Below are 57671 nucleotides of genomic sequence, written 5' to 3' on the forward strand. Positions count from 1 at the left end.
GCGAAGCCGTGACGGAGGGGGAGGACACGGAACAGACGTGTCGCTTACCTCCCCCTCCGTCATGCCTGCGGCATGCCACCTCCCCCTGGCGGGGGAGGATTTACGCTGCGACGATGAATGTCGATCCCGCCTAAGCCTGTGAATACGGGGGCGTCGGCGATTGCCGCTTGACGCCCCCGCCCCCGCGGCCTAGAGGCGCTCCCTCACCGCATACGGCCCCTTCGTCTAGCGGTTAGGACGTCGCCCTCTCACGGCGAAAGCACGAGTTCGATTCTCGTAGGGGTCACCAGCGGCAGCACCCGACATCGATAATTACGCTACCGGCGAATGTCGTTCGCCGAACTCCGACGCGCATGCCGGGGTGCGCGACAGTCATGCCGCGCATCCCGTCCGTTGGTCAGAGGCCCGTCGCGTACAGCGCGTGGTGCGTCAGGATGAACAGCGTCTTCCGGTCGGCGCCGCCGATCACCAGTTGCAACGGGCGTTCGGGCACGTCGATCCGGCGCTGCAGCGCGCCGTCCGCGCCGTAGACGAACACCTGCCCGTTCGCGACATAGAGGTTGCCGGCGGCATCCTGCGCGACGCTTTCGCCGCCGCGGTCGGCGACGACCTTGAGGTCGGTGACCTGCCCGCCCTCGCCGACGAGGCCGCTGTACGTCCGGTTCTTCGAAGCGTTGGTCAGCGTCACGCGGCTGCCCGGTGCCGCCGCGACGAAGCCGTAGGAATCGAGCGTGTCGGACCAGCGCCAGCCCTGGTGATCGTCCGGCCCCTGGTTCCAGACGCGGAACGCGGGCAGCGCGAGCGAGCCGTCGGGCGAGACATATTCCTGCGCCTTGGCCTCGCCCATCTTGCCGGTGAAGAAGTCGGCGATCGTCGGATAGCTATAGGTCTTGGGATCGATGCGATCGGCGAATTCGCCGTTCGCCCAGACGTTGACCGGCAGCAGCGTCGCCGCCTTGCGACCGGCGCGCACCGGCGTCGGCGCGATGACGCGGACGTCGGCGGGCCTGGCGGGATCGATGCTATAGACGCTGCCGTCGCGCCCTGCCGAGGACTGGATCAGCAGCGACCCTGATTTATCGACCGCGAGGTTGACCGCGTCGAGCGGCGCGTCGGCGACGGTGGACAGACCCTCCGCCTGCGACCAGCCGTGGATACGCTGGAAGAAACGGTCGATGAAATAGAGCTTGCCGGCCTTGTCGGTCGCCGCGCCGGCGATCGAATAGAAGCCGTCGGCCAGCTTGCGCACCCCGGCCGAGACCGGCACCGCTGAGGCGGTCGCCGCGGTGGCGGGCGCGGCGGGAACATCGAGCTTCGCGAATTCGCGCTCGCGGACCTCCTGCTGGCGGGTCATGTCCTTGATCGCATTCTCGAACGGATATTTGCTGGCACGCAAATAGGTGCCGCAGCCCTTGGCGTCGCAGCTCGCGAAGCCGCTTTCGGCGTTCACATGGACGTTGCGGAAGCGGATGTCGCCCGAATCGTACAGCCGCACCGCGGTGTCCATCGGCTTGATCGAGCGGGTGACGCGATAGGCATGGTAATTGGCGAACAGGATGTTGCGCGAATTGCGGAATTCGGTCGAGATCGCGTTGACGCCGTCGCGCACCTCCTGCTCGGTCTGCGGCGCGAGGAACTCCCAATTCTCGACGTGGTCGAGGACGATCTCGTGGCGGTAATGATGCTCCGCCGACAGCTGGTAGACATGACCCGGCGTCTTGGTGTCGGAGACGTAGAAGCCCGCCGATGCCAGCGTGTTGGGCGACCAGAGCGCGGAGAAGGTGCCGCCGCCGCCGTCGGTCACCCAGATGCTGGGATATTGGCCGTCGAAGCGCGCGCGCGGATCGCCGAAGCCGATCGGACTGCCTTTGGTCAGCAGCGTGCCGCCGCCGCCCTGGATCTTGACGTCGTTGACCATCGACGCCTCGCCCGCCTTCCACAGCAAGGCGGTCGCGCGCGGATTGACCCCGCCGGTCCACAGGCCGAGGCCGTGGACGATGGCGTTGCCGCCCTTCGCGCTTTCGATCAGCGCCTTGGCGCCGCCGACGCCCATATAGGCGGGGGTCTCGTCGGGCAGATAGACGTGGGTGAGGCTGGGGTGCAGCGCGATCAGCACGCTGTCGGGGCGCAGCTTGAGCGTATCGGTGACGCGATAGCGGCCCATCGGCAGATAGAGCACGCGATGCGTGTCGATCGCGCGTTGCAGCGCGGCGGTGTCGTCGGTGGTGTCGTCGCCCTTGACGCCGAGGTCGTGGACATTCGCCCACGCCTTGACCGGCGGCAGCGCGCCGATCGCCGGCCGCGGTCGCGCCGGTACGCGGGCGAGCGGCGCCATCGTCACGTCGGTGGCATAATCGCCGATCGTCCCCAGCCCCGCCAGCTTGAGGCCGTAGGAGAAGTCGCTGACGCGGTAGCGCGCGCTCTTGCCCGCTACGGTCGTCTCGCTCTCACGAAAGCGCGCGAAGGTCGGCGTGTTGATGCCGATCGCATTGTCGAAGCCGATTTGGGTGAAGACGCTCTTCTCCTCGGAGATCAGCACCGCCGATTGCGACACGTTCTCGAAGCGGACGTCCTTGCCCCACAGCGAATCGGAATAGCCGCGGTCGATCTCGATGCCGACCGGCGTGTCGCGGATCGCGACGTTGACCAAGGTGAGGTCGACCTCATGCTCGCGGATCGCCGCGTCGCGCTGGCCCTGGAAGTCGGAATCGATAAGCGTGAACTGCCATGCCGGCGACGTCTTCTCGGACATGATGCCGTAGCGGCCGCCGAAGAAGCGCAGATCCTCGAACTCGTTGCCCGCCTGATAGACGCCGGCGAGGCCCGAGCCGATGTGGAAGTCGGCATGGCGGATATAGCCGTGCTGCGCGACGCGGAAGCGCACCGCGACCGCACCCGCATTGCCCGCCCCGATGCGGAAATCGACGTTGGCGAGCGCGGAATAGAAGGTGCTCGACGTGGCGTCGAAGATGGCCGGATCGAACGGCACGCTGGTCCGCGGCGGCACCGGCGCCTTGCCGACGCGATATTGATCCTCGCCGGTGAAAGCGAGCATCGCCGCGACGCCGGAGCCGAAGCCCTCGCTATTGTCGCCGAGCACGATCTCCGGCCGGGTCGCGCCGACGCCGAAGATGCGCACCGCGGAACGCACGAAGATCGTGCGGCTGATCCGGTAGCGGCCCGAGGGCAGGAACACGATCCCGCCCTTCCCGCCCTGCGCCGCGGCGTCGATCGCCTGCTGGATCGCGACGCTGTCGTCGGCGCGGCCGTCGCCGACGCCGCGGACGGTGATCGCCCGCGCGTCCTTGGGTGCGGTGAGGTAGACGGAGGTCGTCGCCGCCAGAGCGGGCGCAGGCGCGAGCAGCGCCGCGGAGGCGAGCAGCCAGATATGCTTCAAGACAGGTCTCCCGGGGATCGGTCGTGCCGCAGGCCCACCGGACCGGCGGGGAAAGGCTCAGGAGGCGCGCCGGCCCAGCGTCTGCGCGGCGAGCGCGACCTGCGTGCGGTTGCGCACGTTGAGCTTGCGCATCAGCGCGGTCATATGCGCCTTCACCGTCGCCTCGGCGATGCCGAGGTCGTAGGCGATCTGCTTGTTGAGCAAGCCGGAGTGGACACCGCGCAGCACCTTCATCTGCGTCGGCGTCAATTGGTCGAGCGCACAGGCCGCGACCGGCGCCGCAGCGGCGTTGATCGCGGGCTGGCGGGCGATCTGGGAAGTCCCTTCCATCGTCATCCTCCTCTGGTGGCCATAAGCCGGCGGTCGCCCGTGTCGGGCGCTCCATCTTGGTCGACCGATCCAGCGAAAAGGCGGATTCGGTTAGACAGGTTTCTTGTATGATCCGTACAACCTGTGGGGATCAAGCCTTTTTTCTTGGCGACAGGCAAAAACCTGTCCTACAGATACCGCAAGGAACGGCAGACGAAGGCGTCGCCGAAGCGGAGGGAGGGTGTCGATGCGGCACAGACAGGCGGGCGCCGCGGCGCGTATGTCGCCGAAGCAGGTTGGTGGTACGCAGACGCGCTCCCCGCGCGGGTCGTCACGTCGGGCGTGTTGGAGACCGCTGCGAAAGTCCACCCGGCCACTGCTGCTGTGCAGTGTTCCTGCGAACGCAGGAACCCAGGGCCAAGCAGAACAACGCCTTGCGGTGTCCGGGACCCTTGGGCTCCTGCTTTCGCAGGAGCACTGGAGATTGGCGGAGGTCTCCAACCGGTCCGCGGTGACGGGGTGGCTGGGGACATGCCTTGAGCCGAACCTCCCCCCTGCCCCGGCGGTGTCGCGATGACCGGCGCGGACATCCGCCTCGTCGTCGCGGCGCTGGCCGGCATCCTGCTCGCGGTGCTGATGATCGTGCGCGGCCGGCTGCATCCCTTCATCGGGCTGCTGTGCGGCGCGTTCGCGGTCGGGCTGTTCGCCGGCCTGCCGCTGCCCGATATCGCCAAAGCGGTGCAGAAGGGCGTCGGCGACATCATCGGCGGCACCGGACTGGTGGTCGCGCTCGGCCTGTCGCTCGGCGCGATGCTGCATCTGTCGGGCGCCGCCGCGGCGCTGGCGCAGAGCGCGTTGCGGCTGACCGGCGCGCGCGCCGCACCCTGGGCGACCTTGGGCATCGCGATCGTCATCGGCCTGCCGCTGTTCTTCGAAACCGGGCTCGTCCTGCTGCTGCCGATCGTCGTCGCCGCCGCCGAGGCGATGGCCGGCCCGGACGACGCGGATCGCGACGCTGCCAAGCTGCGGCTGATCATGCCCGCGCTCGCCGGGCTCGGCGTGGTCCACGCGCTGGTGCCGCCGCATCCCGGCCCGCTGCTCGCGGTCGAGGCGCTCGGCGCCAATCTCGGCAAGACGATGCTGTACGGCATCGTGATCGCGATCCCGACCGCGATTCTCGCCGGGCCGGTGCTCGCCCGCTTCGTCACCCCCGGCATCCGCCTCGCGCCGCCGCTGCTGCACGACCACCGGCTCGATCTCGCCACGCCGGGGCGGCTCGCGTCGCTGGCGATCGTGCTGCTGCCGGTGCTGCTGATCGCCACCGGCGAGCTCGGTCAGATGGCGCCGGGGCTGAAGGGCACCGGCTGGCTCGTCGCGGCGAGCAACCCGGTGATCGCGCTGCTCGTCACCAACCTGCTCGCTCTGCCGCTGCTGTTCGGCCGCCGGCTGCGCGAAGCGAAGATCCAGGACGCGGTGTGGCACGAGACGATGGCCGCCGCCGGCGCGATCCTGCTCGCGATCGGCGCCGGCGGTGCGTTGAAACAGGTGCTGGTCAGCGCCGGCCTCTCCGATCTGCTCGCGCGGCTGGTGCTGATGTATGCGGTGTCGCCGTTGCTGCTCGGCTGGCTGGTCGCGGTCGGCATCCGCCTCGCCGCGGGGTCGGCGACGGTGGCGACGATCACCGCGGTCGGCATCATGCCCGGCGTCGTCGCCGGCTCCGGCGTGTCGCCCGAACTGGTGGTGCTGGCGATCGGCGCGGGCTCGGTGTTCTTCAGCCACGTCAACGATCCCGGCTTCTGGCTGGTGAAAAGCTATGTCGGCACCAGCACCGCGGACACGTTCAAGACCTGGTCGCTGCTCGAGACGACGATTTCGGTGGTCGGGCTCGCGCTGGTGGTCGCGCTCAGTTATGTCGTCTGACACACGCGGGGGAGGCAGCCATGAGTGAAGTCCGGCTGGTCGATCGCGCGTACACCGCGATCGTCGCCATCATCAACGACGAAGGGCTCGCGATCGGCGATCGTTTGCCCTCCGAATCGCGGCTCGCCGCCTCGTTCGGCGTGTCGCGGACGATCGTTCGCGAGGCGCTGGCGCGGCTCGCCTCGGACGGGATCACCGCGGCGCGGCGCGGCGCCGGCTCCTACGTGCAGCGGCGGCCGTCCGAACGGCTCAGCACGCACATGCCGATGGATGCGCTCGCCAAGACGCTCGGCACCTACGAGGTGCGGTTCGTGCTCGAATCGGAGGCGGCGCGGCTGGCGGCGCAGCGCCGCTCGCCGCAGCAGCTCGACGAGATCGAACATACGCTCGCGGCGTTGCGCAGCGCCTTGCTGTCGAACGCGCCGGCGCATGACGAGGACTGGCTGCTCCACCGCGCGATCGTCGAGGCGACGGGCAATTCCGCCTTCGTGCCGGTATTCGACCATCTGCAGGACGAGGTGATGCGCATCCTGCGTGCCGGCGTCGACATCTCGCGCTCCCGCCCGCCCGAGGTGATCGGCGCGATGATGGCGGAGCATGACGCGATCGTCGATGCGATCCGCACCCGCGATGCCGACGGCGCGGCGCTGGCAATGCGCTGGCATCTGTCGCAGGGGCGCAAGCGGCTGATGCCGTGAGTCGGGCCGGGCTCCCCCGATCGCCGAGCGTTTCCCGATCCGCGCCGTTCGCCCTCAGCCCGTCGATGGGCCCGAGCCTCACCGCCCTGCGACAGGCTCAGGGCGAAGGGTGGGCTATCCGGTGGTCCGAACCCGCGACCGCGCCTTGCCGCGCGTCGATCCACGCCAGCGCCTCGGCGATCAACACCTCCACCGGCCGCGCGGCGTCGAGCGTCACCGCGGGTTCGTCGGGCGCGGGCCGCTCGAGGGTGGCGAGCTGGCTGCCGAGCAGGCTGGGCGGCATGTAATGGCCCGAGCGCGTCTCCATCCGCCGCGCGATCTCGGCCGCGCCGGTGTCGAGCAGCACGAACAGCAGCGGCACCGCCGAGGCGGCGGACAGCCGCTCGCGATAGCTGCGCTTGAGCGCCGAACAGGCGGCGACCGCGACATGGCCGGGCGCCGCCAGCGCCGCCTCGCCGAGCGCCGCACCGAGCCGGTCGAGCCACGGCCAGCGATCCTCGTCGGTGAGCGGATGGCCCGCCTGCATCTTGGCGACATTGGCGCGGGAATGGAACGCGTCGCCTTCCAGCACCGGGCAGTCGAGCGCCGCGCCGAGCCGCGTCGACAGCGTCGACTTGCCGCTGCCGCTCACGCCCATGACGACGACGGCATAAGCGCGATCGGTCCCTGCTTGTCCCTGCACGCGCTACCCTTGCGTTCGAGGCCGGCCGAGCTGCCGGCATGACGATATTCTTGCTATCCCGCGTCCGTGCCCGGCTGACCATTACGACCTTTGTCGCAATCGTCGCCCCGCGCGCGCGATCCTACTCCGAAGCGATCACGGGACGCTCCCACGCCCACTGCAAGGAAAACGCCGAGATGATAGCCACGTTCCGGGCGGCGCACCGCCTGCCCCCCCTTGCCGCGCTGCTGCTCGCCGGCACCGCCACGCCGCTGCTCGCGGCGACGCCTTCGGTCTCCACCTTCGCGACCGCGCCGGCCGATCCGCGCGCGGTCACCGTCGCGGGCAAGGGCGACGGCGCGGCCGACGACAGCGCCGCGATCCAGCGCGCGATCGATTCGGTCGCGGCGCAGGGCGGCGGCGGGCTCGTCTTCCTGCCGACCGGCCGCTACCGCATCACCCGCACGCTGTTCATGCGGCCCGGCGTGCGCCTGTTCGGTGTCGGCAAGCGCCGCCCCGTCATCCTGCTCGCCCCGCAGACGCCCGGCTTCCAGCGCGGCGTCGGCAGCATGGTATTCTTCACCGGCACCTTGCCCGTCCGCCCCGGCGAGCCGCCGCGCCCGCCGGTGCCGGTGCCGCCGCCGACCAGCGTCCCGTTCGATCCCGGCATCGCCGACGCCAATTCGGGCACCTTCTATTCGGCGATGGCCAATGTCGATTTCGAAATCGGCGACGGCAATCCGGCGGCGACCGCGGTACGCTTCCACGCCGCGCAGCACGCCTATCTCAGCCATATCGACTTTCATCTCGGCTCGGGCCTCGCCGGTATCTATCAGGTCGGCAATATCGGGCAGGACCTGCGCTTCTTCGGCGGCCGCTATGGCATCCTGACCGAAAAGCCCTCGCCCGCGTGGCAATATACGTTGCTCGATGCGACCTTCGAAGGGCAGCGCGACGCCGCGATCCGCGAGCATGAGGCGGGGCTGACCCTGGTCAACACGGTGTTCCGCAACGTGCCGGTCGGGATCGAGATCGATCGCGGCTACGGCGACTGGCTGTGGGGCAAGCAGGTGCGGTTCGAGAATGTCTCGAAGGCCGGCGTCATCATCAGCAACGAAGGCAATGCCTATACGCAGATCGGCTTCGAGGATGCGACCGCGGTCGGCACGCCGGTGTTCGCGCACTTCCGCGACAGCGGCGAGACCGTCGCCGGGTCGGGCGCACGCTATCGCGTCCGCGCCTTCACCTACGGCCTCACGGTGCCCGCGCTCGGCGCGATGGGCAGCTACGCCACCCGGATGGATGCGGTGACGCTCTCCGGCACGCCCAAGCGCCGCGACCCGGCGATCCGCCTGCTGCCGCCGGTCGCCGCCTGGACCAACGTCCGCGACCTCGGCGTCACCGGCGACGGCACCACCGACGATACCGCGGCGCTGCAACGCGCGATCGCCAGCCGGCGCGTGCTGTATTTCCCCGCCGGCTTCTACCGGGTCAGCGACACGCTGACATTGCGCCCCGACAGCGTGCTGATCGGCCTCCACCCCAGCCTGACCCAGATCGTCCTCGCCGACGACAGTCCCGCCTTCCGCGGCGTCGGCGGCCCACGCGCGCTGCTCGCCAGCGCCAGGGGCGGCGACGCGATCGTCTCCGGCCTCGGCCTCGCCACCGGCGGCCGCAACCCGCGCGCGACCGCCTTGCTGTGGCGCGCCGGCGAGCGCTCGCTGGTCGACGACGTCAAGTTCCAGGGCGGCCACGGCACCTTCCGCGCCGACGGCAGCCGCTTCGATCCCTACAACGCCGACCACAGCGGCGATGCCGATCCCAAGCAGCGCTGGGACGGCCAAAATGCCAGCCTGTGGGTGACCGACGGCGGCGGCGGCACGTTCAACGGCCTGTGGACGCCGAGCACCTATGCCGCGGCCGGGCTGCTCGTCTCCGACACCGACACGCCGGGGCACGTCTATCAAATGTCCGCGGAGCATCACCGCCGCGCCGAGATCGTGCTCGACCGCGTGCGCAACTGGGAATTCCTCGCGCCGCAGACTGAGGAAGAGGCCGGCGAGAGCCGCGACACGGTGGCGTTCGAGATCCGCAACTCGCGCGACATCCTGTTCGCCAACCTCCACGCCTATCGCGTCACCCGCTCGCTGCAGGGCGCCCCGGCGGCGATCACGCTGACCGGCTCGACCGGCATCCGTTTCCGCAACGTGCATGTGAATGCCGAGAGCGGCTTCTCGACCTGCGACGCTGCCGGCTGCGGCACCTATCTGCGCGCGAGCAAATATCCGTACGAGAACGCGATCCGCGACATCACCCGCGGCGCCGAGGTGCGCGAGCGCGAGTTCGCGGTACTCGACGTCACCGACGCGCCGGTCGCGCCATCCACCGCGATCCCGGTGACGCGCGTCGCCGGCGGCTTCCACGCGCTCGGCGGCGGCGCGGTCGACCGTGCCGGCAAGCTCTATTTCGTCGACCGCCCGATGCAGCGCATCCACGGCTGGAGCGCCGGCGAGGGCCTGTCGGTGGTGTCCGACGCGCCGCTCGACGCGGTCAATCTCGCGGTCGATGCGTCGGACCGGCTGATGGTGCTGTCGTCCGCCGGCGCCGCGGCGACCGTCTACAGCCTCGATCCCAAGCGTCCCGCCGCCGTCGACGTGCTGGCGGCCAGGCCGGCCGCCGCGCATCCGCGCATCGTTCTGCCCGGCAGTCTGTGGAACAACGGCGAATTCCGCGACCAATATGATCCGGCAACCGACCGCTTCACCACATTGGCCGAGATGTTCGCGCGCGACATGGCGATCGCCAAGCCCCGCGAATACGTCTCGCCCGACGGCAGCCTCGCCTTGCCCGCCTTCCGCGTCTGGCAGCAGGGGCCGGAGGATCACCGCGGCTGGCGCTTCTCGGATACGCTCGACACGTATGGCCTGGTCACCGCCAAACCGGGCGCGCGCGTCTATCTCGCCAACGGCTCGGAGAACCTCACCTATAGCGGTCTGGTCGGCGCCGGCGGCGCGGTGACCGATCTCAAGCCGTTCGCACCACGCGGCGGCGAGAGCGTCGTCGCCGGCCCCGACGGGCGCGTCTACGTCGCCAACGGGCAGGTGTTCGTCTACGCCGCCGACGGCCGCGAACAGGGCCGGATCGACGTGCCCGACCGGCCGCTGCAACTGCTGTTCGGCGGTGCAGACGGTGGTACGCTGTTCATCCTGACCCACCACGCGCTGTACACCGCGCGCCCCTGAACTCCTGCCGCTGCGGCACGAATCGACTTTGGTCGTAGATGCCGCGGCGACCGTCTTTGCGTAGACTGGCCGCAGGATCAGGGATCAGACCGGCGAGCCCGGCGCGGACCCTGCGGACAAGGGGATGGATGATGAAGATGGTCTCGCGCGATCGGCGACGCCTTGCGGGTATTTCGGGTAGCGCTACCAGCGTGATGGCGCTTGCGGCGATGCTGGTGTCGGTGCCGGCCTTCGCGCGGCCGCTGCAGCAGCAGGATCAGTCGGCGGTGCCCGATTCGACCCGCTCGGCAGACCCCGCCGCGCCCGACCAGCTCGTCAAACCGACCACCACCACCGACGGCACCGCCGATGCGCCGCAGGCGGAGGCCCCGGCGAGCGACATCGTCGTCACCGGCACCCGCATCACCGCCAACGGCTTCAACGCGCCGACCCCGACGACGGTGATCGGCGAACAGCAGATCCAGCAGAATGCCCAGGCGAACATCTTCAACACCGTCGTGCAATTGCCCTCGCTGCAAGGATCGACCGGTGCGACGACGGGCACGTTCAGCACGTCGAGCGGCCAGCAGGGGCTGAGCTCGCTGTCGCTGCGCGGTCTGGGGACGATCCGCACCCTGACCTTGCTCGACGGACAGCGCGTGATCGGCGCCAACGTCACCGGCGTGACCGACATCAGCCAGTTCCCGCAATTGCTCATCAAGCGCGTCGACATCGTCACCGGCGGCGCCTCCGCCTCCTACGGCTCGGATGCGGTCGGCGGCGTCGTCAACTTCATCACCGATACCCGCTTCACCGGCGTCAAGGGCAACCTTCAAACCGGCATCACCACTTACGGCGACGACGGTCAGGTGCTGGCGCAGCTCGCGGTCGGCAAGGCGTTCGCGGGCGACAAGCTGCACGTCATCCTCAGCGGCGAATATGCGAAGGATCAGGGCGTCGGCCCCGGCAACTATGGTGAGGACCTCGCCGGCAGCCGCGACTGGTATCGCGCCTCGACGCTGGTCGACACCGGCAACCGCGCCGGCGGCACGCCGCAATTCCTCTACCGTGACCATGCGCAAGCCTATCAATATACGAAGTACGGCCTGATCAGCAGCGGCCCGCTGCAGGGCACGGCATTCGACGTCAACGGCAACCCCTTCCCGTTCCAGTACGGATCGAACGGCGTGCCGTCGAAGACCGCGGGCGGCAACGTCATCGGCTGCTACGTCGGCTTCTGCGTCGGCGGCGATCAGTCGGGCCATGTCGGTTCGGGCACGTCGCTGCAATCGGCGCTGGAGCGGATCAACGGCTACACCCGCGTCGGCTACGACATCGCGCCGGATACCGAGCTGTACGTCACCGCCAATATCGCGCAGGTCAAGACCAACAACCAGCCCAATCCCGGTGCCTCGAAGACCGGCCTGACCATCCAGTGTTCGAACCCCTATCTGCCCGCGTCGGTCAGCGCCGCCTGCGCCGCCAACGGCGTCACCACCTTCGGCTATGGCCTCAGCAACGCCATCCTGCCGAACATCAAGGTCAATACCGATCGCCGCCAGTATCGCTTCGTCGGCGGCCTGAAGGGCAAGGCCGATGTGCTCGGGTCCAACTGGACCTATGACATCTATTACGAGCACGGCATCAACATCACCGACATCAATGTCGACAACATCAGCCTGAACGGCCGGTACAATCAGGCGATCAACGCGACGACGCTCAACGGCCAGATCGTCTGCGCCAATGCGACCGCGCGGGCCAACGGCTGCCAGCCGATCAACATCTTCGGAGGCGCGGCACCCTCCGCCGCGGCGCTCGCCTATATCGTGCCCGAGAACGGCCCGTTCCAGCATACCCGCCAGACGCAGGATGCCGCCGCCGCCAGCATCTCGGGCACGCCGATCGACCTGTGGGCGGGTCCGCTCGCGGTCGCGATGGGCGTCGAATACCGGCGCGAGGCGTATCGCGTGAACGCCGATCCCTATGGCGCGGGCGTGTCGGCGATCAGCCCCAATTCGGCCGACTATCCGGCCGATCCGATCCTCAATTCGACGTTGGGCAGCAACTGGTACGCCGGCAATTACAAGAACGGTTCGGGCAAATATCACGTCTACGAAAGCTTCCTCGAACTTAACCTGCCGATCCTCGACTCGGCGGCTTTGGGCAAGGCCAGCATCAACGCCGCGGGCCGCGCGACCAAATATTCGACCTCGGGCGTCATCTACGCCTGGAAGGTCGGCGGCACCTGGGAAACGCCGCTCGACGGTTTGCGCCTGCGTGCGGTGACGTCGCGCGACGTGCGTGCGCCGAACCTTTCCGAACTGTTCGCCGCGCCGACGACGACGACCGTCCCCAACTTCACCGACCCGCGCACGACGGCGGCCAACCCCACCGGGCGACAGCTGCTCATCATCCAGAACACGATCGGCAATCCCAATCTGCGCCCCGAAACCGCGCGCAGCACCGAAGCCGGCATCGTCTATGCGCGCCCGTCCTGGCTGCCGGGGCTCAGCCTGTCGTTCGACTATTACAAGATCAAGGTCAGCGACGTCGTCTCCAGCCTGTCGGCGCAGCAGATCGTCAATCTGTGCTACATCTCGAACCTGCCCGACACCTGCGGCGCCTTCAATCTCGACATCGCCGCCGGCAGCAACCAGACCGCGTTCGTCAACGTCCAGTCGTTCAACCTCGCCTCGATCAAGACCGAGGGCTTCGACATCGAGGCGAGCTACCAGTGGCGCAATCCGCTGGGCCTCGGCGGCAACTTTACGCTGCGCGGCCTGGGCACACACGTCATCAACTTCATCACCGATCCCGGCCTGCCCGGCACCATCCCGGTCGACAGCGCCGGCGCCAATTCGGGCGCGACGCCGAGCTGGAAGTGGCTGGCGATCCAGAGCTACGACAACGACCAGTTCAGCCTGCTGCTGCAGGAGCGCTGGTTCAGCGACGGCGTGTTCGGCAACCAATATGTCGTCTGCTCGACGAGCTGCCCGGTCTCGACCGCCAACAATCCGACGATCGACTATAACAAGATGAAGGGTGCCTTCTACTTCGACATCGGCGGGTCGCTCAACGTCACCAAGCAGGTCAGCATGTTCTTCAAGGTCGACAATCTGTTCGACCACGATCCGGAGGCATCGCCGCAGACCAACACCGGCCTCGACGTCAATCCGGCGCTGTATGACACGCTGGGCCGCTTCTACCGTCTGGGCGTCCGCGCGCGGTTCTGATCCGATAGTCCTCCGCTCCAACCAGGTCCCCCGCCTCCCCCGCCATGCCGGACGCGATCCGGCATGGCGGGGGATTTTTTGATGCGATCGTTCCGGGCCGGATCGACGATCGGGGTGTCGCGACGGCAATTGAGTCCGCCGTCATGCCCGACTTGATCCGGCATCCCGCTTCTTTGCGTCGTCCGAAGAAGCGGGCCCCCGGCGCAAGGCCGGGGTGACGGGCGGGGCGGTCGCGGGGTTGCGGTGCCGATGAATGTGGCGCCGGAGGAACGCCCGCCCGCGCCAGCCATTGATCTGGGATGGCATCCCCCACCCCCGCCGCCGCCACTGGCGTCACCGTCTGGCATGACGGCAATTGCCCGTTATGCCGGCGCGAGATCGCGGTGATGCGCCGGCTCGACCGGCGCGGCGCGATCACCTTCATCGATGCGACCGATAGCGACAGCGTCTGTCCGACTGATCGCGCCGCACTGCTCGACCGGTTCCACGCGAGCGAGAACGGTCGATTGCTCTCCGGCGCCGCCGCCTTCGCGGCGATGTGGCGCGCGATCCCGCTGCTCCGCCCGCTCGGCCTGCTCGCCCGCCAGCCGCTCGCGTTGCGCATCATGGAGCGCGCCTATCGTCGGTTCCTGCGCGTTCGCCCCCGCCTCCAGCGCCTGCTGCGGTGAACCGAAGGGCGCGGTCAGCCGCCCATCGCATATTGCCGGCAATGATTGAGATAGCCCGCCTCGTGCAGCCCGGCGAGCGCGACGACGCTCTCCCATAGCCAGCCCGGTGCGTCGATCGCCCCGCGTCGGTCGGCATCGAGCACCTGCGTCCACTCCGCACGCTCGTCGCGGCTGAGCTGCCGTGCATGCGCCTTGCCGACGACGAAAGCGAGGTAGCGGGCCGCCTTCACCGCCTGCCCGGCGCTGAACTGCTCCACCTCCAGCTTGAGATCCTGCGGCGAGAGTTCGCGCACGAACAGCGACCTGTCGAGCATCCGCGCCGCGACCATGCGGCTGCCGAGATGCGGCGACAGCGCGCGCGCCGCGGTCACCACCCGCACCGCCTGATCCGCCGGCATCGTCGCGCTGCGCGCGGCCGGTGCGATCGGCGCGGTCGCTTCCTTGATGTCGATCAGCGCATAGTCCGACCGGCCCTTGGCGTTCTTCAACCCGGCCAGCGCCGCGAAGCGCAACAGGCCGAGCGAACTGCACCCCTTCATCCAATAAGCGGCATCGACCAGCCGCACCGCCCGGTCGCGGTCCTTGTCGTCGAGCGCCAGCACCAATGCGGTGACGTCGGGTTCGGCGAGCACCGCGGCGAGGGCATCGCGTTCCCTGCCGTCGAGCGGCCAGAATTTGTCGCCGAGCGGGATCGTCGGCTCTTCGGTGCGCAGCCGTTCCTTGGCGAGGTGCCGCCAGCGCCGGCCGAGCGCACGCCGCTTGACGCTGCGCACCACCTCGGGTTCGGGGCCGCTGTCGTCGCCGCCGGGATCGCGCATCGCGCGCGCATAACCGGTCACCATCTCCTCGATCATATGCGCGGTGGTGACGCCGGGCAGGTCGGAGCCGCGCGCCGCGGTCGCCAGCGACAGGCCGAGGCGGATGAGGTCGTGCGCGGGATTGCCGATCACCGCCTGGTCGAGGTCGCGGATCTGGATCGCGATGCGTCCGTCACCGTCGTTGATCGGCCCGAGATTGCCGAGGTGGCAATCGCCGCAGATCCAGATCGCCGGTCCTTCGGGAACGTGACGCGACGCCCGCGATTCCGCCAGCCATTCGTAGAATTTGACCGTGTTACCCCGGACATAGGCATGGGTCGAACGCGCCATCTTCAACTTGCGCTTGGCTTCGAGGATGGCGCCGCGTTCGGCGGGACGGGGTGTCGGCATCGATGTCCTTCGGATCAGCAATATAACGTAACGCACGCTGACCCACATGGGTTACATCCGGCCGGCAAATTTCAGGCGGCCTTGCCTTCCGCACCGAGCGGCGACCCCGCATAATCGGCGAGCAACGCGGCGGCATCGTCGTAGATCGCGACCGCGCCGGCGCGTTCCAGCACCGCATCGGGGAAGCCGCCGGAGCGGACCGCGATAGCCGCCATGCCGCATTTCGCCGCCGCTTCGATGTCATAGGGCGTATCGCCGACGACGATCACCTCGGCGGGGTCGAGCCCGTCGAGCTTGGCGAGCGCGGTGGCGAAGATGTCGGGCGCCGGCTTGGTCTGCTCGACGTCGTCGCCGCTGGTCGCCTCGCCGACCAGATCGCGGGCATCGAGCAGGCCGAGATAATGGTCGAGCTCCTCACCCGACGCGGACGAGGCGAGGACGACCTGCTGGCCGTTGCCATGGGCGTGCGCAAGCAGGGCGCGGGCATCGGCGAAGGGTTTGGCCTGATCGAGATATTTGGTCTTGAACGCCTTGCCGTGGGCGTCGCCGAGCTGCTCGACCGCGTCGTCGTCCAGTTCGGGGAGCAGCGTCGGCACCAGTTTGTCGGTGCCCTTGCCGATCTGGTAGTGGATCGTCTGGCGGTCGAAGCGCGCGCCGATCCCGGCAAAGGCTTCTTCCCAGGCGAGGACGTGGAGATCGTTGCTGTCGACCAGCGTCCCGTCGATGTCGAAAAGGATGGCCTTGATCTTGTTGGGCATGGTGCCTCCGGTGATTGGGGGAGCGGCGGCGCCACCGGCCACCTCGTCCCATCGCCAACCAGCGATCGAACGCGAACGTTCCTTTTCAGCGACTTGTCCCCTTTTCCCGATGCCGCGCGTTGGCCGGCATCTGAAGAGGAGACGTTCGATGTTTCGCTATGTGATCGCGGCAACCGCCATGACCCTGTTCGCCGGTGGTGCCGTCGCGCAGACCGCCCAGACCGGCTCGCACAACCCCGCCGTCAAGAACGGCGCACCGCACACCATCGCCGCCCCGGCGAAGGGCGCGAACTCCTTCACCGAGGATCAGGCGCGCGGTCGTCTCGCCAAGGCGGGCTATACCGGCATCACCAAGCTGACCAAGCGCGACGGCCTGTGGCAGGGCACCGCGATGAAGGCCGGCAAGCGCGCGACCGTTATGCTCGACTACAAGGGCAACGTCACCAGCCGCTGATCGAAAACGACGTTTTCAGGAGAGATTTCATGACCCAGACCATCACGCGCCTGTTCGACGACTATGCCGATGCGACCACCGCGATCCGCGAGCTCGAAGCGATCGGCGTCCCCCACGATCATCTCAGCATCGTCGCCAGCAATGCCGACAAGAGCCACGGCGACCATGTCGATCAGGACGACGACAGCATCAACGACCATGGCGACGTCAGCCGCGGCGTATCGACCGGCGCCGTGCTCGGCGGTGCGGGCGGCCTGCTCGCCGGCCTCGGCCTGCTCGCCATTCCCGGCCTCGGCCCGATCGTCGCCGCCGGCTGGCTCGCGGCGACCGCAGCGGGCGCCGGCATCGGCGCGGCCGGCGGCGCGGCGACGGGCAGCATCGTCGGCGCGCTCAAGAACGCAGGGCATGACGAGAATGACGCGCACGTCTATGCCGAAGGCGTCCGCCGCGGCGGTTCGCTGGTCAGCGCCAAGGTGCCCGACGATCTGGTGAGCGAGGCCGAAGCCGTGCTCGAGCGCAACCGCTCGGTCGACGCGCAGAGCCGCGGCGCGAGCTATCGCGAAACCGGCTGGACCAGCTTCGACGATACCGCCCCGGCCTATACCGCCGAGCAGGTCCATGAGGAGCGCGCGCGCTACACCACCGGTTCTCGCCTCTGACGACCCCGCCGCTTCCGCCGATCATCGGCGGGAGCGGCACTTTTTGCACGGATCGTCGCCCGCGCCACCGCTTCTTGGTGGCTTGTTAAGCCCGGCTGTGGTTGATCGTCCTCGTCCGCCTACAATTGTCGAAAGCGGCTGATGGGGTGGTATGCTGAGCCTAGTGTTGTGGACGACGGTATCGGCGCTTGCTTCCGCACCGGTGATCCAAGAGTCGCAATTACCCGCCGATCCCGTCACGACGCCGTTGATCGCGCCGCTGCCCGCCGAACCCATCATGCCGGTGGTGCCGCCCGAACCGGGACAGGACACCCGCCGCGTCGAACCGACGATTACCGACTCCGCCGACATCGTCGTCACCGCACGCGAGAATTCCGCCAAGATCGATCCGCTGCGTGCGCTCAACGAACGCTCGTTCGAGGCGACGGAGGCGGTCGACAAGGCGCTCGTCGCACCGATCGCGCGCGCCTATAAGAAGACCGCGCCCAAGCCGTTCCGCGACGGCGTCCACAACGTGCTCTACAATCTGCGCGAGCCGGTGGTGTTCGTCAATTTCCTGCTCCAGCACAAGATCGGCAAGGCGGTCGAGACGGTGGGCCGCTTCGGGATCAACACCACGATCGGGCTCCTCGGCGCCTTCGACATCGCCAAACGCAAGCCCTTCAAACTCCCCCGCCGCGGCAATGGCTTCGCCGATACGCTCGGCTTCTACGGCGTGCCGCCCGGCCCGTTCATGTTCCTGCCGCTGGTCGGCCCGACGACGGTGCGCGACCTGATCGGCGGCGGTGTCGACCGGCTCGTCCTGCCGATCGCCGCCGGCCGTCGCGTGACCAGGCCGGCGTTCGTCATCCCCGCCGCGGTGCTCGGCGTGCTCGATCACCGTTCGGAATTCGACGATACGTTGCGTACGCTGCACGAAGATGCCGCCGATCCCTATGCCAACACCCGCACCTTCTACCTGCAGCGTCGCCAGGCGGAGATCGACCATCTCCGCGGCCGCGGCACCGGCAGTTCGAGCCCGATGTCCGAAGCCCCCAAGGCTCCGATCGACGAACGCGGCCGCGAGGTGAAGACGGCGCCGTAAGCCGGACGGCCCGTCTATAGCGCGACGATGACGACGCCGCGCATCCGCCCCTCGCAGGCATCGTGCAGCGCGCGCGGCGCATCGTCCAACCCCGCCACCATCGTCCGGGCGAAGTGGAGCCCGGCGTCGCGCTGCCACGCGATCCATTCGGCGAAGGCGGCGATGTCGCGATCGGCACTATAGCCGCGCATCGTGATGTCCTTGAGGATGAGCTGGAACGAGTCGAGCGCCGCGGGGGCGACGATGCTGGCGCCCTGCCGGTCCAGCTCGGCGGTCAGTGCGCCGAGCAGCACGAAGCGCGCACCCTCGCGCGCCGCCCCGACCGCGGCGACGAGTTGCTCGCCCCCCACCATGTCGACGAAGACATCGATGCCGCCCGGCGCCGCGTCCGCCAATTGCTCGGCGACCGGCGCGCCGCGCCGCAGCACCGCCGCATCATAGCCGAGCTCGGCGAGCATCCAGTCCGCCTTGTCGCGGCTACCGGTGCTGCCGATCACCCGTGCGGCACCGAGCCGCCGGGCGATCTGGCCGGCCATCGATCCAATCGCACCGGCGGCGCTCGATACGAAGACGGTATCGCCGGGGCGGACCTGAATACCGCGAGTCAGCGCCGCATAGGCCGTCCAGCCATGGCCGAGATAGGCCGCCGGTTCGATCGGTCCGCGTCCCAGCGCCACGCATTGCCCGACCGGCACGACGGCATGGTCGCGCCAGCCGAACGGGTGCGAGACGAAGTCGCCGACCGCAAGCCTGCTGTCCGGCGGACAGGCGAGCACCTGGCCGATCGCGCCGTCCGCCAGCGCATCGCCGGGGGCGAGCGCGGGGAACGGTATCCCCTCGACCGCCTGGGCATCGCGATCGGCCATCAGGCGCGTCGAGATTGAAATGCGGAACCAGCGGTTGCGCACGACGACATCGTCGGGACCCGGCGTTGGCAGAGGCGCTTCGGCGATCACGAGGTCGGACGGCTGGATCATCGTGTCCGGATGGCGCGCGAGGCGCACCTGGCGGCACATCGGCATGCTGGTCATTCGCGGCTCCCTCGATCACCGGCGCGTCGACGACGCGCCAGACAATCACGCTGATACCGTTATGACTGGTAGTCAGTCAACACTTGGTGCTCTTCTCCTACCGGTGTTTTCGCGGCAGGGATGCTAGCCAGCAGCATCATGGGACCCGACGTGCCGAGCAAACCCCGAACCAAGCCCGCCGACGAACGCCGCGACGATCTGATGAACGCTGCCGAGCGCCTGTTCCTCGACCACGGCGTCGCCGCGACGACGATCGAGCAGATCACGTCGGGGGCGGGCGTCGCGAAGGGCAGCTTCTATCTGCATTTCACCGCCAAGGAGGATGTCGTCGCGGCGTTGCGCCTGCGGTTCGCCGAGCGGGTCGGCGGCATCATCACCAGCGCAGTCGATCGCGTCGCTGCGGATGACTGGCGTGGCCGGCTCGCCGCCTGGCTGACCGCTTGCGCGGAGGGCTATGCGACGTTCGCCTCGTTGCATGACATGGTGTTCCACGACGTGCCGCCGCCGACCCACGCCGGTCTTGCCGACAATCCGCTGATCGACGGTCTGACGCAATTACTTGCCGCCGGCGATGCGGCGGGGGCATGGCGGCTCGAAGACCCGCGGTTCACCGCCGTCTTCCTGTTCAACGCACTGCATGGCGTGATCCTCGACGCCAGCCGATATGGCGGCAGCGCGGTGCTCGCCCGCCGCATCGTCGATCATGGCTTCCGGCTCGTCGGCCTGCCGACCGGTTAACCCTTTGGCGGTCAGCCGCGCTTGATGCGCGGCAGCTGCCACCACGGGGTCTGTGGGCTGAGGTGATGTTCGTGGTGATAGGCGCCGAAGTGGAAGCAGGTCGCCAGCGAGGCGAGCGGCGACAGCGAGTTGCTGCGCGCGTTATGCGTGTCGGCGAACGGCGTCTCGCCGTGGCGATGGGGCAGATAGGTGCCGAACAGGAACAATTGCGCCAGCGCGAGCACGGCCGGCACCGCCCAGAACAGCACGATGTTGAGCAGCGACGCGCCGAGCAGCATGTAGACGACCGCCGCCAGCGTGATCCGCAGGATCTGGCCGTGCGTGTAATAACCGCGGAAGAAATGGACGAACCACGGCAGCGCGCGGCGCGGTGCGGCGGCGTGGAAATCGGGATCGTGTTCGGTGCCGGGCGCGGCATGATGCGCGTGATGCATCGGATAGAGCGCGCGATAGGACAGGCCGGCATAGGCGCCGAGGCACAGCGTCCCGACCACCGCGTTCCACGCCCGACGCCCCGGCGCGAACGAGCCGTGCATGCAATCGTGCGCGACGATGAACAGGCCGGTGCTCAGCCACGCCTGCACCACGATCAGCAGCATTGCGACCGGCACCGTCGCGACCTGCCACTGCCAGAAGAAGATGCCGCCGATATGGATGGCGAGCCACGCCGCGCCGATCGCGGCCGCGAGCAGCAGGCTGAAGCGCGTCGAGCCCCGATCCGGGCTCATCGCCCGACGCGATCGGCGAGCTTGCGCTTCAGCTTCGCCGGATTGGGTGCCAACAGGAAACCGAAGCTGACGCCGCCCTCCTTGCCCTTCACCGCATGGTGCAGCCGGTGCGCCTGCAACAGCCGCTTGGAATAGCCGCGCCGCGGCACCCAGCGCATGCCGAAGCGCTGGTGGACCATCATGTCGTGGACGAAGGCGTAGATGCCGCCATAGACGGTGATGCCCAGCGCCGCCCACCACAAAGGCTCCCAGCGCAGGCCGACGACGAACAACGTGACGACGATCACCGCGAAGGTGATCGCGTACAGGTCGTTCTTCTCGAACGCGCCGTCGTGCGGCTCATGGTGCGAGCGATGCCAGCCCCAGCCCCAGCCGTGCATGACATATTTGTGCGTCGCCCAGGCGAAGCATTCCATGAACAGCACCATGCCGACAACCACGGCCAGCTTCTCGTACCAGGCCACCGCCTACTCCTATCGCGTCCGAGCCATCACTCGGGGAGGACGACGTCTTGAGTATCTATGCCATAACCGCGGTCAAACAAGGCTGTAGTGGCGGTTCGGCGCACCCTGCGGTCATCGCGCGGACATCGAGAAGGGCCGCGCCGCCCGCGCCGTCGCCCAGCGCGTGTTCGGAACCGCCGCCATTGTGAAGCGCAATTCGCCGCCGGCACGCACTTCCGCGTCGCGCAGATAGCTGCGCGCCAGCGGCGTGCCGTTCAGCGTCACCGCGGCGATATAACGATTGGTCGCCGACAGGCCGTCGGCGACGACGACGAAGCGCTTGCCGTCGGGCAGGTTGAGCGTCGCGCGATCGACGAACGGCCGGCCGATGACATATTCGTTCGACCCCGGCGCGACCGGATAGAAGCCGAGCGCGGTGAAGACGAGCCATGCCGACATCTGGCCGAGATCGTCGTTGCCCGCCAGACCGTCGGGCGTCGGCTTGTATTGCGACGCAACGATCTGCGCGAGCCGCTCCTGCGTCCGCCACGGCGCCCCGGCATAATCGTAGAGATAGGCGACGTGATGGCTGGGTTCGTTGCCGTGGGTATATTGGCCGATCAGCCCGGCGATATCCTCGGCATGGCTATAGTCGAGCTTCGAATTGTCATAGTCGAACATCGCATCGAGCTTGGCGATCGCCTTCGCATCGCCGCCGAGCACGCGGAACAGGCCGGCCTGATCCTGCGGCATGAACCAGCTATATTGCCAGGCATTGCCCTCGGTATAATCCGAACCATAATTGATCGCGGTGGGATCGAAGGGGGTGCGGAACGCGCCGCTCGACAGGCGCGCGCGCAGCCAGCCGGTCCTGGCGTCGAAGCTGTTGCGCCAGTTGGCGGCGCGTTTCTCGAACCGGGCAGCGATCGCGTCGCGCCCCATCGCCCGCGCCATCCGCGCAATAGTCCAGTCGTCATAGGCATATTCGACCGTTTTCGACGCGGCCTCGGGCTCCTTGTCGATCGGCACGTAGCCGCGCGCCATATAATCGCCGAGCCCGCCATAGGGCGCATGGTCTGCACTCGCGACCATCGCGTCGAGCGCGGCATCGGCGTCGAAACCGCGGATGCCTTTCAGATAGGCGTCGGCGATCACCGGCGCGGCGTGGTAGCCGATCATCGTCCAGGTCTCGCGTCCGGCGAACTGCCATACCGGCAGGATGCCGTCGGGGCTGAACTGGCGGCTGGCGACGAGCGAGCGCACGACGTCGATGCTGGTCTGCGTCGGCTGCACCAGGGTCAGCAACGGATGCTCGGCGCGGAACGTATCCCACAGCGAGAAGGTCGAGCGGAAGGTGAAGCCGTCGGCGCGATGCACCTGATCGTCCGGCCCGCGATACCGGCCATCGGCATCGCTCCACACGCTGGGTGCGAGCAGGGCATGGTAGAGCGCGGTATAGACGGTGCGGCGCATCGGCGCGGGCGCGGCGATCTCGACCGCGCCGAGCGCCTGCGTCCAGGCGGCGGCGGTGCGTGCGCGGATCGCGTCGAAGCCGCCCGCCTCGGCCTCCAGATTGGCGACCGCGCCGGCTTCGTCGACGCCGGACAGCGCGACCTTCACCTCCAGCGGGGCGGCGAGCGGGCCGAAATCGAGCCGCGCCTCCAGTGCCTTGCCGAGTTTCTCGGCGACCGCCTCGCTGCCCCGCCCCGGCCCCTGAAAGCCCTTGTACGTCACCGCGGTATCGCGATCGACGAAGCCATAGCCGGTCAGCGGGGCGGAGAAGCGCATCGCGAAATAGAGCTTGCGGCCCGGCGCCCATCCCCGCGTCTCGCGAAAGCCGGTCAGCGTGCCGTCGGGACGCAGATGCAGCCCCGACCACAGGATCTTGCCGGGATAATTATAAAGCGACGAACGCAGGTCGACGACCAGATGCGCCGGCGTGCCGGCGGGAAAGGTGTAGCGGTGGACGCCGGTGCGGGTGCCGGCGGTCAGCTCGGCGCGGATGCCGCCGTCGGCGAGCGTCACCGCATAATAGCCGGGCCGCGCCGTCTCGCTGGCATGATCGAAGCGCGAGCGATAGCCCGAGCCGGGCCGCGCGGGATCGCCCGGATCGAGACGCGCCGTCCCCGCCTGCGGCGCGACCAGCACGTCGCCGAGGTCGGAATGGCCTGCGCCCGAGAAATGGGTGTGGCTGAAGCCCTGGATCGTCGGATCCTCGTAGCGATAGCCGGCGGCATGGCCGTAGCAGGCGCGGATCTCGCAGCCGGTATCGGTGTCGGGCGAAAGCTGAACCATCCCGAACGGCGCGGTCGCGCCGGGGAAAGTATGCCCTTCTCCGGCGGTGCCGATCATCGGATCGACCGCATCGATCGGCGCCCCCGCATGCTGCGCCAAGGCGGGACCGGAGATGAGCAGGGCGAGAAGGAAAGCGGTGCGCATGCAGCGAGTTAAGCAGGTGTCGCGCGACGGGGAAAGGCCAGTCCGCACGGCGGGCGGGTCAGGCTTCGCTGCCGACCCGCCCGCCCCGCCCCGCTTATGCCGACTGCGGGATGATGCTGATCATCTCGTCCTCGCCCGGTTCCTTGGCGGGCTTGAGCGTGAGCGCCTGGTCGGGCTCGACATGGCGGCTGCGGGTCATCGGCTCAAGCGTCACCGTCTCGCCGGTTTCGAGCGAGCGTTCGACCGCGGCCAGCACGCGCATGTCGAGCAGGCCTTCCTCGCCATCCGCCTCGGGATGCTTGTCGTTGAGGATACAGTCCGAGAAATATTGCGTCTCGTTGCCGAATTGCTCGACCGGATCGAAGGTGTGCGTCTTGCTGCCCTCGCTGGTCTTCTCGACGTAGCGGATGCCGATCTTCGGGCCGAACATGAAGCTCGGCGAGGCGTAGATGCTCGCCTTGGTGCCGATCAGCTCGAAGAACTCCGACGAGGCGGTGGCGTAGCTGGCCGTGAATTGCGCGGTACGTTCGCCGGGGAAGTGCAGCGTCACCGCGACCGTGTCGTGGAAGTTGAAGCCGCGATCGGGCGTCTTGGTGCCGACGGCGTGGACCGCGATCGGCTCGAGCCCGAACAGGTTGCGCACCGCATTGAGCGGATAGGTGCCCATGTCCGGCACCGGACCGCCCCAATAACCGTTGTGGCCGCGCGAATTGGCCTCGGCGACGTTCTGCGCGAAGGCCGAGACGAAGCTGCGCAGCTCGCCGAATTCCTTATCGCGCGCGCGGGTGATCATCTCGACCGTGCCCGGCTCGTGGTGCAGGCGATAGGCGATCATCAGCTTGGCATTGCGCGTCTTCTGCGCGGCGAGGATCTGCTCGGCCTCCGCGACGCTCGACGCCATCGGTTTTTCGAGCAGGACGTGGATACCCGCCTCCAGCGCCGGCACCGCATATTGCATGTGGAGGAAATTGGGCGTCGCGATATACACCGCGTCGATCTCGCCGGAGGCGAGCAGCTCGGCATATTGCTCGTAGGTCCATGCTTTGATGCCGTAGAGTTTGGCGAGCTTGTCGGCCTTGACCGGATCGCCGGTGACCAGCGCCACCAGCTCGGAATTGTTCGTGCGCGCGACGCCCGGCATGAACGCCTGCTGCGAGATCTGGCCGCCGGCAACGACGGCGTAGCGCACCTTCTTGGTGTGTCCGAACATGTTTCGGCCTTTCTAATCGAGCAAAGGGGATGCCGGGACGAACGAAGCGCCCGTGCGATCGTTGCACCGCACCATCCCTTCGACGGCCGGGCGATCAGGGGCGCCGCGGCTCCGGCTGCACCCCACTCGCCGCGATCACCTTGCGTGCCGCCTCCGGCCAGGCGTCCCCGGCGACGGCGACGTTCTGCTCGGCGACGTTGTTCAGATAGTCGGTCCAATTCCCCTGCAGCCGGCCGGAATTGTACCAATTGCCGATCGCGCGATTGTCCATCGCGGTGCGCCTGGGCGCGATATGGTCCTGCGTATTGAGGTTGAGCCAGACGCCGCCGACCCGGTCGACGACGTTGCCGCGGACCGTGACGTAACGCGACCCCTCGTCCAGATAGATGGCGATGCCGCCCGAGCCGGCGATGTCGGACACGTAATTGCCCGCGATCAGCGCGCCGGGATCGGCGGACAGATGATAGATCGCGCCGCCGTCGGGAAACCATTGCTTCACTCGCGACACGCGGTTGCCGACGATCACCGTATCGCGCAGCGTCGTCGGCGTGTCGTAGACGCGGTTGCCGGGCGCATCGTAATAGCCGCGCTGCCCGCGCCAATATTCGGCGCTGCCGCCGGGATCGTTGGTCCCCCAGCCCCAGCCGACGTCGATCCCGTCATACGGCGCGTCCGACACGTCGTTGTTCATGATGACGGTGCCCGACGCATAGGTGACCAGGATCGCCGACTGCTCCTTATAGTCGCGCGAGACGCCGCTGATCCGGTTGTTGCGGATCAGGATGTCGCGCAGCCCCATCTCGGGCCGGGCGGGATGATGCGCGTCGGGCTGGACGCCGCCGACCATGATCGCCCCGCCGGCGAGATCGGTGAACCGGCTGCGCGTCACCTCGATCGCACTCGTGCCCAGGCCGATTGCGGCGGCGTTGGCGTCGGCGTTGTTGCCGATGCCGAGCGCGACCTGGCCGAGCTGCGCGAACCGGTCATCGTCGAACACGATGCGGCTCGCCGCCGCGACCTGCACCGCGGCGGGCTGCTGGTGGAAGCGGTTGCGCACCGCCTCGAACGGGCGGCAGCCCCAACTGCAATCGCGGATGGGATCGGCGGGATAATCGGGCAGCTCGCCGGAAAGATAGGAGCCGCTCTGCTGGCTGGCATAGCCCTCCGGCCCGGCGGGTTGCCGCCAGCTCGTGTCGCGGAAGTCCAGCCCGCGGAACTGCAGGTCGCGCACCGGCCGGTCGTAGCTGCCGGCGATCGACAGCAGATGGTCGAGCCGCGGCAGCACGACCGCGACCCGGTCCATCGCCTCGCCGGCGCGCGGCTTGTAATAGAGGCGCCCGGCGGCGGGATCGGCATAGAATTGGCCGGGCTCGCGCAGGAAGGCGAGCGCATTGACGAGGAACATGCGCGCCACCTCCGCCGACACCGGCCGCGCGAACGTGTCGTAGCCGACCAGATTGTTGCGCCAGCCGGGCTGCTGCATGATGATCCGGTCGCGCTCGATCCGCTCGACCATCGCATGGCGGTGGGTGAACCAGCTCATCCCCTCGATCGCGATGCGACGCTGGCCGGGCAGTTGCGCGAGCGTGCGCCACGCCGGATCGGTGATCGTCAGTCCCCACGGCGCGAACGTCACGGCCGCCCGCGGGATTTCGATCGCCGCACGGTGCGCGAGCCGACCGTCGACGCTGAGTTGCAGCGGATCGCTGCCGCGCGGGATCGACGCCGCCCAGATGCCGCGCGTGCGATCCGCCAGCCGCCAGCCGCCGACCAACACGCCGCCCGACAGCATCGGATAGGCGCCCGCCGCCCCCTCCCAGCGGACGGTGAAGCCGTTCTGCCCGCCATCGTCGGCGGTGAAGCGCAGCGGCGTCGCCAGCCGATAGGTGCCGGCGGCGATCCGCACGGTGACGTCGTGATCGCCGTTATGCTGCCGCACCGCGGCCTGCGCACGCGTCAGGCTGGCGAACGGCCGCGCCGCCGATCCGTCCCCGTCGGTGCCGTTCGGCGCGACGTGGAGCACGATCGGCACGGGGTCTGGCCGGTTGGGGATGACGATCCGGTGCGGCCCGGTCGCGTTCGCCGGCGGCGCGACGCGCGGCAGTATCGGGCCGGCGGGAAGCTGCGCCCCCGCCGGCATGGCCGTGAGGATGACCGCCGCGACCGTCAGCGCCCGATACCGCCGCATCCCGTCCTTGCCCAATCCGTTGCCGGCCCCCGCCCTCACTGCGTCTCCGACGCCACCGCCATCGCCGCGCGCGCCGCGAGGATGTAGGCGGAGGTGGTGCTGACGGTATATTCGTTCTCGAACCACAGGAACGGCCAGTCGACCTTCGCCTCGGGATAATCGGGTTTGACGATCAGCACGCCCGGCACCATCCCGCCGGGGATGAAGCTATAGTCGGCGCGATTGTGGCCATAGCCAATCAGCTTCGACGCGGTGCCGACGGTCGAGACCAGCGACAGGTTGTTCGCCGGATGCCGGCCGAGCACGTAATCGATCGCGTTGAGCGTATAGGCGGTGCCGACGATCTCTGGGAAGGCCTTGTGCAACAGGTACATGGTCGTGCCGAAGCTGACCACCTGGTTGGACCCCGCCCATGTGCCGTCGGCGATCGGCACGCCGAACGGATTGTTGGTCATGCCGCCGTCCGCCTTCGCCTTCATGTCCTGCACCAGCGGCACGAGGGCGGCGCGATAGTCCGCCCCCATGAACGGGATGGCGCGGACCGCCGCGCCGGCGAGCCAGGGGAAGTTCTGCCGGATCACTGGCTGCAACTGGCGCAGCCGGTCGGCATAGACGCGATCGCCGCGGCTGGTCAGCAGCAGCTCGACGGTGGCGACGACGTTCGCCGCCTCGGCCGAGCGCGGCGACGAGGAATCGTCGCGCCCGTCGCCGGCCTTCACCACCCCGCCCTGCTGCTTGGTCCACAGCGCCTTGGCGGCGGCGAGCGCCTCCGCCGCCATCTTCGGATCGCTCGCGGCGAGCGCCCGGCTGGCTGCGGACAGCGCGCCGGCCACCGCGAGGTTGTTGGCGGGCAGATCGGTGGTGAACGCCCAGCGATCGTCGGGCGTCCCCGACGCGCCCCCCTTGATCTCCTCCGCGCCGAGCTTGGCGTCGTAGAGGCGATTGTCGGTCTGCGATCCGGCATCGCCGAGATGCGCATACTGGCGCAGCGCCGGATCGACGATGCCGACGATCGCGTGGCCGAACACCTTGTATTGCGCGAGCAATTGCAACGTGCCGTGACGGATCTGCTGGACCGCGTCCTCGACCCCGTCGGGCTTGCGGATCTCGACCTTGCGCGCCGCCTCGTCGATGCTCGTCTCGTCCCAGTCGAGCCCGAACAATTCGCGCGCCCAGACGAGGTCGCGCGTCACCGCCGCATTTTCCGGCGTCTGGATGTCGTAATCGCCGGCATCCTGCCAGCCGCCGACCGCGAGGCCGGGAATGTGCTGGCCCGCCTTGAACGGCGAATCGAGGTTCGGCCCCATCTTATAGCCGTCGAAATGGGTGATGTTGGGCGGTGCCTGCCGCGCGTCGTCCAGATGCGAGGGCGCCGACCAGACGCGATATTGCTCGCGGATGCCGACGTGATCCATCTGTTCGGCGATGAACGTGTCGAGCGAGGTCTGCCAGATCCGCTGATAAGCGTCGGCGGCGATGCGGAACGGATTGGTCGTCTGCCCGGCGTAACTGATCGCATACAGGCCCGGCTCGCGCACCGACGAGAAGTCGAAGGCGGCATAATCGTAGCGCGTCCAGTGGCCGCGCGACTGCACCTTGGCGCGGAGCACCGATTGCTTGCCGCCGTCGGCGGTCAGCCGGACCAGTTCCGCCTCGGCCGGCGCCTTGAAATTGGGATCGAGCTCGATCAGCGCGACCTTGGGCCGCCCGGGCGTATAGCCGGCCTGGTTGAACGAGACGACCGGCTGACGCGTCCAGTTCTTCACCACGTTCGGCCGGACGTGCCAGACGACCGCATTCTCCTTCGCGCCCGTGGCGATCAGCGATCGGACGACGAACCAGCCATTCTGAGCTCGCGCCCGCGCATCGTACAGATCGATCGGCCCGGTGTCGGAGGTGATGCTGACCCGCGTCAGCGGATCCTCGGGCGCGAGCGTGATCGTCTTGGTAGCGCTCCCGAGCGGTAGCGGGTCACCCGAACCGTCCTTCGCCATCGGGCCGGTCGGGTGGCGCGGGAACAGCCCCGGCGCGGCATCGACCAGATAGGTCTTGCCGAAATAGGCGGTCGGCAGGAAATCGAGGTTGAACCCCGCCTTGCCGGCGAGGCTGGCCGGCAGCGGCTGATCGAGATCGACCGCGATGCGGAAGCCGCCGGGCTCGGCGGTGACCTTGACGCTATAGGACAGCTTCTGCTGCGCGTAGGCGGAGCGTACCACCAATTGGTTGGGCTCGCTGCCGCGCGTCCGGCCGACGAAGGCGGGGACCGGCGCCCATTGCTCGGGCGTGCGATCCAGCCGCACCGCGCCGTCGGTCGCGATCCGCTCGCCATGCAGCACCATCTGGATGCCGGCGTTCTTCTCGTCGAAGAAGATCGGGCTGAAGTGGTTCTGATCGACGATGACGGTCAGCCCCTGCGTCTCCAGCGTCTCGGACGGCGTGACGGTCAGCGATTGCGCATGCACCGCGCCGGCGATGACGCCGATACTCGCCGAACCGAGCAAGGCGTTCCAAATCATTCGTGCCACAAGCATCCCTCCAGGTGTCGAGCCGGTCTTGTGCCGGCGGATCGTTATGTCGCTGTTTTTCCACACGTTATCGATAGCGCTACCATCCGGCAATGCGCCGGTGGAGAAAAACACCGGCGCGTTTCGCGCGGCGCCGGGATGCGCTGGCAATGGACTTTCGAACCGCAGCGCCTGATGATCGTGGCCAGGATGACGAACCCCATGATTACGCTTGCCGAATGGCGGACCCGGGCGGCGACGGCGCTGCGCAACGGACGGATCGAAGACGGCATTACCGCCTGCCGCGCCGTGATCGAAGCGGACCAGGGAGATGCGGAAAGCTGGTACAATCTCGGCTATCTGCTGCGCTGCGACCGCCAGTTCGGCGAGGCGCTGGCGGCGTATGGCGCGGCGCTCGCCGCGGGGATCGATCGGCCCGAGGAGGTGCATCTCAACCGCGCGGTGATCCTCTCGGAATATTGCGGGCGGATCGGCGATGCGGTGATCGAATTGCACGCCGCGTTGGCGCTGGCGCCTACGTTCGTCGCGGCGTGGCTGAATCTCGGCAACCTTCACGAGGACGCCGGCGATCCGGCCGCCGCGCGCGAGGCTTATGCGCAGGTGCTCGCGCTCGATCCCGGCAATGGTCGCGCGCATGCCCGGATCGCGACGATCGACATTTTCGAAGGACACGCCGACGTCGCACTTCCGGCACTACGGCAGGCGCTCGCCCGTCTTGGCCTTTCGCCAGCCGACGCGGCCGAAGCCGGGTTCGCGCTCGGCGCGGCGCTCGATGCGCAAGGCCGGTACGACGAAGCCTTCGCGGCGTTTGCCGCGGCGAACCGGGCGGCGCTGCAAGCCGCGCATCCCGGCTATCGTTACGATCCGCGGCGACAGGAAGCGTTGATCGAGGCGACGATCGCGGCGACGCCCCGCCCCATTCCGGCCGGCACCGACGATGCAGAACCGCCGATCTTCATCTGCGGCATGTTCCGATCGGGCTCGACGCTGATCGAACAGATGCTCTCGCGTCATCCGCGCATAACCAAGGGCGGCGAACTGGAGATCGTGCCCGCCTTCGCCGCCGCGCTGGGGTCACCCGAGGCGCTGCGGAATCTGCCCGCCGCGGCGCTCGCGACGATGCGCGCGCAATATCGGGACGAAGCGTACCGACAATTCGGCGACGTCGATCGTCTCACCGACAAGCGACCCGACAATTTCCTGCACATCGGCCTGATCAAGCGTCTGTTTCCGAACGCAAAGATCATCAACACGACGCGCAATCCACTGGATATGGCGCTGTCGATCTACTTCCTCTATTTCGACGACAGCATCAGCTACGGCCACGATCTGCGCCATATCGCGCATTGGGTGGAGCAATATCGACGGCTGATGGCGCATTGGCGCAGCCTGTATCCGCACGATATCTTGGATGTGTCCTACGACCGGCTGGTCGCCGATCCCGGTCCGGTGATGGCAGAGGTTCTCGCCTTCTGCGATCTGCCCTGGGACGATGGCGTGCTGCACCCCGAACAGGCCGACGGTCCGGTGCGGACCGCCAGCGTCTGGCAGGTTCGCCAGCGGCTGCATCAGCGCTCGTCGGGCCGCTGGCGCCATTATGCGCGCCACCTGCAACCGCTGATCGCGACGCTGGGCGGCGACGTCTAGGGCGCGACGCCGCCCTGGCCGGTGATATGGAAGACCTGCCGGAGCATCGTCTGCTCCGCCGGGGTCAGATGCGGGTTCCAGACGTCGAAGATCAGCACGATGCGCGGCGCGTCGCTGTCGTTCCATGCCTCGTGCTCGATCGTGTCGTCGAAGGCGAACGCCTCGCCCTCGCGCCACGCACGCGTTTCGCCGCCGACGCGGAAGCGGCATTGGTCCGGCACGACGAGCGGCAGATGCACGATCGCCCGCGTATTGGTGACGCCGGTGTGCGCCGGGATATGCGCGTGCGGGCGCAGGATCGAGAAGAAGGCGGTCGGCGCCTTGCCGGGAATGTCGCTCTGCGGCACCGCGGCGAGCGCGGCGGCGGTCTCGGGGCAGCGCGCGCAGACCGCATCGTTGCGCACGCCATATTCCCATAGGAAGCAGGCGCTCCAATCGGCGTTGCCGTCGAGGCCCGACCAGCGGTTGGCCGGCGTCCCCGCCGCCTGACGCACATAGGGGCGGATCGCATCGCTCCCGTCGCGCAGCAGCGCCAGGGCCTCGTCGCGGATCGCCGCGGTCCGCGCCTCCAGCGCAGCGAACCACGGGAAAAGCGAGCGTTCGAAATATTCGTCGGCGGGCAGGAAGGGAAAGTGCACGCCCGCGCATTGGTTGGCGTAGATCGCCCGGCGGCCCAGCATGTGATCGACGCACGCCGCCATCCGCCGCGATACCGCGTCGCCCAGCGCGCCGTCGATCTCTCGCCCGAGCCGCTCGGTATGATCTGCCAGGAAGGCGCGGCCGCGGGCGAGCGCCTCGTCGACCGCCGGCGGCCGGTCGGGCATCGCCGCCGCCATCTGCACGATGCCGGACCATCCCTGCGCCGCTTCCACCTCGCGGCCGCGGCGTTGATGCAGCTCGGTCATGCGCAAGTGCGCGGTGAAGTTGCGCTGATCGATCGCCAATGCGGCCTCCAGCGCGCGTTGCTCGTCCTCATCGCGCCCCATCATGCGATAGACCGTCGCCTGGTTGACGTGCAGCACGGGTTCGCCAGGATCGGCGGCAGCAGCGGCGGCGAAGCCGGCCAGCGCCCGTTGCAGGTCGCCGTCCGCCATCGCCCGCATCGCACGCGCATTGAGCAATTGCGGATGCGCCGGCGCGAGGGCGAGCGCCTGGTCGAGCAGCATGCGCTCCGCGGCGACATCGCCGCGCTGGCGGGCGGTCATCGCCTCGGTGGCGAGCGAATGGGCGCGCTGAGGTAGATCGGTCATCGCGTCAGGCTCGATCCAACAAGGTGGTAAGTCCAGATAAAAAAAGGGGCCGCCCGAAGGCCGCCCCTTGAGTCCGTTCGACGGACGGCGGCGCTTAGAAGCGCAGCTTGCCCGACACGGTGAACAGGCGACCCAGCACGTCGTAGGTCGACGGATAGGTGTTGCCGCTGTTGTAGGCGGTCGAACCGGCCGTCGAACCGACCAGAGGCGGCTTCTTGTCGAGCAGGTTGCGCACGCCTGCGGTGAAGGTCAGGTGATCGTTCACCTCGATCTGCGCGGTCAGATCCAGATAGTTGTACGCCTTGATCTGGTTGAAGTTGTAGGTGCCGCCGGCGAGCGGCGTCGGCCCGGTGACCACACCGCTGAACAGCGGCGTCGTGACCTGACGTTGCACCGCGTCGGGGGCCAGCGCTTCGTACCGCACCTTGCCGATATGGCGCCACAGCAGCGACAGCGTCGCCGGACCGAAGGTCAGGCTGGTGCGCTGGTTCCACTGGAACTCCGGCTGGATCGACGAACAGCTCGTGCTGTAATAGCCGACGCAGTCGCGATCATAGGCGGTCGGCGAAGCGCGGAAGTAATTGTGCGCCGTCCACGTGCCCTGGAAGCCGAGGTTGAGCCCGACATCGCCGAAATCACGCGCGTAATTGGCGTTGAGATCGATGCCGTCGGTGCGCAGGCGGCCACGGTTGGTGAGCGGCTGCGGCAGACCCGCCACCGTCGCGCTGGAGCCGCTGAGACCACCGTTGGTCGCGTTGCGGCGGATTCCCGTGCACGAGGCCGAGGTGGCCTGCGCCGCGGTGATCGCCGAGGGGTTGGTACCGAAGCATTCCGACAGGATATCCGCCGGCGTGGCCGAGGTGATCGCGTTCTTCACCTTGATGTTGAAATAGTCGACCGCGATGCTCAGGCCCGGCACGATACCGCGCGGCTGCACCACGACGCCGAGCGTGTAGGTGTCGGCCTTCTCCGGCAGAATGGAGGGGCTGCCGCCACCGGTGACGTTCGGCTGGCCCGCCGAAGGCTCGGGGATGGTGCCGATCGCCGATACCGGTGCACCCTGCGCGACGCAGGCGGCGGCGAGGTTGGCGCTGGCGAGCGGACGCGCACCGACGCAGGGGTCGAGACCCGGCGACAGATTGTCGAGCCCCGTCGAGGACGGCGAGAACAGTTCGGCGATGTTGGGCGCACGGACCGCACGCTGGTAGACGCCGCGGAACTTGATTTCCTTGACCGGCTCGAAGCTGCCGCCCGCCTTGTAGGTGGTCGCGTTGAAGCTCGGGTTGTTCGCCGCCTGCACCTTATAGTCGGAATAGCGGATGCCCGCTTCCAGCGTCAGCGAGTGGAAGAACGGCTTGTCGGCGACGAGCGGCGCGATCAGTTCGCCGAACACTTCGCGCACGTCGTAGCTGCCCGCGAACGGCAGCACCGCACCGCCGGCACCACCGAGCTCACCCGGCGACAGCGCATAGGCGTCGGGATCGCGGCGATAGCTGTACTTGCGATATTCGGCACCGGCCGCAAACGCGATCGGCTCGCTGGCGAACGGCGAGGTCGTGCCGAAATCGCCGTTGAACACCGCCTTCGCCTGCGACAGCGCGGTGTGAATCTGGATCGTGCTCTGACCGTTCAGGAAGTTCGCCTGATCGGAGGTGATCGAACCCTGGGCGCCGAAGAGGTTGAGCGGCACGCAGCCGTTCGTCGTGACGGTGCAGCTCGTCGTGTTGGTCGCGTTCAGCGCCTGCTGGACGCGGCTGCGCAGGACGTAGCCCGACTGGGTCTGGTTCAGGTCGCTCTCGCCATACGCACCGAACACATCGAGCTTGAGGTGATCGGAGAAGCGCAAGCGCAGCCCCGCCTTATAGTCGAACATCGTCGTCGTGTAGGTCGAGACGCGCGGGCCGAGTTCGGTCGACCGGCGATACACCGCCGGCAGCGTCAGCGCGGCGTTGGTGTTGCAGGCGGCACCGAGCGCGACGTTGTTGATCAGGCAGAGCTGATCGCGCAGGCCCGACGGCAGATATGGATTGTAACCCGGCACGGTCAGCGCCTCGCCGAAGATACCCGACGGTGCGATGATCTGCTGGATCGTGTTCTTCGAGAACATGCCGCGCGTGTAGACTTCGAGATTGTCGTTGATCTCGTAGTTCGCCTGGCCGAAGATATTGTAGCGTTTGAACGGCGTGGCGAAGATGTTGTACGGGTTGAAGTTGAAGCCGCTGTAGAACGGCACGAGCGCGGTGCCGGCGGGATTGACCTGGACGACGCCCGTCGAGAGGCCGGCGCGCAACGCCTGCGCATTGGTGAAGCTGAGCGTGGTCGGCACGCCGGTGCGCGACGAGCCCGAGGCGACGCCGTTGCCCGAACCGATGCCATAGACCGAGATGTCGCGTGCACCCTGGTACAGGGGATCGGCTTCCTGATAGCCCAGGCTCAGCACCGCGTTGCCCCGGCCATCGTCGAAATTGGCACCGACGGTCAGGTCGGCACGGAAGTAGTTGGAATCACCGCGCTCGGTGATCTGCTGGCTGGCCGAAGCCTCCATCCCCGCGAAGTTCTTCTTGGTGATGAAGTTGACCACGCCGGCGACCGCATCGGCGCCGTAGGTGGTCGATGCACCACCGGTCAGCACGTCGACGCGCTGGACCAGCGCGGTCGGGATGTTGTTGAGGTCGACCGCGCCGCCGGCGGCCGCCGGGACGATCCGATCGCCGTCGAGCAGCACCAGGTTGCGCTGCGAACCGAGGTTCCGAAGGTTCGCGGTGAAGAAGCCGCCGGTGCCGTTGTTGACGGCCGAACCGATCGACGGCGTCAGGCCGGGAAGCTCGCGCAGGATCTGTTCGACGTTGTTGACGTTGCGCAACGTCAGCTCGTTCTCGGACACGGTGTTGACCGGGGTCGACGACACGAGGTTCGGGTTGCTGATCAGCGTACCCGTGACGACGATGTCCTGGCCTTCCGCCGCGGGCGGTGCAGCATTGGGATCGTCCGACTTCTGCTGGGTTTCCTGCGTCAGCGGCGAGGTCTGCGCCAAGGCAGGCGACCCGATCAATGCCACCCCAACGATCAGGGTCGTGTTCAGAAGATGAGAACGAAGGCTTAGCGTCATGAGATCCCCTTTGTGTCCGAGCCACCCCCCCGGGCGGCCCGATCGCACCGGCTTTTGTGGCTCGGTCGTGCTATTTTTGTTGCAGTGCGGTTGCATGCATACAATGAGGAATCGGTGTCCGTATCTGATTGTAAAACCATAGTGATATTTCCGTCACAATTGATCTGACAGCGGCATTGTCGTGTTTTTCGGCAACGAATGGAAACAAAGTTGCCCTAATTGTTAAGGATAGAGGTACGTCATGCTGACCTATCTGTTGCTCGCCGGCGCGCTGGCGGCGCCACCTGCAGGGCCGGACCTGCTGCAGACTTTCACCCAATGTCGGACAGTCGCCGATAATGGTGCGCGCCTCGCCTGTTACGATCGCGCTGCACAGGCGATGGATGACGCCCGCCGCAAGAAGGACATCGTCGTTCTCGATCGGCAGGAAGTCCAAAAAGCAAAGCGGTCGATGTTTGGCTTTTCGCTGCCCTCGATCAAATTGTTCGGCGATGGCGAGGACGACGAACAGTTGAAACAGTTGGTGGGAACGCTGCGATCGTCGACGGGACTGCCGGGCGGACTGATGCGCTTCACGCTGGATGACGGCGGCATGTGGGAGACCACCGAGCAGGCGATGGTGCGCCTGCGAGAAGGCGATGTCGTCACGATCAAGGCGGGGCCGCTCGGCAGCTATATCGCCAACGCACCGGGCCGGCGTGCAGTGCGCGTGCATCGGCTGCGCTGATCGCCGCGCTGGCCCGGCGCGACGCCGGCTGCCATAACCCTCGCACCCAATTTCAGGATCGGCCCGTCATGACCCGTCTCATAGCCGCGCTCGCCGCGCTGCCGCTGCTCGCCGCGACCACCGCCCCCGTGCAGATTCCGGCGGAGCGCCTCTCCGCCGACGTCAAGGTGCTCGCATCGGATGCGTTCGAGGGGCGTGCGCCGGGAACGCCGGGCGAAGCAAAGACCGTCGCCTGGCTGATCGACCAGTTCAAGGCGGCGGGGCTCGAACCGGGTGGCCCTGGGGGAAGCTGGACGCAGCCGGTGCCGCTGATCCGCACCCAATTGGGCACCGGTGCGGTGACGGCGAACGGCACCGCCTGGACGCAGGGGCGCGACGTCTATCTTTCGACCGTCCGCCCGGCGGCACGCGCGACGATCGCAAACGCGCCGCTGGTCTTCGTCGGCTACGGCGTCTCCGCGCCCGAACGGCAGTGGGACGATTTCAAGGGTGTCGACCTCAAGGGCAAGGTCGCGGTCTTCCTGATCAACGATCCCGATTTCGAGGCGACCGCCGGCGACGATGCCGCCGACCGGTTCGGCGATCGCCGGATGACCTATTATGGCCGCTGGACCTACAAGTTCGAAGAGGCGGCACGGCGCGGCGCGGTCGGCGCGCTGATCGTCCACGACGCGCCCGGCGCGGGCTATGGCTGGGCGACGGTCACCGCCCCCGGCGGCGAGAATTACGACGTCGCCGATCCGGCCGCCCCGCGGATCGGGCTGCAGGGCTGGATCGAGGGGGGCGCGGCGACGCGGCTGTTCGCCGCGGCGGGGCTGGACCTCGCGCAATTGCGCAAGGCGGCGCGACGGGCGGATTTCCGGCCGGTCGCGTTGCCGGGCACGGGCTTTGCCACAGATCTGCCGGTCACCGTGACGCGCGCGCAGAGCCGCAACGTCCTCGCCAAGCTGACCGGTCGCACGCGGCCCGACGAGACGATCCTCTACGGCGCGCATTGGGACGCCTACGGCATCGGCGCGCCCGATGCCTCCGGCCGGACGGTGCGACCGGGCGCGAACGACGACGCGCTCGGCACCGCCGGCGTGCTCGCGATCGCCCGCGCCGCGGCAAAGGCCCCCCGCCCCGCGCGGACGCAGGTCTTCGCGTTGTGGACCGGCGAAGAGCGCGGGCTGCTCGGATCGGAGACCTATGCCGCGCATCCGGTCTATCCCGCCGCCAGGACGGTCGCCAACCTGACGCTCGACATCCTCCAGACCGCCGGCCCGGCCCGCGACGTGCTGCTCGTCGGCGCAGGGCAGAATGCGCTCGAGGACCAGCTCGCCGCGGCGGCGACGGCGCAGGGGCGGACCGTCACGCCGGAGGCGCTGCCGGAGCGCGGCCTGTTCTACCGCGCCGACCATTTCTCGCTGGCGCGGCGCGGCGTGCCGACGTTGCTGCTGATGGCGATCAGCGGCGCGCCCGACCTCGTCACCGGCGGGCGCGCGGCGGGCCAGCAATGGCTCGACGGCTATATGCGCTGTTACCACCAGACCTGCGATGCCTGGTCGCGCGACTGGCGGCTCGACGGCGCGGCAGCGGATGTCGACCTGCTCCGCCGCATCGGTTTCGACCTCGCCAACGGCGATGCCTGGCCGGCATGGCGGCCCGGTTCGGAATTCAAGGCGATCCGCGATACGAGTGCCGCCGAGCGCGCGGGGCGCTAGGGGGATCGATGGCTCAGCCCGCGGGCGGCGGGTGGATGTTGGCGCAGTGGCGTTGAGGGATAAGCCGGATCGACCTTCACTGAGATTCCTCCCCCGCCAGGGGGAGGAATTTGCTCCGAAACCCTGAATGTCGATCCGGGCTAAGGATTGGCATCCTCGATCGTCATGATGTGAGGCTCCCCCAACCCATTTGCCCTGAGCCTGTCGAAGTACCTTGAGACTCAAGCCACTTCCACACACCCAACACCGCCGGGCCCGCGTCGCGTCGTCAAGCTCCAGCGCTCACATCAGACGGCCCGCGCGCGCTCCTCGACGATCCGTTCCAGCATCGACAGCGGCATCGCCCCCGCCTCCAGCACGTCGTGGAAGTGCTTGAGATCGAATTTATTGCCCGAAATCCGCCGCGCGGTGTCGCGCGCGCGCAGCCAGGCGGCGTGGCCGATCTTGTAGCTGCACGCCTGCCCCGGCGAGACGCAATAGCGCTCGACCTCGCGCTGCGAGCGCCCCGGGGCGAAGCCCACCGTCTCGACGAGGTAGCGGGTCGCCTGATCGTGGGTCCACCGCTTGGTATGGATGCCGGTGTCGACCACCAGCCGCGCCGCGCGGAACAGGAACGACTGGAGATAGCCCGCGCGCTCGACCGGCGAGGCATAGCCGCCCAGCTCGTCGGCGAGCTGTTCGGCGTACAGGGCCCAGCCTTCGAGATAGGCGTTGAAGAAGGCGATCTTGCGCAGGATGTGCGTCGGCGCACGCTGGGCGGTGGAGATCTGCAGATGGTGGCCGGGGACGCCCTCGTGATAGGTCAGGCTCGGCAGCGTGTATTTGGGCCAGTCGTTCACGCTCTTGAGGTTGATCCAATAGATGGCGGCGCGCGACCCATCCAGCGGGGCGCGGAAATAATAGCCGTTGGGCGCGCCGTCCTGGATCTCCGGTGCGACGCGGCGGATCTCCAGCGGCGCACCCGGCGGATTGCTGAACGCCTGCGGCAATTTCGCCTGCATCGCACGGACGCCGGCGTTGAGGCTGCCGATCAGGGCGGCGCGGCCCGCGTCGGTGTCGGCGAACAGCTGCGCCGGCTGGTGGTTGAGCTGGTCGAGCCGCGCGCCGACGGTGTTTTGGGTCAGCCCCTGCGCATGCAGGATGGTGTCGAGCTGCGCGGTCAGTTCCGCCACCTGTTGCAGCCCCATGCGATGCACCTCGGCCGGCGACAGCGACGTGGTGGTCGCCTGCGCCAGCGCGGCGGCGTAGATCGCATCGCCCTCGGGGATCGCCCAGATGCCCGCCGCGTCGCGCGCCGAGCCGCGGAGCTGGCGGATCAGCGCGATCTGGCGATCGAGCGCGGGATAGACCTGCGTCTCGACGATGCGCGTCGCGCGCGCCTGCCAGTCGCCGGCGATGTTGGCGGCGGTGGCGCGCCGGACCAGCGACTGGACGAGCTGGCTGTCCGCCGCCGCGGGGGCGCGCAGCTTGACCATCTGCCCGAGCGCCAGATCGAGCGAGAAATCGGGTGCCAGCCGGCCCTTGGCGGCTTCGCGACGCTGCACCTCGCTCTCGTTGTCGAGCTGGCGGCCCATCAGCGCGAGCCGGTCGAGATAGGCCTGCGCATCGTCCGCGGTCTTCACCGGATGGGTGGAATCGAGGAAATCGGGGAGCGAGAAATAGACGCCGTCCTGCTGCGAGATCGGATACGGCCCCTGCGGCGAGGACAGGCCGAACCGCTCGGGGCCGACCATGTTGGACTCGATGTTGTAGAGCACGACCTCGCGATCGATCCGCGCCCTAGCCGACAGCGATGCGGGATCGACCGCGGTGACCAGCGCGCGGGCGCGGCGGCTGCGCGCGAGATCGTCGGCGATCGCCCGATAGCTGTTGTCGCCCAGCGTATGGCGCAGGCCGGCATTGGCGCCGGTGTCGAGGCCCAGCGAGGTGGCGAATTCGGGCGCGGCCTGGACCGTCGCGGCGAGCACCTGATCGAAGGCGGCAGTGAGGCGCGCGTCGCCCGGCGCCGCCGCGGCCGGCGGCGGCGTCACGCCCTGCGCGAACACCATTCGCGGTGCGATGCCCAGTCCCGCAGCAGCGACACCGGACGTGAGAAACAGACGACGATCCATGCCGATAGCCCTTCGAAACAGGAGACGTCCGAAGGCTAGGCGACGATCATGCGGCGGCGCAAGCCCGCAGATCGGACGGGGAAAGCCAGCCTTCCCCGTCCGATCCGTGCGTCCTCAATAGGAGATGCGCACGCCCGCATAATAGCGGCGGCCGAGCGGATCGTAGGTGCCCGCATCGGTGTCCTGCCCCGCCGACGAGCCGATGTCCGCGATATACGGCGGCTTGTTGTCGAGCAGATTGTCGCCGCCGACGAAGAATTCGAACTTGTCCGCGGTGCGGAAGCGAAGCTGCGAATCGAGGTAGAATTGCGGACGGACGCGGACCGCCGGGTCCGAACCAGGCCGCTCGCCGGTGAGCTGATCGTCGACGCTCGCCTGGCTGAGCCAGGTGCCGGTGACGGTCAGGCCGACGCCCTGGATGTCGTACGAGCCGTTGATCGTGAAGCGGTCGCGCGATGCGCCGATCTCGCCGGCGAAATAATCGCGGTCCGATCCCGGTACGGGCACGGTATAGCCCGAGATCAGATGCGTGTACGACCCGCGCAGGCCGAGCGTACCGTCCAGTCCCCAATTGGCGAGGTTCTGGCGCCACGTCACCGTGGTGTCGACGCCCGACGTCTTGGTGCCGCCGCTGTTGCGATAGGTCGAATTGACCTGATCGATCGAGCCGGCGCTGTTGCCGCCCTGCGCGGCGGCACGGCGGACGACCTGGCTGCAATAGTCCTGATTGCCCTGGTTGTAGCATTGCGCCAGCGTGAACTGCAGCGGCGTGAAGACGATCGCGTCCTTGATCTGGACGTTGAAGTAATCGACGGTCAGCACGAAATTGCGCAGCGCGCTGATCGAGCGCGGGTTGATCACCACGCCGGCGGTGAAGCTGTCGCCCTTTTCCTCCTGCAAGCCGGTGTTGCCGCTGCCGAAGCTGGTGATGCCCTGCCGGTCGGACTGGCTGACGGTGAAGGTGCCGTTGTTGGCGGCGATGTTGGCGCGGACGCCGGCGGCGGCGAGGCACTGGGTGCCCTGCGTACCCGTCGACGCCAGCGTCACCCCGGCGCAGGGGTCGAGCAGGCCGCTCGGGAAATCCTGCTGCGCGGGCTGGAACAGCTCGTTGATGTTGGGCGCGCGCACCGAGCGTGCCTTGATCACGCGGAAGCGGATGTCCTCCACCGGCGCCCATTCGCCGCCGTAATTGTAGCTGAACGTCGTGCCGACCGTCGAATAGTCGGACACGCGCACGGCACCGCGCAGGCTGAGCGAATGGAAGAACGGCTTGTCCTTGATCAGCGGGACGATTGCCTCGCCGAAGCCTTCCCAGACGTGGAAGCGGCCGCTGGTGGCGGGCAGCGCGTTGTTGCCGTTCAGCCCCTGCTGGGTGAGCAGATCGAAGCTGTTGCTGCTGGTCTCACGACGATATTCGGTGCCGATGTTGACCCCGACCGGGTCGGCGCCGAACAGCGAGAACAGCTTGCCGGTGACGTTGCCGCCGAACACGGTCTGCGTCACCTTGGCATCCAGCGTCGTCGGCACGGCGAGATAGCCCGCGGCCGGTGCCAGCGTGCCGACACCATAGATGTTGGCGGGAACGCAGCCGGCGGCGCGGGCCGCCGGGTCGGCGCAGACCGCCTGGCCGGTGGCGGGATCGGTATAAGCGTTCAGCGCCTGCTGGAAGCGGCGGGTGTCGAACTGGCCCGTGCCTTCCTGATGCTCCTTGCTCTGGCCGTAGATGCCGTAGACATCGTAGCTCCAGCGATCACCGGCGAAGCTGCCGTTGAGCCCGCCCGCGACGCGGAACAGGTCGCGATCCGCCGAGCTGGTGCGATTGCCGAAATCGGCGAGACGGCGGTCGAACGAGACGTCCTTCAGGCCGTCGCCGTCCGTATCGGTCGCGGCGTTGAAGATCGTGTCCGGCACGAAGGGATTGCGGTAGGTCGTGCCGCCGACGACGGTCTGGATCGGCACGCGGTCGGTCGCTCCAACGACGCCGAAGGTCGAATCGAGCGGGAACGGCTCGATGACGGTGTTGACCTTGGTCTTGGCGTAATTGCCCTCGACCCACAGATTGGCGGCCGGCGACACTTCGAAATTGGCGCGACCGGCGGCGACGTAGCGCTCGACGGGCACCGCGAGATAGCGATAGTCGGACCGGTTGAAGCCGCCGCAGTCCCCATCGGTGCAATCGACCAGCGAGCCGGTGTTGTAGCTGAACGTCTGGTCGCCTGCGCGAACGCGGCCGCCGGGTGCGTAGGTCGAAAGGAAGGGCCGGAAGGGGTCGTTCGGATAGACGTCGTTGCTCGTCGAATCCACCGCGCTCGAACCGGCTTCGGTCGAGCGGTCGCGCTTCAGCACGGTGCCCTGCTTCGAATAGCTGCCGAAGAGCATGATGTTGCCGCGGCCGTCGGCGAAATTCTTGCCGCCGAGCAGGCTGACCTGACGGTCGAAGCCGTCGCCGCGCTGCGAGATGCCGACCTGGCCGTCGGCCTGAAGCCCCTCGAAATTCTTCTTGTAGATGATGTTGACGACGCCGGCGACCGCGTCCGACCCATAGACGGCCGAGGCGCCGCCGGTGAGCACGTCGACCCGGTCGATGAACTGGGTCGGGATGACGTTGAGGTCGACCGCCTGGCTGCCCGGCTGCCCCGAGACGAAGCGGCGGCCGTTGACCAGCACCAGCGTGCGGTCCTCGCCGAGGTTGCGCAGGTTGACCGTCGCGGCGCCCGCGCCCTGGGTCGCGAAGCTCGAATTGGTGCGGCTGATGCCGGGCGTACCGAACGACGGATTCTGCAACAGCACTTCCTGGACGTTGATCGCGCCCTGCTGCTGGATCTGCTCGGCACCGATTACCTGGAGCGGCGACGCCGAGGCGGCGGCGGGCGAGGCGATGCGCGAGCCGGTGATGACGATATCGCCCTGATCGGGGGCCTGCGCGCTGTCGTCGGCGGCGGGGGTCACGCCGGTCGCCGCGGGGCTGGCCGCCTGATCGTTGGTGGTCTGCGCCGGGGTTCCCTGCGTGGGCAGCGCCGTGTCCTGCGCCTGGACCGGACCGGCGACGAGCGCGCCGGCAAAGAGGGTGGAGGCCATCAGGCGATGGCGATACGCTAACTTCATACGGGAACCCTCGAACGAACTGACAGGAAGGACAGCAAATATGTCCTGCGCGTGCGGCGCTGCTAGCCGTCCTGCGGTGTCCGGAGGAACCCGTAAAAGCCCTCGTGTTTCAGATTATTGCATCGTGTTGCCAAGATGCGACACCATCACTGACATTTCGACCGGTCAGTACGCGCCACCCAGCGCCCGGATCGTATCGGTCGCGGTCTGCAGCTGGCGGCTGCGCAGGTCGAGCAGCGCACGCTGCGCGTCGAGTGCGGCGGTCTGCGCGGTGACGACGTCGAGATAATCCGCGGCACCGTCGCGATAGCGGGTCAGCGCGAGATCGCGGGTGCGCGCCGCGGCGTCCGCGGCGACGTGCTGGTCCTTCTCCTGCGCGGCGAGCAGGCGCTGCGCAGACAGATCGTCCTCGACCTCGCGGAACGCGTCGAGCACGGTCTGGCGATAGGTCGCGACGGTCTCGTCATAGTCGGCGCGGGCGATGCGGACGCCCGCCCGCCGCCGCCCGCCATCGAACACCGCCAGCGCCGCCGAGACCGGGCCGAGCGCCCAGAAGGTGTTGGACGCGCTGAACAAGGCGCCGGTCGCCGCCTGGAAACCGCCCGAGGCGCCCAGCGTCAGCGACGGGAACAGCGCCGCGCGGGCGACGCCGATCCGCGCATTGGCGGCGGCGACGCGGCGTTCGGCCGCGGCGATATCGGGGCGGCGCTCGACCAACGTCGAGGGCAGGCCGGCGGGAATCGCGGGTGGTGCGAGCTGGCGATCGACCACCGCGATCGTCACTTCGGCGGGCGGCCGGCCGGTGAGGACGGCGATGGCATGTTCGTCGCGCTGGCGGGCGATCGCCACCGACGACAATTCCGCCCGCGCGCTCGACAATTGGCTCTGCGCGCGGCTGACATCGATGCCGGAGGCGATGCCGCCGCGATGGCGCGTGTCGGTGAGGCGGAAGGCGCGCTCGAACGCGGTCACCGTCTCGCGCAACAGCACGATCCGCGCGTCGAGCCCGCGCATGTCGAAATAGGCGGTGGCGAGCTGCGCCTGCAAGCCGAGCCGCAGGCCGGCGACGTCGGCCTCGCTCGCCTGCGCCGCTGCGGTGTTGGCGCGGATCGAATTGCGCACACGGCCGAACAGGTCGACCTCGTAATCGAGCGACGGGCCGACCGTCGCCACCGAATAGGTCGCGGCGGAATCGGTCGGCGACAGCGGCCGTCCCGCCGAGACGCGCTGGCGCCCCGCCGACGCGCCCAGGCCGATCTCGGGATACAGGTCCGACCGGGCCTGACGGACCAGCCCGCGCGCCTGTTCGTAGCGCGCGGTGGCGGCGGCGAGATCGAAATTGCCGCCAGCGACCTGCTCCTCGAGGCCGTCGAGCGTCGCGTCGCCGAACGCCTGCCACCATTTGCCCGCGGGCGGCACCGCGGTGCCCGCCGTCTGCCAGCCCGCCGCTTCCTTGAACGCAGGGGGCGTCGCCGCGGTCGGCTGGCGATAGTCGGGCGCGGTCGAACAGGCGGTCACCGCCAGCGCGGCGACGGTGGCGAGCAGGCTCCTAGTGTTTGGCATCGACCGGCGCCTTGGCTGTGCCCGTCACGCGCACCGGATCACCCTCGGCGAGCGAATCGGGCGGGTTGTCGATCACGTCGTCGCTACGATTCAGCCCGGCGCTCACCTCGACCGTCGCGCCGCGGTCCTGACCGATCGTGATCGTGCGCAGATGCGCCTTGCCGTCGCGGCCCGCGACGGCGACCTGCGTCCCCTTCTGGCCGATGATCAGCGCGCTTGCCGGCAGCGTCAGCGCATTGCCGCCGCTCGCCAGCGGGAAGCTCGCCTGCGCATAGGCGCCGGGCTTGAGCGCGCGATCGGGATTGGCCGCCTGCACCTCGACCAGCACGGTGCCCGAGGCGGGATCGACCGCATCGGCGGTGCGCGTCAGCTCGGCATCGAAGCGGCGGCCGGGATATTCGGGCAGCGCCAGCGTGACGTGCTGGCCGCGGTGGACCTGCGCCGAATAGCTTTGCGGCACGCGGACATAGGCGCGGATGCGGCTGACGTCGGCGACGGTGAACAACGGCGTCGATCCCGCGGTGCCGGCGGTGACCAGGGCGCCGACATCGGTGGCGCGGCTCGTCACCACGCCGGCGAAGGGCGCGACCAGCCGCGTGAACCCCTGCGTGAAGCGCAGCCGCGACACGTCGGCACGCGCCGCCTCGGCGACCGCGGTCTTGGCGGCGAGATCGCCGATCTTCTCGTCGGTCTCCTGTTTCGACACCGCATCCTCGGCGAGCATCGTCCGCCAGCGCGTCGCGGTGGAGGCGGCGAGCTGGCGATTGGCCTGCGCGGTCTGCAGATTGGCGCGCGCCGCGGCGAGCTGCTGGTCGACCTCGGGCGCGTCGAGCACCGCGAGCACCTGCCCAGCCCGCACGGGATCGCCGATATCGACGTACCAGCGCCGCACGTAGCCGCTGGTCCGCGCGAAGATCGGCGCGCTGTTGAGCGCCTGCAACGCCGCCGGCAGCGACAGATTGCCCTGCGCCGTCACCGCCGCCGGGTGCAGCACCGTCACCGCCGGCGTCGATTGCGCATTGGTCCAGCTGGCGAGCCGGTGCTCGGCGCGCGAGCGGATCGCGATGCCGGCGCCGGCGACGCCGACCGCGAGCAACGCCGCGCCGATCACGATGGGGCGCAGCGGCTTGCCGCCGCGCGGCGCGGCCTCCTGCTCAGCCATGGACTTCCTCCAGACGGTTTGCCTCCGGTGCGGTGGCCGCGGCGCGGCGGCGGTGCACGAGGCTGAAGATGACGGGTACGAACAACAAGGTGGCGAAGGTCGCGACGAGCAATCCGCCGATCACCGCGCGGCCGAGCGGCGCATTCTGCTCGCCGCCCTCGCCCAGCCCCAGCGCCATCGGCAGCATGCCGATGATCATCGCCAGCGCGGTCATCAGCACCGGGCGGAAGCGGGTCATCCCCGCCTCCAGCGCCGCCGCGGTCGCATCGCCCAGCTCGGCGAGCCGCTCGCGCGCGAAGCTGACGACGAGGATCGCATTGGCGGTGGCGACGCCCATGCACATGATCGCGCCGGTCAGCGCCGGCACCGACAGCGTCGTGCCGGTGACGAACAGCATCCACACGATCCCGGCGAGCGCGCCGGGCAATGCGGTGATGATGACGAAGGGATCGAGCCAGCTTTGGAAATTGACGACGATCAGCAGGTAGATCAGCAGCACCGCGCCGATCAGACCGAAGCCGAGGCCGGAGAAGGCGCTGTTCATCGTCGCATATTGGCCGCGCAGCGTGACCGTCGCGCCCTTGGGCGCCTGCCCCTCGAGCGAGGCGAGCACGGCCTTGATGTCGCCCGACACCGCGCCGAGGTCGCGGCCGTTGGGGGTGGCGAAGATGTCGACCACCGGCGCGATATTATAATGCGAGATCACCGCCGCGGCGGTGCTGCGCCGGATCGTGCCGAGCCCGCCGAGCACCTGCGCCGGCCCGGTGGCGCCCGACACCGGGATGTTCGACAGATCGTCGATCGAGCCGACGCGATATTCGGGCGCCTGCGCGACGACCGGATAGGAGACGCCGTTCTCCGGATTGAGGAAGAACACCGGCGCGGTCTGCGACGTGCCGGCGAGCGAATTGGCGACGCTGGTGGTGACGTCGCGCTCGGTCAGGCCGTATTGGCCGATGCGGCTGCGATCGACCGCGACGTCGAGCTGCGGATAGCGCGCCGATTGCTGGATGCGCGCGTCGGCGACGCCGGCGATCGCCTGGATGCGGCGCAGGATCAGCCGGGCATAAGCGGCATTGGCCGCGGCATCCTTGCCCGCCACCTGGATGTCGATCGGCGCGGGCGCGCCGAAGTTCAGGATCTGGCTGGTGATGTCGGCGGGCAGGAACGAGAAGGTCGCGCCCGGGAAATCACGCGGCAGTTTCTCGCGCAGCATACGAACGTAATCGGCGGTCGGCGCATGATCCTCGGCGAGCTGGATCAGGATGTCGCCGTCCTGCGGCCCCACCGTCCCCGAGTTGTTGTAGGTGGTGTTGATCGAGCTGACCGGCAGGCCGATGTTGTCGACCACCGAAACGAGCTCGTTCGCCGGGATGATCTGGCGGATGCGGTGCGCGATCCGGTCGAACTGCGCCGACGTATCCTCGATGCGGCTGCCGACCGGCGCACGGACGTGCAGCGCCATCTGGCCGGCATCGACCGCCGGGAAGAAATTCTGGCCGAGGAACGGCACCAGCAGGAACGACAGCAAGGTCGCGGCGAGGAAGCCGATCACGAACGGCCGCGGCGTCGCCAGTCCGCGTTCGAGCAGCCCGCCGTAGCGGGTTCGGATCGCCTCGAACCGCGTCTCGAACCCGCGCTGGAAGCGGACCAGCGGGTTGCGCGACTGCGGCGTGCCGGCGCTATGCTGGTCGTGATCGTCGCCGGCGCCGTGCGGGCGGAGCAGGTACATCGCCATCGTCGGCACCAGCGTGCGCGACAGGATGAAGCTGGCGATCATCGCGAACACCACCGCCAGCGCCAGCGGCACGAACAGGAAGCCGGCGACCCCCGGCAGGAAGAACATCGGCACGAAGACGATACAGATGCACAGCAGGGAGACGAAGGCGGGCGTGACGATCTGCGCGGCGCCGTCGAGGATCGCGGTCCGCACCGGCTTGCCCTGTTCGAGGTGCCAGTTGATGTTCTCGATCGTCACCGTCGCATCGTCGACGAGGATGCCGACCGCGAGGCTGAGGCCGCCCAGCGTCATCGTGTTGAGCGTATTGCCGGTGATCGCCAGGCCGATGATCGCGGCGAGGATCGCCAGCGGGATCGAGATCGCGATGATGACGGTCGAGCGCCACGAGCCGAGGAACAGCAGGATCATCAGGCTGGTCAGCGCCGCGGCGATCGCGCCTTCCTTGACCACGCCCTCCACCGCCGCCTTCACGAACAGCGACTGGTCGCCGATCGGCACGATCTTGAGCCCGGGCGGCAGCGTCTCCTCCAGCTTGGGGAGCGCATCCTTGATCCCCTGCACGATCGCCAGCGTCGAGGTCGCGCCGTTCTTCAGCACGGTCATGATGACGGAGCGCGCGCCGTCGACGTGGACGACGTTGGTCTGCGGCGCGGAGCCGTCGCGGACGTGCGCGACGTCGCGCATGTAGATCGTCGCGCCGCCGACGACCTTGATCGGCAGGTTGTTGAGTTCCTCGACGCTGCCCGGCGCGTTGTTCAGCCGCACCGCATATTGGAAGCCGCCGATCTTGGCGAAGCCCGCCGGGTTGATCTGGTTCTGCGCGGCGATGGCATTGCCGACGTCCTGCGCCGACAGCCCCTTCGACTGCAACGCCTGCGGATCGAGGTCGATCTGGATCTGCCGCTGCCGCCCGCCCGAGGGATAGGGGATCGCCGCGCCCGGCACCGTCACCAGCCCGGGGCGGATCTGGTTGCTGGCCAGATCGAACATCTGCCCCTCCGACAGGCCCTTGCCCGACAGCGCGAGCTGGACGATCGGCACGGTCGAGGCGCTGTAGTTGAGCACCAGAGGCGGTGTGATGCCGGGCGGGAGCTGCTTGAGCACGGTCTGCGAGACCGACGTCACCTGCGCGGTGGCGGTGCGGATGTCGGCGCCGGGCTGGAAATAGATCTTCACCACGCCGATGCCGGGCAGCGACTGGCTTTCGATATGATCGATGCCGTTGACCGTGGTGGTCAGCACGCGTTCGAACGGGGTGATGATCCGCCCCGACATCTCGTCCGGCGACAGGCCGCTATATTGCCACGCGGTGGCGATCACCGGCACGCGGATGTCCGGAAAGATGTCGACCGGGGTGCGCAGCGCGGCGAGCACGCCGACGATGCCGATCACGATCGCCATCACCACGAAGGTGAGCGGGCGCGCCAGCGCGGTGCGGACGAGACCGATCATGGCCGCCCCTGCGCCGGGGCGACGGGCATTCTCAACGCAGCGTGGGACACGACCTGCTCCATCGGCTTCGAACCGCAGCGCAACCGTTGCTGCACCGCAGCGATTGCGCGGTTAACCACGCGCTTGTCCAATATCGGTTTACGCCGCATTGAGACGTAGTAGATATGGATCATGGAACTCCGCCATCTCCGATATTTCATCCAGGTCGCCTCCGACCTGCATTTCGCCCGCGCCGCGACGCGGCTCGGCATCTCGCAGCCGCCGCTCAGCCAGCAGATCCGGCAGCTCGAGGAGGAGATCGGCGTGCGGTTGTTCGAGCGGACCAGCCGCCGCGTCGCGCTGACCCCCGCGGGCACGTTGTTCCTCGATGCCGCACGCGAGACGATCCGCCAGGCCGACCGCGCGGTGGAGATCGCCCGCCGCGCCGCGCGCGGCGACATCGGCGCGCTGTCGATCGGCTTCAATCCATCGGCGCCGTTCATCCAGCCGGTCGCGCTGGCGATCAACGCCTACCGCCGCACCTATCCCGACGTGCAATTGGCGCTGACCGAGATGGGGGCACCCGACCAGATCAATGCGGTGGAGAGCCGCGCGCTCGACATCGGCTTCGTCCGCCACGTCGGCCCGCCGGCGCTGCCCGAGGGGGTCGCGGCGACGCGCCTGCTCAGCGAGGGGCTGTTCGTCGCGATGCGCGCCGACCATCCGCTCGCCTCGCGCACCGCGCTGCGGCTGGCGGACATCGCCGGCGAGCCGATGGTCGTCTACGGCCGCGACCGCAGCGGCTGTTTCAGCGACCGCATCTTCGCGATGATCCGCGAGGGCGGCAACGAGCCGGTGATCGCGCAACGGGTCGGCGAAGCCTCGACCCTGCTCGGCCTCGTCGCCGCCGGGGTCGGCGTGACGATCGTCGCGGCGTCGCTATGCGCGCTCCAGTCGACCGGCCTCACCTATCTGCCGCTGCTCGACCCGCAGGCGCGCACCGACATGTGGCTGATCCACCATCGCCATTCCGCCACCCTGCCCTGCCGCCATTTCATCGCGATCGTCGAGGAAGGCCTTGCCGCGGATCACGCCGTCGCGGCCTAACCCGGATCGACATTCAGGGTTGGCAAAATTCCTCCCCCGCCAGGGGGAGGTGGCATGCCGCAGGCATGACGGAGGGGGAGGACACGGAACCGAAGTGGTCGCTTACCTCCCCCTCCGTCACGGCTTCGCCGCGCCACAGTGCCGGGTCGGTCATGCCCCCGGCATGACCTTGAACGGCCGGGGGCCGTTCCACCCGGCACTCCCTGGCGGGGGAGGAATTTGCCCGAATGTCGATCCGGCCTAACCGGCCCGGCACGCCTCTAATTCCGCCCGCAGCGTGGCGACCAGCGCCGCCGCCGGCATCGCGCGAGCCAGCGGCGCGCCCTGCCCGGCCCATTGCGCGCCGAACCCGTGCTCGTCCCGCGCCCGCGCCGCGGCATGCAGCGCCTTTCCGGCATCGTAGGCGATGGGATAATCGGGCGGCCGCCGATCGGTGACCAGCGCGGTGAAGCGATTGGCCAGCGCCCGCGCCGGCCGGCCCGAGACCGCCGCGGTCATCCGCGTGTGATATGCCCCCGGCCCCGCCAGCGCCGCCCGATAGGCCGCGTCCGCCGCCGATTCCGGGCAGCCGATGAACGCGGTCCCGAGTTGCGCCGCGACCGCACCCAGATCGCGCGCCGCGGCGATCCCGGCGCCGTCCATGATGCCGCCCGCCGCGATCACCGGCAAACGCGTCTCGCGCACCAGCAGCCGCGTCAACGCGACCGTGCCGAGCGCGTCGTCAGCGCCGTCGGGATCGAAGATGCCGCGATGCCCGCCGGCCTCGATCCCCTGCGCGACGACGCCGTCGATCCCCGCCGTCTCGATCGCCCGCGCCTCGGCGAGGCTGGTCGCGGTCGCGAGCAGCACGATCCCGCGCGCACGCAGCGCGGCGATGATCTCCGCCGAGGGCAGGCCGAAGTGGAAGCTGACCACCGGCGGCGCGACCTCCAGCAGCATCGCGAGCATCTCGGGATCGTCGGTGAAGCTGCGGTAGATCGTCCGCAGCGTCGCCGGCGGCGCCGCGCCGAATTCGGCGAAGAGCGGCGCGAGGACCGCCAGCCACGCCGCCTCGCGCGCCGGATCGGCCTGCGGCGAGCGATGGACGAACAGATTGACGTTGAACGCCCGTCCGGTACCCGCCCGCACCGCCGCGATCATCGCCCGCGCGCCCGCGGCATCGGTCGATCCGACGCCGATCGAGCCCATCGCCCCCGCCTCGCATACCGCCGCGGCCAATGCCGGAGTCGACACCCCCGCCATCGGCGCCTGGATCAGCGGCACCGAACACCCGAACCGATCGAACCACGTCATCCCCGCCTCCCGTCACCCGATCTCGGCCATCTCCACCACGCGATGCTCGCGCGCGCTGATCTCCGCCGCGGTGCCGATCGCGACCGCGCGCAGGCCGTCCTCGGCGCTGACCAGCACCGGGCCCTCCCCGCGTACCGCCGCGGCGAAGGCGAGATGCTGGTAATAGGTCGCGCCCTCGTGCGATCCGGCGGCGCGCGCGGTCGGGTCGACCGCGACCCGCGTCCGCTCGACCCGCTTCGGATTGCCGAAGCCGACGCGCGGCGAGAACACCAGCTCGCCGGGCGGGATCAGCACGTCGAGCCGCGCGGCGTCGCCGGTCGCGCTCATCTCCTCCTGATGTGCGGCACCGTCCGCGAACATCGACAGGTCCAGCATGGCGCGCACGCCATTGGCGAAATCGACCGTGGTGAAGCTGTTGTCGATGATGTCGGGCGCCTCGCCGGCGTAGAGTTCGTCGCGATGGTTGACGTCCATCGCGCCCGAACAATGGACGCGCACCGCCTCCGCGCCGACGATCAGCCGCATCAGGTCGAAGAAATGGCAGCATTTCTCAACCATCGTGCCGCCGGTGTTGCGCGCGAAGCGGTTCCAGTCGCCGACCTTGGGGAGGAAGGGGAAACGGTGTTCGCGGATCGACAGCATGCGCAGCCGGCCGACGCGGCCGGCGTGGATCTGGTCGATGAACGCGGCGGCCGGCGGCATGAAGCGATATTCCATCCCGGTCCAGAACGGCCGCGCGCGCCCCGCCGCCTGCGCGACGATCCAGCGCGCATCCGCGATCGTCGTCGCCAGCGGCTTTTCGCACAGGATCGCCGCATCCATGCCGAACAGGGGTTCCAGCACCGCGCGGTGGGTGTGATTGGGCGAGGCGACGACGATCGCGTCGACCGCCGCCTCCCGCGCGAAGGCGGCGACATCGTCATAGGCGGCGACGCCGGCGGCCCGTTCGCCGAGCGCATCGCGCGCCCAGCCGAGCGAGGTCGCCACCGGATCGACGATCGCCACCACCTCTGCGCCGGGGACGAGCGCGATGTTGCGCAGATGCTCGACGCCCATCATTCCCGTGCCGACCACGGCGTATCTGATCGCGGCTACCATCGCTTCCGTCCCTATGCCATGTCGCCGGTCATGACGACGCTGCGCCTTTCAAGCCAACCCCGCCCGCTCGGCAAGAGCGATATCCTCGTTTCGCCGATAGCCTGGGGCATGTGGCGGCTGGCCGGAGACGACGCCGCGGTGCGGGCGCGGATCGATGCGGCGCTGGCCGCGGGAATCACCCTGTTCGACACCGCCGACATCTATGGCGCCGACCAGCCCGCCGGCTTCGGCTCGGCCGAGACGCTGTTCGGCCGCGCGCTCGCCGAGGCGCCGGCGCTGCGCGATACGATGGTGATCGCGACCAAGAGCGGCATCCGCCCCGGCATACCCTACGACAGCAGCGCGCCAGCCCTGGCCGCGGCATTGGACGATTCGCTCGCGCGGATGCGGATCGACCGGGTCGACCTCTACCAGATCCACCGTCGCGACCTGCTCACCCACCCGCAGGAGGTGGCGGCGGCGCTCGACCGGATGGTCGACGCCGGCAAGGTCCGCGCGATCGGCGTCTCCAACCACAGCCCTGCCGAGGTCGATACGCTGCAAGCCTTCCTCGGCCGGCCGATCGTCAGCATCCAGCCGGAATTCTCGCCCCTGCACGCCGCGCCGCTGTTCGACGGCACGCTCGACCAGGCGATGCGGCACGATCTGGCGGTGCTCGCCTGGTCGCCGCTCGGCGGCGGCCGGCTCGCCGACGGCAGCCATCCCGCGGCGCAGGCGCTGGCGGCGCATGGCGCGCACTTCGGGGTCGATGCCGCGACGACCGCACTCGCCTGGGCGATGGCGCATCCGGCGCGGATCATCCCGATCGTCGGATCGCAGACGCCGGCGCGCATCCTCGCGTCCGCCGACGCCTATAAGGTCGAATGGACGCGCGCCGCCTGGTACGACGTGTTGCAGGCCGGCATGGCGGAGCGCCTGCCATGAGCGTGCGCGGCCCCTGCGAGATCAGCTGGTTCTCGGCATTGTGCGACGACGATTACGAGTTCCTCGGCGTCCCCGACCCACGGCTGCAATCGAGCTTCGACCATTGCCGCGACATCGTGTTGCAGGCGGAGACCGGCGGCTTCGACAACGTGCTGCTGCCGTCGGGCTATGCGCTCGGCATCGACACCACCGCCTTCGCCGCGGCGATGGCGCCGCTGCTCCGGCGGATGCGGATGCTGATGGCGGTGCGGATCGGCGAAAGCTGGCCGCCGCAGCTCGCCCGCCAGATCGCGACGATCGACCGGATGCTCGGTGCCGGCGCGGGCGGGCTGGCGCGGCTGGCGATCAACATCATCTCCAGCGACCTGCCCGGCGAAACGCTGGCGAGCGGCCCGCGCTATGCCCGCACGCTGGAGGCGATGACCATCCTGCGCACCCTGCTCGACGGCAAGCCGCTCGATCATCTGGGCGAATTTTGGCAGCTCAAGATCGATCCGCCGCGGATCGGCACGGTCTCGGGCCGCTGCCCGCCGCTCTATTTCGGCGGCCTGTCGGAGGCGGCGCGCGAGGCGGCGGCGCAGGGCTGCGACGTCTATCTGATGTGGCCCGACACGATGGAGGGCGTGCGCGCGATCGTCGCCGACCTCCGCGCACGCGCCGAGCGGCACCGCCGCACCCTGCGCTTCGGCTATCGCGTCCACGTCGTCGTCCGCGAGACGGAGGCGGAGGCGCGCGCCGCCGCCGACCGCCTTTTGTCGAAGCTCGACGACGACACCGGCGCGGCGATCCGCGCCCGCTCGCTCGATTCGCAATCGGCGGGCGTTCGCCGCCAGGCCGAGTTGCGCGAGGAAGCGACGCGGCAGGACGGCTATGCCGAGGCCAATCTGTGGACCGGCATCGGCCGCGCCCGTTCGGGCTGCGGCGCGGCGATCGTCGGCGACCCCGATCAGGTGCTCGCCAAGCTGGCGGCCTATCGCGACGCGGGGATCGATGCCTTCATCCTGTCGGGCTACCCCCACGCCGCCGAAGCCGACCTCTTCGCCCGCCACGTCCTCCCGCGCATCGATCACGCACCCTTGGCGGTGTGAGGCCGGTCGACCCGGCGCCGACGAATACCTCACCGTTGGGGCCAATCGATATCCGTCAAATTCCTCCCCCGCCAGGGGGAGGTGGCGCGGCAAAGCCGTGACGGAGGGGGAGGTAAACGACGACCTCGGTTCCGTATCCTCCCCCTCCGTCATGCCTGCGGCATGCCACCTCCCCCTGGCGGGGGAGGACTTCCTTCAAAACCCCGAATATCAATCCCCGTTAGCCCTGAGCCTATCGAAGGGGGGTGAGTCCCACCACGCTTCGACAGGCTCAGCACGAATGGAGTGGCGGAAGCCCATCGTGCAAGCCTTACTGGTCCGCGTAGCGGCACCAGATCGGCCAGATGTCGTCGATCGCAGCATGGGCAGCCGGTGTCGGCGGGAGTAGGTGGGCGTCATCGTCGGCCGCCCGATAAGCGCCATCGCCCGCAGCCGTCACGATCACCGGCGCCGCCCCGAATTGGTCAGCCGTGACATCGACAATAAACCCATCAGCCTCAATCCAGGCATGGCTTTCCCAGCAATCCGCAACGAACAGGCCGTAACAGGCGTCTATGATGCCAGTGTTCCGATTACGCGGCTGACCGCTGCGAAGCACCGCCGCAATCCCGTATCGATCCAGCACCCGGGTGAGGAACAGGTTCGATCGCACGCAGGTCCATTGGGAGGCCGTAACGGGCATTGGTGGTCCCCATTGCTCATGCCATTGATGCCAGTGCGGCACGAGGAAGGTTCTGGCGGTCGTCGCGAATGCGAGCAGCATGGCCCGACATCCGCCACACGGCCGTATTGATCAAGAGGCTCGCCCCAACGCGCTGGCGACGCCCGCGCAAAGCGCGTATGGCGGCGGCATGCTCCAGCCCAGTGCCGCCTTCCTCTCGCGTGCCCGGCCACGCAGCGTCGCGCGGTGGCTGTTCGTCGTCGCCGGTCTGATCGTCGCGATGGTCGTCGTCGGCGGGATCACCCGGCTGACCGAATCGGGCCTGTCCATCACCTCGTGGAAGCCGATCAGCGGCATCGTCCCGCCGCTGACCGAGGCGCAATGGCAGGCCGAATTCGCCGGCTATCGCCGCATCCCCGAATATGCCGCGTTCAACCAGGGGATGACGCTGACCGGCTTCAAGCACATCTTCTTCTGGGAATATGCGCATCGCCTGCTCGGCCGGATCATCGGCCTCGCCTTCGCCGCGCCGCTGCTGTGGTTCGCGATCCGCAAGCAGATTCCGGCGGGCTATGGCTGGCGATTGGTCGCCTTGCTCGCGCTCGGCGGATTTCAGGGCGCGATCGGCTGGTGGATGGTCGCCTCCGGCCTGTCGGTGCGTACCGACGTCAGCCACGTGCGGCTCGCGATCCACCTGCTCACCGCGCTCACCATCCTCGCCGGCATCGTCTGGACCGCGCTCGACCTGCTCGCGCTGCACCGCAGCCCCCTCGCCCATCCGGCGCGGCTGACCGGCGTCGCGATCGCCGCACTGGCGCTGCTCGTCGTCCAGCTTCTCTACGGCGCGTTCACCGCCGGGCTCGACGCGGGTTATGCCTTCGCCAGCTGGCCGCTGATGGGCGACGCGCTGTTCCCCGCCAACGTGCCGATGGTCGATCCCGGCTGGCGCAACGCGGTCGACAATCCGGTGGTGGTGCAGTTCATCCACCGTTGGTGGGCGGTCGCCGCCGCCGCCGGGCTGGTCTGGCTGGCGGTCCGCACGACCCGCACGGGCTCGAAGGCGGGCCTGTGGGTGATCGCGCTGGTCGCGTTGCAGATCGTGCTCGGCATCGCGACGCTGCTCAGCGGCGTGCAGATCGACCTCGCCGTCGCGCATCAGGCCAATGCCGCATTGCTGCTGATCGCGACCGTGTTCGCGGCGCATGCGGTGGGCCGCCAGACCGCCTGAACGAGCCCATGGTATTATTTTACCCGTCAGCAAAGCCGCGCTTTGCTTGACTTTCGGGGGGCCTTCCAGCAGTAGCGCGATCAATCACGCCGTCCTCCGGGGCGGCGTGCATCGTTTCAAACTGGAAGGTCCAACGCCATGAAGGCGCTCATGAAGACCACCAAGTCGGCCAAGCCGCACGAGGTGGAGAAGAAGTGGCATATCGTCGATGCCGACGGCCTGGTGGTCGGTCGCGCGGCGACGATCATCGCCAACGTCCTGCGCGGCAAGCACAAGACGTCGTTCACCCCGCACGTCGATTGCGGTGACAATGTCATCGTCATCAACGCCGACAAGATCCGCTTCACCGGCAACAAGGCCGCGAAGAAGGTCTATTACAAGCACACCGGCTATGCCGGCGGCATCAAGGGCATCACCGCCGCCAAGGTCCTCGACGGCCGCTTCCCGGAGCGCGTTCTCGAAAAGGCCGTCGAGCGTATGATCCCGCGCGGTCCGCTCGGTCGCGAGCAGATGCGCAACCTGCGCATCTTCAAGGGCAGCGAGCATCCGCACGAGGCTCAGAACCCGGACGTTCTCGATATTGGCGGCATGAACCGCAAGAACAAGGTGGGCGCGTAATGACCGACAATCGCCAGTCGCTTTCCGATCTCGCGTCGCTGACGCAGCAGCCCGCCCCGGCCGCCGCCGGCGCGCCCGCGATCACCACCGACGGTGAGGCGCCCGCCGCCCCGGCGCAGGTGCTCCCGGTCACCCCGCTGCGCGAGCAAATTCTCGACAAATACGGCCGCGCCTATGCGACCGGCCGCCGCAAGGACGCCGTCGCACGCGTCTGGCTGAAGCCGGGTTCGGGCAAGATCACGATCAACGGTCGCGATCAGGAAGTCTATTTCGCACGTCCGACGCTGCGCCTCGTCATCAACCAGGTGTTCGGCATCACCGAGCGCGAAGGCCAGTATGACGTGGTCTGCACCGTCAAGGGCGGCGGCCTCTCGGGCCAGGCCGGCGCGGTCAAGCACGGCATCAGCCAGGCGCTGACCCGCTTCGAGCCGGTGCTGCGTGCCCCGGTCAAGGCGGCAGGCTTCCTGACCCGCGACAGTCGCACCGTCGAGCGCAAGAAGTACGGCCGCGCCAAGGCACGCCGCAGCTTCCAG

Annotated in this window: 41 protein-coding genes and 1 tRNA gene (1 of these 42 running past the window's edge); 19 read left to right on the forward strand and 23 right to left on the reverse strand. The window is 68.5% G+C overall.

Translation table 11 applies throughout. The features are described 5' to 3' along the window. Positions 1-214 precede the first annotated feature (214 nt). A tRNA-Glu gene (locus ACLBWH_RS03125) sits at positions 215-289 on the forward strand. 108 nt (positions 290-397) lie between these two features. Here the strand turns inward: ACLBWH_RS03125 and ACLBWH_RS03130 are convergent. Continuing rightward, positions 398-3397, reverse strand: a complete 3000-nt coding sequence (locus ACLBWH_RS03130; RefSeq protein ID WP_447796723.1) for a glycosyl hydrolase family 28-related protein — start codon at positions 3395-3397, stop codon at positions 398-400. Positions 3398-3454: 57 nt separating this feature from the next. Next, the gene (locus tag ACLBWH_RS03135; protein ID WP_322847729.1) at positions 3455-3727 is read right to left on the reverse strand and encodes a response regulator transcription factor; all 273 of its coding nucleotides are present in this window, start codon (positions 3725-3727) and stop codon (positions 3455-3457) included. Positions 3728-4279: 552 nt separating this feature from the next. On the opposite strand from ACLBWH_RS03135, the gene ACLBWH_RS03140 reads away from it, so the two are divergent. Both ACLBWH_RS03140 and ACLBWH_RS03145 read left to right on the forward strand, forming a co-directional pair. After that, positions 4280-5626, forward strand: a complete 1347-nt coding sequence (locus ACLBWH_RS03140; protein ID WP_447796725.1) for a GntT/GntP/DsdX family permease — start codon at positions 4280-4282, stop codon at positions 5624-5626. A 20-nt stretch (positions 5627-5646) separates the two neighbouring features. Further along, the gene (locus ACLBWH_RS03145) at positions 5647-6324 is read left to right on the forward strand and encodes a FadR/GntR family transcriptional regulator (protein WP_322847727.1); all 678 of its coding nucleotides are present in this window, start codon (positions 5647-5649) and stop codon (positions 6322-6324) included. A 97-nt stretch (positions 6325-6421) separates the two neighbouring features. On the opposite strand, the gene ACLBWH_RS03150 is transcribed toward ACLBWH_RS03145, so the two are convergent. Further along, positions 6422-6961 carry a gluconokinase gene (locus ACLBWH_RS03150; protein WP_447797465.1) on the reverse strand — a complete coding sequence of 180 codons (540 nt, stop codon included), beginning with the start codon at positions 6959-6961 and terminating at the stop codon, positions 6422-6424. Positions 6962-7182: 221 nt separating this feature from the next. Between ACLBWH_RS03150 and ACLBWH_RS03155 the strand changes: the two genes are divergently transcribed. The 3 genes from ACLBWH_RS03155 to ACLBWH_RS03165 all read left to right on the forward strand — a co-directional run bounded on the left by ACLBWH_RS03155 (position 7183) and on the right by ACLBWH_RS03165 (position 14107). After that, entirely contained in the window at positions 7183-10227 is a 3045-nt protein-coding gene (locus ACLBWH_RS03155) for a glycosyl hydrolase family 28-related protein (RefSeq protein WP_447796727.1), read from the forward strand. Positions 10228-10358: 131 nt separating this feature from the next. Then, positions 10359-13439 carry a TonB-dependent receptor plug domain-containing protein gene (locus ACLBWH_RS03160; RefSeq protein WP_447797466.1) on the forward strand — a complete coding sequence of 1027 codons (3081 nt, stop codon included), beginning with the start codon at positions 10359-10361 and terminating at the stop codon, positions 13437-13439. Positions 13440-13738: 299 nt separating this feature from the next. Further along, positions 13739-14107 (forward strand): thiol-disulfide oxidoreductase DCC family protein, encoded by a 369-nt coding sequence (locus tag ACLBWH_RS03165; RefSeq protein ID WP_447796729.1) that lies wholly within the window; start codon positions 13739-13741, stop codon positions 14105-14107. Positions 14108-14121: 14 nt separating this feature from the next. Here the strand turns inward: ACLBWH_RS03165 and ACLBWH_RS03170 are convergent, their stop codons facing one another. After that, a complete protein-coding gene (locus tag ACLBWH_RS03170) occupies positions 14122-15315 on the reverse strand; it encodes a DUF2252 family protein (protein WP_447796731.1) in 1194 nt (397 codons plus the stop codon). 71 nt (positions 15316-15386) lie between these two features. Beyond that, a complete protein-coding gene (locus tag ACLBWH_RS03175) occupies positions 15387-16073 on the reverse strand; it encodes an HAD family hydrolase (RefSeq protein ID WP_447796733.1) in 687 nt (228 codons plus the stop codon). A gap of 148 nt (positions 16074-16221) precedes the next feature. Between ACLBWH_RS03175 and ACLBWH_RS03180 the strand changes: the two genes are divergently transcribed. The 3 genes from ACLBWH_RS03180 (at position 16222) to ACLBWH_RS03190 (ending at position 18270) form a co-directional block, all read left to right on the forward strand. Further along, positions 16222-16527 carry a hypothetical protein gene (locus ACLBWH_RS03180; protein ID WP_038660502.1) on the forward strand — a complete coding sequence of 102 codons (306 nt, stop codon included), beginning with the start codon at positions 16222-16224 and terminating at the stop codon, positions 16525-16527. 29 nt (positions 16528-16556) lie between these two features. Continuing rightward, complete coding sequence (locus ACLBWH_RS03185; protein ID WP_447796735.1) at positions 16557-17186, forward strand: hypothetical protein; 630 nt, start codon at positions 16557-16559, stop codon at positions 17184-17186. Positions 17187-17388: 202 nt separating this feature from the next. Further along, the gene (locus ACLBWH_RS03190) at positions 17389-18270 is read left to right on the forward strand and encodes an MlaA family lipoprotein (RefSeq protein ID WP_447796737.1); all 882 of its coding nucleotides are present in this window, start codon (positions 17389-17391) and stop codon (positions 18268-18270) included. Between the two features lie 14 nt (positions 18271-18284). Here ACLBWH_RS03190 and ACLBWH_RS03195 read toward each other — a convergent pair whose 3' ends face one another. Then, on the reverse strand, positions 18285-19301 hold the full coding sequence (locus tag ACLBWH_RS03195; protein WP_447796739.1) for an MDR family NADP-dependent oxidoreductase: 1017 nt from the start codon (positions 19299-19301) through the stop codon (positions 18285-18287). Between the two features lie 120 nt (positions 19302-19421). On the opposite strand from ACLBWH_RS03195, the gene ACLBWH_RS03200 reads away from it, so the two are divergent. Further along, positions 19422-20039, forward strand: a complete 618-nt coding sequence (locus tag ACLBWH_RS03200) for a TetR/AcrR family transcriptional regulator (RefSeq protein ID WP_447796741.1) — start codon at positions 19422-19424, stop codon at positions 20037-20039. 11 nt (positions 20040-20050) lie between these two features. Here ACLBWH_RS03200 and ACLBWH_RS03205 read toward each other — a convergent pair whose 3' ends face one another. The 6 genes from ACLBWH_RS03205 to ACLBWH_RS03230 all read right to left on the reverse strand — a co-directional run bounded on the left by ACLBWH_RS03205 (position 20051) and on the right by ACLBWH_RS03230 (position 29563). Beyond that, entirely contained in the window at positions 20051-20767 is a 717-nt protein-coding gene (locus ACLBWH_RS03205) for a fatty acid desaturase (protein ID WP_447796742.1), read from the reverse strand. After that, a complete protein-coding gene (locus tag ACLBWH_RS03210; RefSeq protein WP_322847718.1) occupies positions 20764-21231 on the reverse strand; it encodes a sterol desaturase family protein in 468 nt (155 codons plus the stop codon). Before ACLBWH_RS03210 ends, ACLBWH_RS03205 begins: the two co-directional genes overlap by 4 nt. Before the next feature lie 111 nt (positions 21232-21342). Then, positions 21343-23649, reverse strand: coding sequence for a GH92 family glycosyl hydrolase (locus ACLBWH_RS03215; RefSeq protein ID WP_447796745.1), 2307 nt, complete (start codon positions 23647-23649; stop codon positions 21343-21345). Positions 23650-23743: 94 nt separating this feature from the next. Next, positions 23744-24859: a Gfo/Idh/MocA family protein gene (locus ACLBWH_RS03220; RefSeq protein ID WP_447796747.1), complete on the reverse strand. Its 1116-nt coding sequence runs from the start codon at positions 24857-24859 to the stop codon at positions 23744-23746. 94 nt (positions 24860-24953) lie between these two features. After that, a complete protein-coding gene (locus ACLBWH_RS03225; RefSeq protein WP_447796749.1) occupies positions 24954-27047 on the reverse strand; it encodes a right-handed parallel beta-helix repeat-containing protein in 2094 nt (697 codons plus the stop codon). Positions 27048-27082: 35 nt separating this feature from the next. Next, positions 27083-29563 carry a glycoside hydrolase family 9 protein gene (locus ACLBWH_RS03230; RefSeq protein WP_447797468.1) on the reverse strand — a complete coding sequence of 827 codons (2481 nt, stop codon included), beginning with the start codon at positions 29561-29563 and terminating at the stop codon, positions 27083-27085. Between the two features lie 210 nt (positions 29564-29773). Between ACLBWH_RS03230 and ACLBWH_RS03235 the strand changes: the two genes are divergently transcribed. Further along, on the forward strand, positions 29774-31219 hold the full coding sequence (locus ACLBWH_RS03235; protein WP_447796751.1) for a tetratricopeptide repeat-containing sulfotransferase family protein: 1446 nt from the start codon (positions 29774-29776) through the stop codon (positions 31217-31219). On the opposite strand, the gene ACLBWH_RS03240 is transcribed toward ACLBWH_RS03235, so the two are convergent. Both ACLBWH_RS03240 and ACLBWH_RS03245 read right to left on the reverse strand, forming a co-directional pair. Then, the gene (locus ACLBWH_RS03240) at positions 31216-32469 is read right to left on the reverse strand and encodes an aspartyl/asparaginyl beta-hydroxylase domain-containing protein (protein ID WP_447796753.1); all 1254 of its coding nucleotides are present in this window, start codon (positions 32467-32469) and stop codon (positions 31216-31218) included. The two genes, ACLBWH_RS03235 and ACLBWH_RS03240, sit on opposite strands and share 4 nt — an antisense overlap. A 94-nt stretch (positions 32470-32563) precedes the next feature. Next, entirely contained in the window at positions 32564-35527 is a 2964-nt protein-coding gene (locus ACLBWH_RS03245) for a TonB-dependent receptor domain-containing protein (RefSeq protein ID WP_447796755.1), read from the reverse strand. Positions 35528-35819: 292 nt separating this feature from the next. Between ACLBWH_RS03245 and ACLBWH_RS03250 the strand changes: the two genes are divergently transcribed. Together ACLBWH_RS03250 and ACLBWH_RS03255 are read left to right on the forward strand one after the other, a co-directional pair. Then, positions 35820-36305 (forward strand): hypothetical protein, encoded by a 486-nt coding sequence (locus ACLBWH_RS03250; RefSeq protein WP_447796757.1) that lies wholly within the window; start codon positions 35820-35822, stop codon positions 36303-36305. 68 nt (positions 36306-36373) lie between these two features. Next, on the forward strand, positions 36374-38008 hold the full coding sequence (locus ACLBWH_RS03255) for a M28 family peptidase (protein WP_447796759.1): 1635 nt from the start codon (positions 36374-36376) through the stop codon (positions 38006-38008). Between the two features lie 287 nt (positions 38009-38295). On the opposite strand, the gene ACLBWH_RS03260 is transcribed toward ACLBWH_RS03255, so the two are convergent. The 6 genes from ACLBWH_RS03260 to ACLBWH_RS03285 all read right to left on the reverse strand — a co-directional run bounded on the left by ACLBWH_RS03260 (position 38296) and on the right by ACLBWH_RS03285 (position 49315). After that, positions 38296-40119, reverse strand: coding sequence for a DUF885 domain-containing protein (locus tag ACLBWH_RS03260; protein ID WP_447796761.1), 1824 nt, complete (start codon positions 40117-40119; stop codon positions 38296-38298). A 114-nt stretch (positions 40120-40233) separates the two neighbouring features. Then, positions 40234-43197, reverse strand: a complete 2964-nt coding sequence (locus tag ACLBWH_RS03265; RefSeq protein ID WP_447796763.1) for a TonB-dependent receptor plug domain-containing protein — start codon at positions 43195-43197, stop codon at positions 40234-40236. A gap of 192 nt (positions 43198-43389) precedes the next feature. After that, entirely contained in the window at positions 43390-44787 is a 1398-nt protein-coding gene (locus ACLBWH_RS03270) for an efflux transporter outer membrane subunit (protein WP_447796765.1), read from the reverse strand. Further along, positions 44774-45949 carry an efflux RND transporter periplasmic adaptor subunit gene (locus tag ACLBWH_RS03275; protein ID WP_447796767.1) on the reverse strand — a complete coding sequence of 392 codons (1176 nt, stop codon included), beginning with the start codon at positions 45947-45949 and terminating at the stop codon, positions 44774-44776. Before ACLBWH_RS03275 ends, ACLBWH_RS03270 begins: the two co-directional genes overlap by 14 nt. Continuing rightward, complete coding sequence (locus tag ACLBWH_RS03280; RefSeq protein WP_447796768.1) at positions 45942-49142, reverse strand: efflux RND transporter permease subunit; 3201 nt, start codon at positions 49140-49142, stop codon at positions 45942-45944. Before ACLBWH_RS03280 ends, ACLBWH_RS03275 begins: the two co-directional genes overlap by 8 nt. Continuing rightward, positions 49139-49315, reverse strand: a complete 177-nt coding sequence (locus ACLBWH_RS03285) for a hypothetical protein (protein WP_322847704.1) — start codon at positions 49313-49315, stop codon at positions 49139-49141. Before ACLBWH_RS03285 ends, ACLBWH_RS03280 begins: the two co-directional genes overlap by 4 nt. Between ACLBWH_RS03285 and ACLBWH_RS03290 the strand changes: the two genes are divergently transcribed. Next, positions 49314-50228: a LysR substrate-binding domain-containing protein gene (locus tag ACLBWH_RS03290; protein WP_447796770.1), complete on the forward strand. Its 915-nt coding sequence runs from the start codon at positions 49314-49316 to the stop codon at positions 50226-50228. The two genes, ACLBWH_RS03285 and ACLBWH_RS03290, sit on opposite strands and share 2 nt — an antisense overlap. 240 nt (positions 50229-50468) lie before the next feature. Here ACLBWH_RS03290 and ACLBWH_RS03295 read toward each other — a convergent pair whose 3' ends face one another. Beyond that, positions 50469-51521: an NAD(P)H-dependent flavin oxidoreductase gene (locus tag ACLBWH_RS03295; protein ID WP_447796772.1), complete on the reverse strand. Its 1053-nt coding sequence runs from the start codon at positions 51519-51521 to the stop codon at positions 50469-50471. A gap of 12 nt (positions 51522-51533) precedes the next feature. Next, positions 51534-52619 carry a Gfo/Idh/MocA family protein gene (locus tag ACLBWH_RS03300; protein ID WP_447796774.1) on the reverse strand — a complete coding sequence of 362 codons (1086 nt, stop codon included), beginning with the start codon at positions 52617-52619 and terminating at the stop codon, positions 51534-51536. Positions 52620-52649: 30 nt separating this feature from the next. Here ACLBWH_RS03300 and ACLBWH_RS03305 point away from each other — a divergent pair, with 30 nt between their 5' ends. Next, positions 52650-53543 carry an aldo/keto reductase gene (locus ACLBWH_RS03305; RefSeq protein ID WP_447796776.1) on the forward strand — a complete coding sequence of 298 codons (894 nt, stop codon included), beginning with the start codon at positions 52650-52652 and terminating at the stop codon, positions 53541-53543. Beyond that, positions 53540-54631 (forward strand): LLM class flavin-dependent oxidoreductase, encoded by a 1092-nt coding sequence (locus ACLBWH_RS03310; protein WP_447796778.1) that lies wholly within the window; start codon positions 53540-53542, stop codon positions 54629-54631. The genes ACLBWH_RS03305 and ACLBWH_RS03310 overlap by 4 nt, the downstream gene beginning before the upstream one ends. A 310-nt stretch (positions 54632-54941) precedes the next feature. On the opposite strand, the gene ACLBWH_RS03315 is transcribed toward ACLBWH_RS03310, so the two are convergent. After that, a complete protein-coding gene (locus ACLBWH_RS03315) occupies positions 54942-55394 on the reverse strand; it encodes a hypothetical protein (RefSeq protein ID WP_447796779.1) in 453 nt (150 codons plus the stop codon). A gap of 88 nt (positions 55395-55482) precedes the next feature. Here ACLBWH_RS03315 and ACLBWH_RS03320 point away from each other — a divergent pair, with 88 nt between their 5' ends. The 3 genes from ACLBWH_RS03320 to rpsI all read left to right on the forward strand — a co-directional run. Then, a complete protein-coding gene (locus tag ACLBWH_RS03320) occupies positions 55483-56520 on the forward strand; it encodes a COX15/CtaA family protein (RefSeq protein ID WP_447796781.1) in 1038 nt (345 codons plus the stop codon). A 138-nt stretch (positions 56521-56658) separates the two neighbouring features. Continuing rightward, entirely contained in the window at positions 56659-57138 is a 480-nt protein-coding gene (rplM, locus tag ACLBWH_RS03325; RefSeq protein ID WP_038660554.1) for a 50S ribosomal protein L13, read from the forward strand. Continuing rightward, a protein-coding gene (rpsI, locus tag ACLBWH_RS03330; RefSeq protein WP_322847697.1) for a 30S ribosomal protein S9 crosses the window boundary here: on the forward strand, positions 57138-57671 show its 5' portion. It continues 15 nt past the right edge of the window; only the first 534 of its 549 coding nucleotides appear in the window; the start codon lies at positions 57138-57140; the stop codon falls past the right edge of the window. Before rplM ends, rpsI begins: the two co-directional genes overlap by 1 nt.

This window comes from Sphingomonas sp. M6A6_1c (assembly GCF_053345135.1).

What these genes read in the sequence shown, in the direction of transcription:
- ACLBWH_RS03140 (WP_447796725.1), top strand. Translation starts at nt 4,280, where the DNA reads ATGACCGGCGCGGACATCCGCCTCGTCGTCGCGGCGCTGGCCGGCATC.
- ACLBWH_RS03265 (WP_447796763.1), bottom strand. Translation starts at nt 43,197, where the DNA reads ATGGCCTCCACCCTCTTTGCCGGCGCGCTCGTCGCCGGTCCGGTCCAG.
- ACLBWH_RS03195 (WP_447796739.1), bottom strand. Translation starts at nt 19,301, where the DNA reads ATGACCAGCATGCCGATGTGCCGCCAGGTGCGCCTCGCGCGCCATCCG.
- ACLBWH_RS03205 (WP_447796742.1), bottom strand. Translation starts at nt 20,767, where the DNA reads ATGAGCCCGGATCGGGGCTCGACGCGCTTCAGCCTGCTGCTCGCGGCC.
- rplM (WP_038660554.1), top strand. Translation starts at nt 56,659, where the DNA reads ATGAAGGCGCTCATGAAGACCACCAAGTCGGCCAAGCCGCACGAGGTG.
- ACLBWH_RS03275 (WP_447796767.1), bottom strand. Translation starts at nt 45,949, where the DNA reads ATGGCTGAGCAGGAGGCCGCGCCGCGCGGCGGCAAGCCGCTGCGCCCC.
- ACLBWH_RS03270 (WP_447796765.1), bottom strand. Translation starts at nt 44,787, where the DNA reads ATGCCAAACACTAGGAGCCTGCTCGCCACCGTCGCCGCGCTGGCGGTG.
- ACLBWH_RS03175 (WP_447796733.1), bottom strand. Translation starts at nt 16,073, where the DNA reads ATGCCCAACAAGATCAAGGCCATCCTTTTCGACATCGACGGGACGCTG.
- ACLBWH_RS03235 (WP_447796751.1), top strand. Translation starts at nt 29,774, where the DNA reads ATGATTACGCTTGCCGAATGGCGGACCCGGGCGGCGACGGCGCTGCGC.
- ACLBWH_RS03150 (WP_447797465.1), bottom strand. Translation starts at nt 6,961, where the DNA reads ATGGGCGTGAGCGGCAGCGGCAAGTCGACGCTGTCGACGCGGCTCGGC.
- ACLBWH_RS03260 (WP_447796761.1), bottom strand. Translation starts at nt 40,119, where the DNA reads ATGGATCGTCGTCTGTTTCTCACGTCCGGTGTCGCTGCTGCGGGACTG.
- ACLBWH_RS03320 (WP_447796781.1), top strand. Translation starts at nt 55,483, where the DNA reads ATGCTCCAGCCCAGTGCCGCCTTCCTCTCGCGTGCCCGGCCACGCAGC.
- ACLBWH_RS03305 (WP_447796776.1), top strand. Translation starts at nt 52,650, where the DNA reads ATGACGACGCTGCGCCTTTCAAGCCAACCCCGCCCGCTCGGCAAGAGC.
- ACLBWH_RS03315 (WP_447796779.1), bottom strand. Translation starts at nt 55,394, where the DNA reads ATGCTGCTCGCATTCGCGACGACCGCCAGAACCTTCCTCGTGCCGCAC.
- ACLBWH_RS03300 (WP_447796774.1), bottom strand. Translation starts at nt 52,619, where the DNA reads ATGGTAGCCGCGATCAGATACGCCGTGGTCGGCACGGGAATGATGGGC.
- ACLBWH_RS03230 (WP_447797468.1), bottom strand. Translation starts at nt 29,563, where the DNA reads ATGATTTGGAACGCCTTGCTCGGTTCGGCGAGTATCGGCGTCATCGCC.
- ACLBWH_RS03310 (WP_447796778.1), top strand. Translation starts at nt 53,540, where the DNA reads ATGAGCGTGCGCGGCCCCTGCGAGATCAGCTGGTTCTCGGCATTGTGC.
- ACLBWH_RS03185 (WP_447796735.1), top strand. Translation starts at nt 16,557, where the DNA reads ATGACCCAGACCATCACGCGCCTGTTCGACGACTATGCCGATGCGACC.
- ACLBWH_RS03215 (WP_447796745.1), bottom strand. Translation starts at nt 23,649, where the DNA reads ATGCGCACCGCTTTCCTTCTCGCCCTGCTCATCTCCGGTCCCGCCTTG.
- ACLBWH_RS03160 (WP_447797466.1), top strand. Translation starts at nt 10,359, where the DNA reads ATGAAGATGGTCTCGCGCGATCGGCGACGCCTTGCGGGTATTTCGGGT.
- ACLBWH_RS03165 (WP_447796729.1), top strand. Translation starts at nt 13,739, where the DNA reads ATGGCATCCCCCACCCCCGCCGCCGCCACTGGCGTCACCGTCTGGCAT.
- ACLBWH_RS03255 (WP_447796759.1), top strand. Translation starts at nt 36,374, where the DNA reads ATGACCCGTCTCATAGCCGCGCTCGCCGCGCTGCCGCTGCTCGCCGCG.
- ACLBWH_RS03285 (WP_322847704.1), bottom strand. Translation starts at nt 49,315, where the DNA reads ATGATCCATATCTACTACGTCTCAATGCGGCGTAAACCGATATTGGAC.
- ACLBWH_RS03135 (WP_322847729.1), bottom strand. Translation starts at nt 3,727, where the DNA reads ATGGAAGGGACTTCCCAGATCGCCCGCCAGCCCGCGATCAACGCCGCT.
- ACLBWH_RS03295 (WP_447796772.1), bottom strand. Translation starts at nt 51,521, where the DNA reads ATGACGTGGTTCGATCGGTTCGGGTGTTCGGTGCCGCTGATCCAGGCG.
- ACLBWH_RS03250 (WP_447796757.1), top strand. Translation starts at nt 35,820, where the DNA reads ATGCTGACCTATCTGTTGCTCGCCGGCGCGCTGGCGGCGCCACCTGCA.
- ACLBWH_RS03200 (WP_447796741.1), top strand. Translation starts at nt 19,422, where the DNA reads ATGCTAGCCAGCAGCATCATGGGACCCGACGTGCCGAGCAAACCCCGA.
- ACLBWH_RS03180 (WP_038660502.1), top strand. Translation starts at nt 16,222, where the DNA reads ATGTTTCGCTATGTGATCGCGGCAACCGCCATGACCCTGTTCGCCGGT.
- ACLBWH_RS03220 (WP_447796747.1), bottom strand. Translation starts at nt 24,859, where the DNA reads ATGTTCGGACACACCAAGAAGGTGCGCTACGCCGTCGTTGCCGGCGGC.
- ACLBWH_RS03280 (WP_447796768.1), bottom strand. Translation starts at nt 49,142, where the DNA reads ATGATCGGTCTCGTCCGCACCGCGCTGGCGCGCCCGCTCACCTTCGTG.
- ACLBWH_RS03155 (WP_447796727.1), top strand. Translation starts at nt 7,183, where the DNA reads ATGATAGCCACGTTCCGGGCGGCGCACCGCCTGCCCCCCCTTGCCGCG.
- ACLBWH_RS03145 (WP_322847727.1), top strand. Translation starts at nt 5,647, where the DNA reads ATGAGTGAAGTCCGGCTGGTCGATCGCGCGTACACCGCGATCGTCGCC.
- ACLBWH_RS03290 (WP_447796770.1), top strand. Translation starts at nt 49,314, where the DNA reads ATGGAACTCCGCCATCTCCGATATTTCATCCAGGTCGCCTCCGACCTG.
- ACLBWH_RS03170 (WP_447796731.1), bottom strand. Translation starts at nt 15,315, where the DNA reads ATGCCGACACCCCGTCCCGCCGAACGCGGCGCCATCCTCGAAGCCAAG.
- ACLBWH_RS03225 (WP_447796749.1), bottom strand. Translation starts at nt 27,047, where the DNA reads ATGCGGCGGTATCGGGCGCTGACGGTCGCGGCGGTCATCCTCACGGCC.
- ACLBWH_RS03240 (WP_447796753.1), bottom strand. Translation starts at nt 32,469, where the DNA reads ATGACCGATCTACCTCAGCGCGCCCATTCGCTCGCCACCGAGGCGATG.